The sequence below is a fragment of the Arcanobacterium ihumii genome (assembly GCF_900604515.1).
Classification (GTDB): domain Bacteria; phylum Actinomycetota; class Actinomycetes; order Actinomycetales; family Actinomycetaceae; genus Arcanobacterium_A; species Arcanobacterium_A ihumii.
The window spans coordinates 1-57,671 of sequence record NZ_UWOS01000002.1 but is presented as its reverse complement, the minus strand read 5'-3'; the positions used below and the strand labels follow the sequence as shown (position 1 = coordinate 57,671).

General features: G+C 46.5%; 54 protein-coding genes, 1 tRNA gene and 1 pseudogene (1 of these 56 running past the window's edge). 14 read left to right on the top strand and 42 right to left on the bottom strand.

What is annotated here, in order from left to right:
* The 3 genes in view from dop to EIH22_RS05340 are tightly spaced (each overlapping or abutting the next) and all read right to left on the bottom strand, a layout consistent with a single transcriptional unit that may run on beyond the window.
* Positions 1 to 577, bottom strand: the 5' portion of a protein-coding gene (gene dop, locus EIH22_RS05350) for a depupylase/deamidase Dop (protein ID WP_124054793.1). 1,013 nt of this gene lie to the left of the window's left edge; 577 of the gene's 1,590 nt are visible here — the first part of the coding sequence; the start codon lies at positions 575 to 577; the stop codon falls past the left edge of the window.
* Positions 577 to 2,295 carry a proteasome ATPase gene (arc, locus tag EIH22_RS05345; RefSeq protein ID WP_124054792.1) on the bottom strand — a complete coding sequence of 573 codons (1,719 nt, stop codon included), beginning with the start codon at positions 2,293 to 2,295 and terminating at the stop codon, positions 577 to 579. Before arc ends, dop begins: the two co-directional genes overlap by 1 nt.
* Entirely contained in the window at positions 2,282 to 3,418 is a 1,137-nt protein-coding gene (locus EIH22_RS05340; protein WP_235001789.1) for a tRNA (adenine-N1)-methyltransferase, read from the bottom strand. The genes arc and EIH22_RS05340 overlap by 14 nt, the downstream gene beginning before the upstream one ends.
* Before the next feature lie 59 nt (positions 3,419 to 3,477).
* On the opposite strand from EIH22_RS05340, the gene EIH22_RS05335 reads away from it, so the two are divergent.
* A complete protein-coding gene (locus tag EIH22_RS05335; RefSeq protein WP_124054790.1) occupies positions 3,478 to 4,308 on the top strand; it encodes a RecB family exonuclease in 831 nt (276 codons plus the stop codon).
* Positions 4,309 to 4,316: 8 nt separating this feature from the next.
* On the opposite strand, the gene EIH22_RS05330 is transcribed toward EIH22_RS05335, so the two are convergent.
* Genes EIH22_RS05330 through EIH22_RS05320 form a run of 3 tightly spaced genes read right to left on the bottom strand, consistent with a single transcriptional unit; the run spans position 4,317 to position 7,084 of the window.
* Positions 4,317 to 4,970 carry an HAD family hydrolase gene (locus tag EIH22_RS05330; RefSeq protein ID WP_124054789.1) on the bottom strand — a complete coding sequence of 218 codons (654 nt, stop codon included), beginning with the start codon at positions 4,968 to 4,970 and terminating at the stop codon, positions 4,317 to 4,319.
* Positions 4,967 to 6,241, bottom strand: coding sequence for a hypothetical protein (locus EIH22_RS05325; RefSeq protein WP_124054788.1), 1,275 nt, complete (start codon positions 6,239 to 6,241; stop codon positions 4,967 to 4,969). The genes EIH22_RS05330 and EIH22_RS05325 overlap by 4 nt, the downstream gene beginning before the upstream one ends.
* Positions 6,242 to 7,084 (bottom strand): undecaprenyl-diphosphate phosphatase, encoded by an 843-nt coding sequence (locus EIH22_RS05320; protein WP_124054787.1) that lies wholly within the window; start codon positions 7,082 to 7,084, stop codon positions 6,242 to 6,244. It lies immediately after the preceding gene.
* A 51-nt stretch (positions 7,085 to 7,135) separates the two neighbouring features.
* On the opposite strand from EIH22_RS05320, the gene EIH22_RS05315 reads away from it, so the two are divergent.
* Positions 7,136 to 8,098: an aldo/keto reductase gene (locus EIH22_RS05315; RefSeq protein ID WP_124054786.1), complete on the top strand. Its 963-nt coding sequence runs from the start codon at positions 7,136 to 7,138 to the stop codon at positions 8,096 to 8,098.
* Between the two features lie 109 nt (positions 8,099 to 8,207).
* Here the strand turns inward: EIH22_RS05315 and EIH22_RS08930 are convergent, their stop codons facing one another.
* From EIH22_RS08930 to EIH22_RS05285, 6 genes are all read right to left on the bottom strand, one after another.
* Entirely contained in the window at positions 8,208 to 8,531 is a 324-nt protein-coding gene (locus EIH22_RS08930; protein WP_160149027.1) for a DNA primase, read from the bottom strand.
* A 174-nt stretch (positions 8,532 to 8,705) separates the two neighbouring features.
* The gene (locus EIH22_RS05305) at positions 8,706 to 10,031 is read right to left on the bottom strand and encodes a M20/M25/M40 family metallo-hydrolase (RefSeq protein WP_124054785.1); all 1,326 of its coding nucleotides are present in this window, start codon (positions 10,029 to 10,031) and stop codon (positions 8,706 to 8,708) included.
* Between the two features lie 48 nt (positions 10,032 to 10,079).
* On the bottom strand, positions 10,080 to 11,273 hold the full coding sequence (locus EIH22_RS05300; RefSeq protein ID WP_124054784.1) for a glutamate--cysteine ligase: 1,194 nt from the start codon (positions 11,271 to 11,273) through the stop codon (positions 10,080 to 10,082).
* 87 nt (positions 11,274 to 11,360) lie between these two features.
* Entirely contained in the window at positions 11,361 to 12,131 is a 771-nt protein-coding gene (locus EIH22_RS05295) for a glutamine amidotransferase-related protein (RefSeq protein ID WP_124054783.1), read from the bottom strand.
* A gap of 125 nt (positions 12,132 to 12,256) precedes the next feature.
* Entirely contained in the window at positions 12,257 to 13,006 is a 750-nt protein-coding gene (locus EIH22_RS05290) for a nucleoside phosphorylase (RefSeq protein WP_124054782.1), read from the bottom strand.
* Positions 13,003 to 14,238 (bottom strand): MFS transporter, encoded by a 1,236-nt coding sequence (locus tag EIH22_RS05285; RefSeq protein ID WP_124054781.1) that lies wholly within the window; start codon positions 14,236 to 14,238, stop codon positions 13,003 to 13,005. The genes EIH22_RS05290 and EIH22_RS05285 overlap by 4 nt, the downstream gene beginning before the upstream one ends.
* Positions 14,239 to 14,450: 212 nt before the next feature.
* Between EIH22_RS05285 and EIH22_RS05280 the strand changes: the two genes are divergently transcribed.
* The 5 genes from EIH22_RS05280 (at position 14,451) to EIH22_RS05260 (ending at position 18,621) form a co-directional block, all read left to right on the top strand.
* Complete coding sequence (locus EIH22_RS05280; RefSeq protein ID WP_124054780.1) at positions 14,451 to 15,191, top strand: IclR family transcriptional regulator; 741 nt, start codon at positions 14,451 to 14,453, stop codon at positions 15,189 to 15,191.
* Positions 15,192 to 15,335: 144 nt separating this feature from the next.
* Positions 15,336 to 16,058, top strand: a complete 723-nt coding sequence (locus EIH22_RS05275) for an ABC transporter ATP-binding protein (RefSeq protein WP_124054779.1) — start codon at positions 15,336 to 15,338, stop codon at positions 16,056 to 16,058.
* 79 nt (positions 16,059 to 16,137) lie between these two features.
* Positions 16,138 to 16,836 (top strand): ABC transporter permease, encoded by a 699-nt coding sequence (locus tag EIH22_RS05270; RefSeq protein WP_160149026.1) that lies wholly within the window; start codon positions 16,138 to 16,140, stop codon positions 16,834 to 16,836.
* The gene (locus EIH22_RS05265) at positions 16,817 to 17,866 is read left to right on the top strand and encodes an ABC transporter substrate-binding protein (protein WP_124054777.1); all 1,050 of its coding nucleotides are present in this window, start codon (positions 16,817 to 16,819) and stop codon (positions 17,864 to 17,866) included. The genes EIH22_RS05270 and EIH22_RS05265 overlap by 20 nt, the downstream gene beginning before the upstream one ends.
* A gap of 5 nt (positions 17,867 to 17,871) precedes the next feature.
* Positions 17,872 to 18,621, top strand: a complete 750-nt coding sequence (locus EIH22_RS05260; protein WP_124054776.1) for an ABC transporter permease — start codon at positions 17,872 to 17,874, stop codon at positions 18,619 to 18,621.
* Positions 18,622 to 19,078: 457 nt separating this feature from the next.
* Here EIH22_RS05260 and EIH22_RS05255 read toward each other — a convergent pair.
* A tRNA-Leu gene (locus EIH22_RS05255) sits at positions 19,079 to 19,163 on the bottom strand.
* Between the two features lie 196 nt (positions 19,164 to 19,359).
* On the opposite strand from EIH22_RS05255, the pseudogene EIH22_RS05250 reads away from it, so the two are divergent.
* A pseudogene (locus tag EIH22_RS05250) lies at positions 19,360 to 19,833 on the top strand (pyrophosphohydrolase domain-containing protein); the annotation flags it as partial.
* A 177-nt stretch (positions 19,834 to 20,010) separates the two neighbouring features.
* Here EIH22_RS05250 and EIH22_RS05245 read toward each other — a convergent pair.
* The 4 genes from EIH22_RS05245 to EIH22_RS05230 all read right to left on the bottom strand — a co-directional run bounded on the left by EIH22_RS05245 (position 20,011) and on the right by EIH22_RS05230 (position 26,031).
* Positions 20,011 to 20,502: a hypothetical protein gene (locus EIH22_RS05245; RefSeq protein WP_124054774.1), complete on the bottom strand. Its 492-nt coding sequence runs from the start codon at positions 20,500 to 20,502 to the stop codon at positions 20,011 to 20,013.
* Positions 20,503 to 20,607: 105 nt separating this feature from the next.
* Positions 20,608 to 23,832, bottom strand: a complete 3,225-nt coding sequence (locus EIH22_RS05240) for an error-prone DNA polymerase (protein ID WP_124054773.1) — start codon at positions 23,830 to 23,832, stop codon at positions 20,608 to 20,610.
* A 2-nt stretch (positions 23,833 to 23,834) separates the two neighbouring features.
* Positions 23,835 to 25,421: a Y-family DNA polymerase gene (locus tag EIH22_RS05235; protein WP_124054772.1), complete on the bottom strand. Its 1,587-nt coding sequence runs from the start codon at positions 25,419 to 25,421 to the stop codon at positions 23,835 to 23,837.
* Position 25,422: 1 nt separating this feature from the next.
* On the bottom strand, positions 25,423 to 26,031 hold the full coding sequence (locus EIH22_RS05230; protein ID WP_124054771.1) for a hypothetical protein: 609 nt from the start codon (positions 26,029 to 26,031) through the stop codon (positions 25,423 to 25,425).
* Positions 26,032 to 26,279: 248 nt separating this feature from the next.
* On the opposite strand from EIH22_RS05230, the gene EIH22_RS05225 reads away from it, so the two are divergent.
* Together EIH22_RS05225 and EIH22_RS05220 are read left to right on the top strand one after the other, a co-directional pair.
* Positions 26,280 to 26,756, top strand: coding sequence for a tRNA (cytidine(34)-2'-O)-methyltransferase (locus tag EIH22_RS05225; protein WP_124054770.1), 477 nt, complete (start codon positions 26,280 to 26,282; stop codon positions 26,754 to 26,756).
* 106 nt (positions 26,757 to 26,862) lie between these two features.
* Positions 26,863 to 27,165 (top strand): helix-turn-helix domain-containing protein, encoded by a 303-nt coding sequence (locus EIH22_RS05220; RefSeq protein ID WP_124054769.1) that lies wholly within the window; start codon positions 26,863 to 26,865, stop codon positions 27,163 to 27,165.
* On the opposite strand, the gene EIH22_RS05215 is transcribed toward EIH22_RS05220, so the two are convergent.
* The 5 genes from EIH22_RS05215 to glgA form a co-directional block, all read right to left on the bottom strand.
* Positions 27,146 to 28,000: a TrmH family RNA methyltransferase gene (locus EIH22_RS05215; protein WP_124054768.1), complete on the bottom strand. Its 855-nt coding sequence runs from the start codon at positions 27,998 to 28,000 to the stop codon at positions 27,146 to 27,148. The two genes, EIH22_RS05220 and EIH22_RS05215, sit on opposite strands and share 20 nt — an antisense overlap.
* Before the next feature lie 127 nt (positions 28,001 to 28,127).
* Complete coding sequence (locus EIH22_RS05210; protein ID WP_124054767.1) at positions 28,128 to 29,210, bottom strand: SPFH domain-containing protein; 1,083 nt, start codon at positions 29,208 to 29,210, stop codon at positions 28,128 to 28,130.
* A gap of 37 nt (positions 29,211 to 29,247) precedes the next feature.
* Entirely contained in the window at positions 29,248 to 29,667 is a 420-nt protein-coding gene (locus EIH22_RS05205) for an NfeD family protein (protein WP_124054766.1), read from the bottom strand.
* Positions 29,668 to 29,778: 111 nt separating this feature from the next.
* Entirely contained in the window at positions 29,779 to 30,558 is a 780-nt protein-coding gene (locus tag EIH22_RS05200) for an ABC transporter ATP-binding protein (RefSeq protein WP_124054765.1), read from the bottom strand.
* A gap of 81 nt (positions 30,559 to 30,639) precedes the next feature.
* Entirely contained in the window at positions 30,640 to 31,866 is a 1,227-nt protein-coding gene (gene glgA, locus EIH22_RS05195; protein ID WP_124054764.1) for a glycogen synthase, read from the bottom strand.
* A 162-nt stretch (positions 31,867 to 32,028) separates the two neighbouring features.
* Between glgA and glgC the strand changes: the two genes are divergently transcribed.
* Genes glgC through EIH22_RS05180 form a run of 3 tightly spaced genes read left to right on the top strand, consistent with a single transcriptional unit; the run spans position 32,029 to position 34,468 of the window.
* Positions 32,029 to 33,273, top strand: coding sequence for a glucose-1-phosphate adenylyltransferase (glgC, locus tag EIH22_RS05190; protein ID WP_124054763.1), 1,245 nt, complete (start codon positions 32,029 to 32,031; stop codon positions 33,271 to 33,273).
* Between the two features lie 36 nt (positions 33,274 to 33,309).
* The gene (gene serB / locus EIH22_RS05185) at positions 33,310 to 34,305 is read left to right on the top strand and encodes a phosphoserine phosphatase SerB (protein WP_124054762.1); all 996 of its coding nucleotides are present in this window, start codon (positions 33,310 to 33,312) and stop codon (positions 34,303 to 34,305) included.
* Positions 34,256 to 34,468, top strand: coding sequence for a DUF6767 domain-containing protein (locus tag EIH22_RS05180; RefSeq protein WP_124054761.1), 213 nt, complete (start codon positions 34,256 to 34,258; stop codon positions 34,466 to 34,468). The genes serB and EIH22_RS05180 overlap by 50 nt, the downstream gene beginning before the upstream one ends.
* Before the next feature lie 42 nt (positions 34,469 to 34,510).
* Here the strand turns inward: EIH22_RS05180 and EIH22_RS05175 are convergent, their stop codons facing one another.
* Positions 34,511 to 36,124: an ABC-F family ATP-binding cassette domain-containing protein gene (locus EIH22_RS05175; RefSeq protein ID WP_124054760.1), complete on the bottom strand. Its 1,614-nt coding sequence runs from the start codon at positions 36,122 to 36,124 to the stop codon at positions 34,511 to 34,513.
* Between the two features lie 138 nt (positions 36,125 to 36,262).
* Between EIH22_RS05175 and ypfJ the strand changes: the two genes are divergently transcribed.
* Positions 36,263 to 37,144 carry a KPN_02809 family neutral zinc metallopeptidase gene (gene ypfJ, locus EIH22_RS05170; protein WP_124054759.1) on the top strand — a complete coding sequence of 294 codons (882 nt, stop codon included), beginning with the start codon at positions 36,263 to 36,265 and terminating at the stop codon, positions 37,142 to 37,144.
* Between the two features lie 115 nt (positions 37,145 to 37,259).
* On the opposite strand, the gene EIH22_RS05165 is transcribed toward ypfJ, so the two are convergent.
* From EIH22_RS05165 to EIH22_RS08925, 19 genes are all read right to left on the bottom strand, one after another.
* Positions 37,260 to 37,598: a metal-sulfur cluster assembly factor gene (locus tag EIH22_RS05165; RefSeq protein WP_124054758.1), complete on the bottom strand. Its 339-nt coding sequence runs from the start codon at positions 37,596 to 37,598 to the stop codon at positions 37,260 to 37,262.
* On the bottom strand, positions 37,595 to 38,065 hold the full coding sequence (gene sufU, locus EIH22_RS05160; protein ID WP_327537487.1) for a Fe-S cluster assembly sulfur transfer protein SufU: 471 nt from the start codon (positions 38,063 to 38,065) through the stop codon (positions 37,595 to 37,597). The genes EIH22_RS05165 and sufU overlap by 4 nt, the downstream gene beginning before the upstream one ends.
* A complete protein-coding gene (locus EIH22_RS05155) occupies positions 38,059 to 39,348 on the bottom strand; it encodes a SufS family cysteine desulfurase (RefSeq protein WP_124054757.1) in 1,290 nt (429 codons plus the stop codon). The genes sufU and EIH22_RS05155 overlap by 7 nt, the downstream gene beginning before the upstream one ends.
* A 16-nt stretch (positions 39,349 to 39,364) precedes the next feature.
* Positions 39,365 to 40,114 carry a Fe-S cluster assembly ATPase SufC gene (gene sufC / locus EIH22_RS05150; RefSeq protein WP_124054756.1) on the bottom strand — a complete coding sequence of 250 codons (750 nt, stop codon included), beginning with the start codon at positions 40,112 to 40,114 and terminating at the stop codon, positions 39,365 to 39,367.
* Between the two features lie 24 nt (positions 40,115 to 40,138).
* Positions 40,139 to 40,471, bottom strand: a complete 333-nt coding sequence (locus EIH22_RS05145; RefSeq protein WP_124054755.1) for a Rieske (2Fe-2S) protein — start codon at positions 40,469 to 40,471, stop codon at positions 40,139 to 40,141.
* Positions 40,464 to 41,609, bottom strand: a complete 1,146-nt coding sequence (gene sufD, locus EIH22_RS05140) for a Fe-S cluster assembly protein SufD (protein WP_124054754.1) — start codon at positions 41,607 to 41,609, stop codon at positions 40,464 to 40,466. Before sufD ends, EIH22_RS05145 begins: the two co-directional genes overlap by 8 nt.
* Before the next feature lies 1 nt (position 41,610).
* The gene (gene sufB / locus EIH22_RS05135; RefSeq protein ID WP_124054753.1) at positions 41,611 to 43,050 is read right to left on the bottom strand and encodes a Fe-S cluster assembly protein SufB; all 1,440 of its coding nucleotides are present in this window, start codon (positions 43,048 to 43,050) and stop codon (positions 41,611 to 41,613) included.
* A 36-nt stretch (positions 43,051 to 43,086) separates the two neighbouring features.
* Complete coding sequence (locus tag EIH22_RS05130; RefSeq protein ID WP_235001788.1) at positions 43,087 to 43,776, bottom strand: helix-turn-helix transcriptional regulator; 690 nt, start codon at positions 43,774 to 43,776, stop codon at positions 43,087 to 43,089.
* Positions 43,777 to 43,894: 118 nt separating this feature from the next.
* The gene (locus EIH22_RS05125) at positions 43,895 to 44,527 is read right to left on the bottom strand and encodes an NUDIX domain-containing protein (protein ID WP_124054751.1); all 633 of its coding nucleotides are present in this window, start codon (positions 44,525 to 44,527) and stop codon (positions 43,895 to 43,897) included.
* A gap of 23 nt (positions 44,528 to 44,550) precedes the next feature.
* On the bottom strand, positions 44,551 to 46,242 hold the full coding sequence (locus EIH22_RS05120; protein ID WP_124054750.1) for a CTP synthase: 1,692 nt from the start codon (positions 46,240 to 46,242) through the stop codon (positions 44,551 to 44,553).
* Positions 46,243 to 46,421: 179 nt separating this feature from the next.
* Entirely contained in the window at positions 46,422 to 48,011 is a 1,590-nt protein-coding gene (gene murJ / locus EIH22_RS05115) for a murein biosynthesis integral membrane protein MurJ (RefSeq protein ID WP_124054749.1), read from the bottom strand.
* 6 nt (positions 48,012 to 48,017) lie between these two features.
* On the bottom strand, positions 48,018 to 48,875 hold the full coding sequence (locus tag EIH22_RS05110; protein WP_124054748.1) for a hypothetical protein: 858 nt from the start codon (positions 48,873 to 48,875) through the stop codon (positions 48,018 to 48,020).
* A gap of 50 nt (positions 48,876 to 48,925) precedes the next feature.
* Positions 48,926 to 49,906: a copper transporter gene (locus EIH22_RS05105; RefSeq protein ID WP_124054747.1), complete on the bottom strand. Its 981-nt coding sequence runs from the start codon at positions 49,904 to 49,906 to the stop codon at positions 48,926 to 48,928.
* Positions 49,907 to 49,915: 9 nt separating this feature from the next.
* Entirely contained in the window at positions 49,916 to 51,097 is a 1,182-nt protein-coding gene (steA, locus tag EIH22_RS05100) for a putative cytokinetic ring protein SteA (protein WP_235001787.1), read from the bottom strand.
* Positions 51,098 to 51,101: 4 nt separating this feature from the next.
* The gene (recN, locus tag EIH22_RS05095; RefSeq protein ID WP_124054746.1) at positions 51,102 to 52,799 is read right to left on the bottom strand and encodes a DNA repair protein RecN; all 1,698 of its coding nucleotides are present in this window, start codon (positions 52,797 to 52,799) and stop codon (positions 51,102 to 51,104) included.
* 5 nt (positions 52,800 to 52,804) lie between these two features.
* Positions 52,805 to 53,647 (bottom strand): NAD kinase, encoded by an 843-nt coding sequence (locus EIH22_RS05090; protein WP_235001786.1) that lies wholly within the window; start codon positions 53,645 to 53,647, stop codon positions 52,805 to 52,807.
* A gap of 1 nt (position 53,648) precedes the next feature.
* Positions 53,649 to 54,491 carry a TlyA family RNA methyltransferase gene (locus EIH22_RS05085; RefSeq protein ID WP_124054744.1) on the bottom strand — a complete coding sequence of 281 codons (843 nt, stop codon included), beginning with the start codon at positions 54,489 to 54,491 and terminating at the stop codon, positions 53,649 to 53,651.
* Positions 54,492 to 54,783: 292 nt separating this feature from the next.
* Positions 54,784 to 55,827, bottom strand: a complete 1,044-nt coding sequence (locus tag EIH22_RS05080; RefSeq protein WP_124054743.1) for an HAD-IIA family hydrolase — start codon at positions 55,825 to 55,827, stop codon at positions 54,784 to 54,786.
* Positions 55,828 to 55,836: 9 nt separating this feature from the next.
* Complete coding sequence (locus EIH22_RS08925) at positions 55,837 to 57,264, bottom strand: hypothetical protein (protein WP_160149025.1); 1,428 nt, start codon at positions 57,262 to 57,264, stop codon at positions 55,837 to 55,839.
* Between the last annotated feature and the right edge of the window lie 407 nt (positions 57,265 to 57,671).

The window sequence follows — 57,671 nt, the reverse complement described above, 5'->3', positions numbered from 1 at the left end:
TGAAATCAACGTCTCTGCTCACTAAATAATTTTCGTGGGTGCCATAAGCTGCACCCTTACCATCAACATTGTTCTTATATAGGACGACGTCGTGTCCTTTTTCCTTTAGTAGGTCCATTGCTTCACGTGCAATGTATTCTCCAGCACGATCCCACAAAACTGCTTCGCGAGGATTCATTACTTCTGGAGCAGAGTACTCGGGGTGAGCATGGTCTACGTACAGACGCGCTCCATTAGTTAGCACAGCGTTCGAAGCGTGCGGAAGTGCTAATTCTTCTTCAGATGGACGCCGTACATCATAGAAATTGGCATCTGCAGAAGGTGCCAAATGCTCAGGATCGTCCGTGAGTTGCGAAGGATGGGCAGCAGCTCGATCTAATCGATGCCCGCGTGCATCATTAAGTGGGTCTTCTCCGTGGTAATCCCAGCGCACTGCACCCTGTGGCGTAGATGCTATTCCTCGTTTTCCGTATTCGTCAACCACGTTGGCTGAAAGCACGATTGGGTTGGCATTTGGATTGCTTCCATCCATTACTCCGAGCTCGGTTTCAAGCCCAATACTACGGCGAACAGTCATCAGATTAGTCCTTTACGAATAGCGTTATCAATACGATCGTTAAAGTTTACGGGCTGATCCCCATCCTGGCGGGTATCACCAGCAAACGGACTTAGCAGGTCCGCTTTTGGATTCTGAATCTCCGCTAGTGGCCTGTGCGTAGTGCGGTATGTATTCGTCAACGAACGAATTTCTTGAATCTTCACACCACGCGCCTGCCCATTGATTCGAATCCACTCTTCGGGGTTTGTGACCTGGGAAAGATCTTCGTTTTCACGCAGTTCTTCTTCCACAGCTGCAATAATGTGCGCGGTGGCAAGTCCTCGCTCTCCATTCGCTAAGAAATCCTTTATTGCGATTTTCTTTGCACGGTCAACGATAGAAGCCAGCATCGAACCTGATACGAGGTCTCCAATATAGATGGTTTCGGTTGTTCCATCAACGTGGATAAGTTCAAGGAAGCGATTGCGAGAATCTCGAGTAAAAAGCCTATCAACAGCAGCTTGTGACATCCGTGCAACGGCTTCTTGAGGCGTTGACTGGGCTATTTCATCTTTTCGAAGAGGTAACGCCGGTACCAAATACTTAAGAAGAATCTCCTTTGCTCCAGCTGGTGTAGGACGCTCGATCTTTATTTTTACGTCTAAGCGCCCTGGACGCAGGATCGCGGGATCGATCATATCTTCTCGGTTAGATGCGCCGATGACGATTACATTATTGAGTTTTTCTACGCCATCAATCTCAGCTAGAAGCTGTGGTACCACGGTTGTTTCGACGTCGGATGAAATACCTGATCCACGGGTACGGAAAAGTGCTTCCATTTCATCGAAAAAAATCACTACCGGAATACCGTGAGCAGCTCGATCACGGGCACGAGAGAAGATCTCACGAATTTGGCGCTCGGTTTCTCCCACGTACTTATCTAGGAGCTGAGGTCCCTTGATGTTGAGGAAGTAGGCTTGCTTGTTTCCACTATCGTTTCTATCAATCAGCTTGCGAGCGAGCGATGTAGCAACTGCCTTAGCAATAAGCGTCTTGCCGTTTCCTGGAGGACCGTAAAGCAAAACGCCTTTTGGTGGGGTTAAACCATATTCACGGTAGAGCTCGGGCTGTTCAAACGGCAACTCGACGGAATCACGAATCTGTTCGATCTGTGGTCCGAGTCCTCCAATGGCAGAGTAATCAACGTTCGGAATTTCCTCTAGGAGCAGGTGCTCAACGTCGGGGCGTTCTACCGCTTCTAAAGCAAATCCTGTACGTAAATCGGCTAATAGAAGATCTCCGACTTTGACATCTGCATTACGAAGTTTTCCAGCTAACCAGAGGATTTGTTCTTCACCTTGGCGTACGTCAACAAGTACCCGATCCGCGCCAAGCACAAGCGAAACAGTAACGATGTCTCCAGTGCGAGAGTAATCCGCAATCCCGACTACAACCATTTGTTCGTTAAGTAGCAACTCTTGACCCGCTTCGATTCGGCCAAGTTCAACATGAGATGCCGTATTCAATACCATCTTTCGGCTTCCCACCAGTGCAGTTACCGTGTGGTTGACGTGATTAGCAGATATAAATGTGGCATACGACGATGGAGGTTGAGAAAGTTTCTCAAGCTGTTCCGAAAGCTCTTGGATCCGTTTGCGAGCATCCTGAAGTCCGCGAGCTAACCGAAGATTTTTCTCCTCAAGTGATCCGACGAGTTCTTGAAGTCCGAAAATCTCTCCCGCTTCATTCTTCTCCATCTATATCACTTCCTTCGTTGGCCCTTTCCAGTTCACGTAAACGTCGTCGCTCTTCATAGCGTTTCTGGGCACGCGCTTCGGACTCGGCTGCCAACTTCTTATTAATTTCTTCGAGGTGCGCACCTTGAGCCGACTCTCCGGATTTCTCAACGTCCGCTCGATGAGCAATATCGCGGCGAACTTTTCGAAGTTTCTTTTCCGAAATTGCACGCTCTGTAAGCTCAGTTTCTTCCCAGACAAGTGGCTCAGAATGAGCAGCTGGAGCAGGTCTACGCTTAGGCACAAGTGGCGTAGATTCCCGGCCGATCCGTCGTGCAACCACCAAGAATCCGGTATGAGCAACCATCCTGTGGTCAGGCCTCACCGACAATCCATCAAGATGCCATGTACGAATCAAGGTTTCCGAAGACTCTGGCTCGGTAAATCCACCCGAGTCCCTCAGCTCTTCAACGAAACGCGACATCTGCGTCGTCGTTGCAACATAAGCCAAAATAACACCACCAGAACGAAGTGCGAAGGCAGCAGCATCGATATTTTCCCAAGGAGCGAGCATATCTAAGATGACGTGGTCGATTGAGCCTTCATCCATGGAATAGAGGACATCGTCTAAATCGCCAATTTTCACGCTCCATGGAGGCATTTCTTCGCCATACCATGACCGCACATTACCTTTGGCAATTTCCGCGAATTCTGGACGCCGTTCTACCGAAGTTAGGTGCCCGTTCATCCCAGTTGCAGCCAGCAAAGAAAGCGCTAATGCGCCTGATCCAAGACCAGCTTCAACGACGCGCGCACCGGGAAATACATCTGCCTGTTGCACGATTTGACCGGCATCTTTCGGATAGACGACGGTAGCTCCTCGTGGCATCGAAAGAACATAATCGTTAACGAGTGGGCGCATCGCTTGGAGACGATGTCCTGATTGAGTTTCAAGAACTGTTCCTTCTTCGTGACCAATGAGGTCAGTGTGCCTAAAACTGCCACGTTGGGATTGGAAAAATCCCTCGTTTGTAAGCATCACTGTGTACTTACGACCCTTGGTATCGGTCAATTGAACGCGCTCGCCTGCTCTAAAGGGACCACGGCGACGCTCTGCTCCTAGCGGATGAAGATTCTCTTTCACAGCAAATATCATACTGGTAGCAACCGAAACTAGCAGGATCCACAAGGTACGGTAGGACTATGAACACACGTCATGCAGCAATCTCGCCTTCACGCGCGAGCGATTTTAAGCAGTGCCCTTTGAAATTTAGGTATCGGGTTATCGATTCGATTCCTGAGCCTCCATCGCTAGAGGCTCTGCGAGGAACGATTGTGCATTCTGTACTTGAACATCTTTTTGATGTTCCCCCTGCCTCTCGAACTGATTCCCATGCTCAGAGCACGTTGATGGAGAGGTGGAATGAGCATATTGATAAACAACCTCAGGTGCTTGAGTTATTTTCTAGCACCGAAGAATGCGAGCAGTGGTTAGAGAGTGCGCGCCCGCTGATTTCTAACTATTTCGCCTTGGAAAACCCTAAATTTCTGGACCCGTTGGCGCGAGAAAGCTTTGTCGATGCTTACCTACCAGAAGGCTTAGCGATTCGCGGTATCATCGACCGTGTTGACGAAGCACCTAATGGCGATCTCCGGGTGGTTGACTATAAAACCGGAAAATCACCACAGCCCCGCTATCAAGATAGTGCTATCTTCCAAATGCGTTTTTATACCACCGCACTTTATTTCTCTCGGCATAAGTTACCGAAACGTACTCAGTTGATTTACCTTGGTGACGGGAGAATCCTCACCTATGATCCATCGCTGGACGACGTAACGACCATGCAAGCTTCTCTCATGCAACTTTGGTCGGCAATTTCGTCCCGGTTGGATTCCAAAGAATTTGAACCAGTTCAAGGTCCTTTGTGCGGTTGGTGCCACTTCAAAGATATCTGCCCAGCATTTGGCGGTGAATCACCAGCTATTAGTGAAAGCGGCATCGAAAAGCTACGAACTGCATTCAGAGACCAGTAGTATTCAGTTTAAGCAAATACAGTACGCAAGAATTCTTCGTCGATATCGTCAAGAGAATCGACGTAAATTGCACCGTCAAATTGTGGAAGTTGAATCTGAAAAGGTACGCCGATTGCCTTTGCGCCTGAACGATAGGCTGATGTTAAACCAGGAATTGAATCCTCAAAAGCTAGGCACTGCTTAATATCTACGCCCAGTTCCGCAGCCGCCATTAGATATGGTGCGGGGTGAGGTTTACCGTAAGGAACCACGTCTCCAGTAACCACAACCGTAAGCGTTCCAGTTGGTGCTTTGTCAAGCGCATATTGTGCAAAAGAACGGAATGACGAAGTAACCAATGCCGTAGGAATTCCAAGTTTATGAGTGAGCTGGAGAAGTTCTACAGCCCCGGGTCTCCACGGTAGCCCATCTCGAGCGGCAATTTCTTGAACTTTATCAAGGAGTCGGGTTTGAATTTCTTTAGGAGTAACTTCGTTGCCAATAAGTTCAGCTAAAAATACAGTGGAATCGGTAATTGCCATTCCGATGACTTTCTTAGCTTCCTCTGCGTCGAGCTCATGACCCAAATCATGAAAAACTTCTGTTTCCGCCGAAAACCAAATCTTTTCACTATCGGTCAAGGTTCCGTCCATATCGAAAAGAATTGCTTGAGGTAGACTCACAGTTTTACTCCTAAAAGTGCATCAATAGTATCAATAACTAATTGCCGATCCTCGACATTCTTCCATTTTTGAATTCCGCTAAACCTTCGATCAATAGCATCGATAGCATCGGGAGTCCGAAGATCTTCGGACAGCTGGAACCGAACTTCGGCAAGGAGATCAGGACCAACCGAGGTGGCGTCGTCGTCAAAACCTAAGCCGACCACTTCCTGCCAATACTTTAAGCGTTGAACTGACTTGTCTAAGACAGCTGTTTCGTATTCCCAGTCTTCGCGGTAGTGATGGGAAAGAATAGCGAGTCGAATAGCTCGCGGGTCAACACCCTGTGCAACAAGTTTTGAAACAAGTACCAAGTTCCCCAAGGATTTAGACATCTTTGTGCCTTCAAAGGCAACCATCCCTGAATGTAAATGAAATCCAACCGGGTTTGAATCGGACTCATATTTTTCGCCGTCATTAAAGTCAGTTCGAAGTTGGCGAAGGTGAAGCTCGCTCATTTCATGATGCGGAAATAAAAGGTCCGAGCCTCCCCCTTGTACATCGACCATTCCTAATTCGTCATGAGCGATTACCGCGCACTCGATGTGCCAGCCTGGACGCCATTCACCATCTTCAAGGTCGGCTGGACGGTAGTCATCCCCGCGAACGCCCTTCCAAACCTGAGGGTCTAGAGCATGGCGTTTACCAGTACGCTGTGAATCTCCCCCATGCTCATTGAATTCCAATTCAAGGTTTAGATTATCGAAGTAATCAGACTCAACGAACTTAAGATCAAGTGCGGAATCGACGTAAATATCTTCGGTGCCATTTGAATTTTGAATGCGATAGGCAATGCCATTCTTTTCCATGACTCGCACAGCAGATTCCAAATCATCAAGTTTTTCGGAAACTGATACCCAGGAATCTGGTGGAATCACTCGAAGATGAACCATATCTGATCTAAAAAGATCAGTTTGATCTTGAGCTAAAGCTCTCCAATAAACCTGGGTGGCTTGAGCACGTTCATATAACGGATCGTCCATATCAGTTAGATTTTGTGCGTATCTAGCTGGTCTGCCGCCGTCGATCCAAGTTCTAAGCAAAACATCAAAAAACACATACGTGTTTGCGTGCCCCAAATGCGTGGCATCGTAGGGAGTAATACCACAGACCCACAGATTTAATTGCTCGCGCTGATGATCCTTTATCCTGCCATCAAGAGAATCACGAAGTTTCAGCGTGGGCGGTGCCCCCGGTAGAACTGGTACCTTTGGCTTTTCCCACGTTTTCACTTAGTAGACCTCCAAAACACCTTGGGTTAAGAGCAAGACGACACCCACTGCTAAAACAAGACGGTAAATAACGAATGGCATATACGATTTTGTTTCGACAAGCTTCAAGAACCAAACAATAACCGCGTATCCCACGATGAATGCAGTAGCTGTGGCAACGAACAAAGGAAGAGCTCCGACTTGCGGACCAGTACCGTCGTCGGAAAACAAACGATAAAAACCGGAACCCATCACGGCCGGAATTGCAAGAAGGAAAGAAGCACGAGCGGCAGCTGCGCGAGTGTACCCGAGAATTAAACCAACCGTGATAGTTCCGCCAGAACGGGAAACACCTGGGATCAACGCCATTGACTGCGCGAAACCAAGAATCAAGCCGTCGCGCATCGACATTTTCTCTAATGGGATTGCTCTGCGTCCGAACTTATCGGCTAGACCAAGGAAAATAGCGAAGAGCGCAAGCATTAGCGCAGTAATGTAGAGATTTCGGAAAACCGAATCGATGGCGTTTTCGAAAAGTAGACCGAGGATGACGATCGGAAACGTGCCAATGATGACGATCCAGCCGAGCCGTACGTCCGCGTCGCTAGTTGGAACCTGTTTCTTCCACGGTCCAAAAGGTAAAGACTGGAACCACTTCTTGATAATGCGCACGATGTCTTTCCAGAAGAAAAGGACGACGGCGGTCTCAGTGCCGATTTGTGTAACAGCTGTAAAAGTTACACCCGGGTCACCTAGGTTTGGAAAAAGGTCTCCTACGATACGCAAGTGCGCAGAGGACGAAATTGGTAGGAACTCAGTTAGTCCCTGAACGATACCTAAAATTACTGCTTCGATTATTCCCACGCGCTAAGCATATTTCATAAAAGGTAGTGGTGATACGTTAGGCTCGACTATGTGAAGCAGAACAAGTTAGGTAATTCTGGATTAAGTGTTGGTGCGATCGGACTCGGTACCCTGACCTGGGGCCGCGATACCGAGATTGATGACGCACGACGTATGCTTGGCTCTCTACTTGATGCAGGCGGTAACACGATCGATGTTTCGCCAATTTATGCAGGTGGCAGTGCTGAACAAACTGTTGGGGAACTATTTGCTTCACATTTTTCGAGGGAAGACTTCGTCGTAATGGCTCACGCAGGTATCAGTTATTCGCCGAATGGCATTATTCACGCAAACGGTCGCGGTCATTTGTCGTCTTCGCTAAATAACACATTGCGAACCATGAACACAGACTACGTTGACGTATTGATGCTAGCATCCCCTGATCCAACAACTCCTTTTGAAGAAACGCTCGATACACTCGCTCAATTTGTGCGCGACGGAAAAGCACGTTATCTAGGATTTGCCCATCATCCAGCTTGGCTTGTTGCCAAATATACACAGTATTTGCGTGATTATAGGCTACCTACGCCAATCACCATAGGTCTCGAATACTCACTTCTTAACCGCAATGCTGAGTATGAACACTTCCCCATGGCTACCGACGCCGGACTTGGAGTTGTATCCTATTCTCCACTTGCTGCTGGAGTTTTGACGGGAAAGTACCGAAATACAATTCCTCCTACTTCCCGTGCAGCTACCAAGCACCTTTCCGGAATGGTTGATCCGTACCTAGAAGACGCACCAAGGCGCATCACCGAAGCGATTTCAAAAGCAGCAGACGGGCTTGGACGCACTCCTAGTGATATTGCTTTGGCTTGGGCACTCCAGCAACCTGAAGTTTCCACCGTGATGTGTGGAGCACGCACCGCCAGCCAAGCTGATCAGCTACTTTCACTTGAGATCATCGAGATTCCGCAACAGGTTGCCGATGTGATCGACGAAATCTCAATGCCACTCATTGAGTATCCGTCCTAGTAGAAAAATGTGCGAGTTTCCGCATGAGAACTCGTAAGGTAAGGACTCATACACAACGCATAATGCTTAAGCGTGCTCTATATACGTTATTTGAACCAGCTATACGTTCTTACAGAACGTCGTCATCCAGATCTAACTCAACAATTTCGTCTTCATCGAAGTCATCAAGATCATCTAACTCATCATCGTCTTCATCATCAAGATCGTCATCGAAGTCGTCGTCTAAATCATCGTCAGTATAGGTATCAAAAGGTGCCTCGATACCAAACTGTGTAAAAAGAGCGTCGTCATACACGGTGTAGGCATCGGCTAATAAATCAGCCGCACGAAGAACAACGGGCGAATCAGCATCTTGGAACTGAACGACAGCGCTGTGGAAGTCATCAAGTGCACTCGCGAGGCGAGCATATGCGGTGTTTGGATCAATAGCCATGTCTCAAGCCTAGCCTAGAAAAGCCACACTCACCAATAGCTCCATATAAACTGCAAGCATACGAGCTCTTTAATAGATCCGATTTGAGAATAAAGCAATAATCTAGTTATTAGCTCATTTTGAACAGCGCGCTAAGTACGACGGCAAACGAAAATGTAAAGGTGCAACCGTCTGCTAGGCATTTTGCAAGAAATTCCATAGCACACGTGAGCCAAAATAGAGGGAGTCCACAGGAATTCGTTCATTTGCTGCGTGGAACATAGCTGGGAAATCAAAGCCAGGAGGAAGCTGAACTGGGGCAAAGCCATATCCCTTAATTCCCAATCTTGCTAGCGCCTTATTATCGGTACCAGCGGAAAGCATGTATGGCAGAACCATTGCGTCGGGATCTTCAGCTTCAAGTGCATTTACCATTGCCTCGACAGTCGAACCTTCGAATGGGAATTCGATTCCGTCATCGTCGTGGAGCCTTTCGAGTTCAACATCTCCTACCAGTTCGATAATCCGCTTTGCAACCGCTTCTTCGGTACCGGGAATCGGGCGTACGTCCACGCCGCCTTCCGCGCACTGAGGAATCACATTAACTTTATATCCACCGTTAATCTGGGTTGGATTGGAGCCAGTACGCAAAGTAGCTCCCACAAACGTTTTCGCAGCGCCAAGGGAATCGATTAGTTTATCAATCGTCTGTGGATCTTCCGGGTCAAAAGGTAGACCCGTGAGATCTGAGACACCGATAAGAAGCTGACGAACCGTATCAGTGAGTTGAAGAGGCCACTTTTCTGCACCGATCGCAGCAAGTGCCTGTGCTAGTTTAGTAACGGCATTGTCTTCATTAACTTGGGATCCATGCCCTGCCTTGCCACGTGCCAGTAAGCGATACCAAGTGAGACCTTTTTCAGCGGTTTGTAGTAAGTAAACGCGCTTACCATTCACATATGTGTTGTATCCGCCCACCTCTGAAATAGCGTGAGTGGCACCTTCAAAAAGTTCGGGGCGATGGTCTACGAGCCAATGAGCACCTACTTTACCGCCCGCTTCTTCATCGGCAAACATTGCAACCGTGAGATCGCGTTCAGGAACGTAGTTTATCCGCGCCATATGCCTCAAAACAGCAATTATCATGGCGTCCATATTCTTCATATCCACGGCGCCTCTGCCCCATAGAACACCGTCAATAATCTCACCACCAAAAGGGTCAACCGACCAATCTTCGCGGATCGCTGGAACAACGTCGAGGTGTCCGTGAACGACTAGTCCGCCCCGTTCACGATTTCGACCTGGAATTCGGAGAACAAGTGACGGACGGCCCTTGACCGGTTCAATCCATTCGGGCTGATAACCAACTTCACGCAGAAGATCCATCACATACGAGGCCGCTTGTGCTTCGACATCTGCCTCAATAATGCCGTTATTCGTCGAATCAAATCGAATAAGTTGTTGCGCGATACCTACGACTTCCGAAAAATCAGCTATATTTTTATGCTCGTTGGATAACATTCTGACTTCTTCCTCGTTGCGACCTAGTGATATCTGTAGTTTAAGAAATTAAACCGATTTCAAATCATTAATTGGAAAGGCTTGATTATCTCGTTTCAGTTTAACCGTCTTCGGATCTAGTGCTTCCCCTGCTTCCATCTCCGCGCACATGAACTCAACAATAGCTTCACGTGAATTACTATGGAGCCTAGCAACTTCGAGCTGCCGCTGGTAAGGAGCACCGACAACCAAAATTTTCTTCATATAAGAAAGCTCATCAAGACATCCTAAGTCTTTAGCAATCGGAGCGAGTTCGTCAAACAAAGTTGCAAGAGTATCGGTAACGAGTTCTTCATTCCCTTCGTCATCCAAAATAAGAATTGCATCCATACCGTAACGGGCAGCGCGCCACTTGTTCTCATCCACAAACCAGACTGGCAACGATGGAAGCACTTCACCAGCATCGTACTTCCTCGAAAATGACTCAACTAGGCATTGACACAAAGCCGCTACCATTCCAACCTCGGAAATATTCGACGCCGAATCACACATTCGCATTTCCAATGTACCGTACTTCGGTGAAGGGCGAATATCCCAACGTACTTCATTAAAGTCTTCGATGATCCCCGTTTTCATCATGCCGTCAGTGTAGTGCTCCAAATCCTCCCAATTATCAAATTGGTGAGGGGTTCCGGCAGTAGGAAGTTGCTGAAAAACCATCGCACGATTATCTGCATATCCCGTGTTCACGCCGTTCCAAAATGGAGATGCGGCAGTGAGCGCCTGTAAATGTGCAAAGCGAGTGAGCATCGCTTTAAGAATCGGAAGTACTTTAGCACGATCTTCGATTCCCACATGCACGTGGGTACCGAACAGTAGCATCTGCCTTCCCCAGTATTGAGTACGATTAACTAGTTCAGCGTATCTATTCGAATCTGTGACGTGCTGATACACCGGGTCAGCAAAGGGATGTGTTCCCGACGAACCCAAAGTAATGCGCAAAGGTTCAACGACTGGCTCCAGTAGTGAAATTCCGTATTGTAAATCCGCAATACACTCACGCACAGTTTTATGTGCTTGTGAAACTAGTTCAACCGTATTAACTAGCATCTCTTGTTGAATGATCGAAGTATCAGCAGGCAAGGAGCGTAGCGTCTTCAAAACAGATGTTGCGCTTTGTCTTAGATCAAAAGAATCGATGTCGAGTAACTGGAGTTCCCATTCAATACCCAAGGTAGATCGAGGTGATTGTGTAAATTTCATGACCGAAAATCCTAACTATCTTGGATCTGAATCATTTGATATTCTTCCACGCTATTGGCATATTAAGGAAAATTTAAGGCACGCAATTTAGTGCTGCACGAAATATCTTTGAATAAAGTTTTTAAGAATTATTGCACCGGCACTTACGTCAAGCGGTTTGAGTACATTTAGAACACGCTCTCCTTCGCCCTCCGCAAAGTATTTTCCTGCATAAATCGAGACGCGCAATTGAATTCCCTCCCAGTCGATTTCTGGATGGAATTGCACTCCATAGATATTTTCTTTCCAACGGACAGCTTGAACCGGGCACGACTTTGACTCCGCAAGAATCTTTCCAGTTCGCTGTACGTGAGGATCAAGCGCCTCCGAATGTCCGGTATAACATCGAAATGCCGATGATTGGTCACTGTTCGAAAGTTGGTTTCCATCAGAAAGATTCCCAAAGATTGGATCTATCTGACCTTCGTCAGTAATCGCAATTTCAGGCGCGGAAATATCCTCACGGAAGCTATTAACTAAGGCTTCTCCTAGATACAGTGCCATCGATTCAAGCCCAAAACAAATACCGAGGTAGGGAAAATCGTCCGCATAAACCGCAGCATTTAGCTCTTTTAAAAAGGCTTCGACAGAATGTTGTTCCACGCTTTTAGCCTCATCTTCAATCGTTAGATCAAATGGTGAGCCACTTACGATTACACCTGAATATGCATGTAAATCGAAATCTGAAAATGAAGTCGAATCCATTCGAATCCGCACAAGCATTGATTCTGAGATCTCCGTGAGTGCTTGGAACGACCGATATTCATCCTCGCCTATTGGCGAAGACGGGCGTGAAACTAGAAATGCAAAGGGCTTCATTTTGTCAGAATATCAATGCTAAGTAGAGATCTGCCTGACCACACACAATTTGGAAATTTATCACAAATGAATTGGGGTGTTCGCGCATTTTCGCGCAAACACCCCAATTCATTTACTTTCACGTGTTAGTTTTGTACATCGTCAACAATTGCGTCCAAAACAGCTTTCGCAGAAGCAAGGTGACGACGCCGATACGCTTCGTCATCTGCCCACGAGTCATTTTTACGCGTAACATGCACAACTAAACTGTTCGCAACTGGAATTCCATACAACGATCCCAAGATATAAAGAACTGCTGTTTCCATTTCACAGTTCATAACACCACGATCTTGGAAATATTTCATTCCGTCAGCATGCGAAAAAATATTTTGTTTCACCGCCGGTTGACGGAACTGTCCAGCATAGTATCCCTCCGAAGTTAAACCGACACCAACGTGAGTTGAAATTCCTGCTTCCTCAATTTTTTTCTTGATTCCACCAAGGAGAATTGGATCGGCAACGGCTGGATAAGAATCCGGAACATAACTAGACATCATACCGATAGTACGTGCCATACCGGAGTTCAAAATAATATCTCCTACATTTATGTCGTCTTGCCACGCACCGCATCCGCCACATCGAACAATTCGCTTAGCACCGTTTTCAATGAGTTCAGTAACTGCAATTTCAGTAGAACCAGTGCCAATACCTGTAGAGCATACGGATACAGGAACATTTTGATATTTGCCTATGATCAATTGGAACTCACGTGAATCGGTCACTAACTGAACGTCGTCAAGTAATGTACCAATGAGCTCTACGCGTCCCGGATCACCAACAACAATCGTAATTTCACCCAGCTGTCCAGAAACTAAATTTTTAAGGTGAATACTCACGCTTCTTCGACACCCTCTCCTGCACCTTTTTGAACATTAAGTGACATAACTGTAAGGAAAGACAAAATATATAGTGCTGCTAAGAAGCCCATCGCAGTTAGCAATGAGTAGTTGTCAAGGAAGAATCCAATTGCAACCGAGGAAAATCCTCCCACAGCGCGACCAATATTAAAGATTATATTGTTAGCGGTTGCACGAATTCTTGTTGGGTAAAGGTTGCCAACGATAGCTCCGTATCCAGCATTCATACCGTTCGCAAAAAATCCTACAATTGCCCCACCAATGAGGATCGTGATTGACGACGATGCAAATGAGTAGAGAAATACCGCAACAGCTGATGCAAGCAAGAACGATCCATAAGCAAACTTAGGACCAATTTTGTCCATAAACTGACCAAATACCAACATGCCTAGAACCATGCCGATAATCGTAGAAATCATCCAAATCGATGATCCGGCAAACGACACCTTAGCTTGCTGTTGGATGATTGACGGCAACCAGTTCATCAAACCGAAATAACCTGCAACCTGAACAGTTGCCATAAGCATCAGGCGTAAAGTTACAGATGCTCGCCCCTCGCGGAAAAGTTCTCCAATTGAAATCTTTTCCGAAGAATTCGTATTTACCTCCGCGCGAGCAGCTTTCCATCGGTCTGATTCTGGAAGTGCAAACCAGGCCCATACGGCAAAAAGGATTGGGATACCTCCAAAGAAAAAGAGACCCCTCCAGCCAGCACTTGGCACGATTATTGCCGCAGCAATTGCAGCAATAATCGCACCTAGCTGACCAGAAATCGTAACCCAAGAAGTAATACGCCCACGACGCTTCGCTTCAAACGCATCGGCAGCAATACTCATCACAACACCGTACATGCCGCCACCGCCAACACCTACGAAGAAACGAAGAACATAAACGGCTGTAATTCCGGTTGCGAAACCAATACAAGCAGTCGCAACAGAGAAAATTGCTACGGTTACTGCCAGATTCTTTGCATGACCGAAACGATCTGCCATTGTTCCAAATAGGATGCCACCCGCGAGCATACCTAGGTTGGTGATCGTGGAAATAAATCCACCAGCTGCTTTATTAATTCCAAAATCAACAATCATTGATGCGAGAACAAAAGATAGAAGCATGGTGCTCATGCTCTGTAGCCCCAAGCCTCCAGCTGCGGCGCCTAAAGCTTTCTTTTGGTATGAGCTGAATCCGTGTTCAGCAGGCTCTAATGCCATTTCAAGTCCTTTCAAACTTTATGGAAAACGAAAGAATCAACGTCGATCCTCTATTGACTTTTATTTTCCACTACGCGAAAATGGTTTCCGTGGTACAAAGTATAGCGATGGTGCATGTACATGTCCACATTGGTTTAAAATAGAAAATAATAAGACGATTTTCTAAAGAAAATAATTGACGCCGTTGTTAAGAAGTAGCTTAAGGAACCGAAGTGGAATTAGTTAAAAGAACATTGGATATTTTAAAGACGCTTTCCGCACAAGAGTATCCACTCACATTGTCAGAAATTTCGGCATTTACAAACATTCCAGTTTCCAGCCTCCACCGAATAATTTCCGTACTTCAAGAGGAAAATTTTGTTGTACGCGCAAACGATAAACGCTATACCCTTGGCCCAGAAGCAATCGGACTGATTCGTGGGGGAAAATCACTTGATGAAGCCGCTCCCGAAATCCTATCCAATCTGTCTGAACAATCGCATGAAACGGTATTTTTAAGCAGACTCGTTGGCAAACAAGTTAGGTGTCTTTATCTACATCGCGGAACAAGACCAGTAACTCTGGCTGTCCGAACCGGGGACGAATTACCGCTTCACGCATCTGCAGGAGCGCGAGTAATTCTTTCAGATCTTCCTCAAGATCGTATTTCGGATTTTTTCGACGAAAGCAAACTAGTAAAGTTTACCGACCGAACTCTAACCGACCTTACTCGTATTCGAGCTCATTTGAAGGTAATCCATGAAAGAGGATACGACGTTTGCTATAACGAAATAAATGCCGGAGTTTTAGTTGTATCTGCGCCGATCGTTGGTCCCCACGGTGATGTTTCAGCATCAGTTTCCATGGCAGGCGCGGTAATCGATGATTGTGAAGCAGAAGCATTAGTGTCCACATGGCTACCTCAAGTTCAAGAAGCTGCTAGTGCAATATCGGGGCTTTGGTGCCATGAATAAATTTTCTCAACAGACCTGACCATATTTTTTATTTGTCTAATGTTTATGAGCCATATATCGAAGGAGCGTTGAGCAATCTTGAACTCTACCCATCCCCCACTTCTTACCCTCAAAGACGTCGGTAAAGAATATAAATCACGTGACATGACTTCTACCGAAGCCCTACGCAATATTTCCTTAAATATTGTCGCTGGAGAGATACTTGCAATAATTGGACCATCTGGATCTGGCAAATCCACATTGTTACGTATTATTGCGGGACTAGATAAGGAATTCACAGGAGAAATTAACAGGGTTACGGCAAGCGAAAAACCGTCTAAAAAATCACTTCCTTCTACAGGATTTGTTTTTCAGTCACCCACACTCCTTCCTTGGAGAACAGTAAGAAAAAATACTGAATTAGGGCTTGAAGGTAGCAATTTAACACGATCTGAAATTGATAGAAGGGTTGACGACCTGCTTGCGTTAACGGGACTAGCCGATTTTTCAACCGCATACCCACATCAATTATCAGGGGGAATGCAGCAACGTCTTTCCATCGCCCGCGCACTTGCATACGATCCACCATTACTATTGATGGATGAGCCCTTCGGAGCTCTGGATTATATAACTAGAGAGCAACTTCAAGACGACCTGCTACGTATTTGGCAAAACACAGGAAAAACGATCGTCGTTGTTACGCATGCTGTTGACGAAGCGGCATATTTAGCGGATAGAGTATGCGTGCTGACTTCCCGACCAGGTAAAATCCGTGCTATCCATGATGTTCCCCTTCCTCGTCCCCGAACTCTGGATACAAAATCAAGTATTGAATTTGCGAAGTTCCAAGGGGTGTTGCGCGAGGAGCTTAAAGATGCCGGTAACTAATAAAAAACTACTTCCAATAGTGGGAAGTGGGATTCTGTATGTTGCAGCACTAGTTGTTTTATGGCACGCATATGTTTCCTTGGCAGAAGTACCAAAGTTTATCCTCCCCGGACCACTCGATGTTGGACACGAAATCGGGAAAATTATTAGCTCCGGAGAGTTGTGGCCACACTTTTTTTATACAGCTCGTAATGTTCTTTCCGGTTTTCTACTTGGGATGATTTTTGGCGGATTTCTGGGATATTTATGCCAAAAAAATCCTATTGTGGAAGCAGCTATTTCCCCATTCCTTGTATTTTTACAAGCTACGCCCAAAATTGCGCTCGCCCCGATCTTCGTCTTATGGTTCGGCTTTGGTTTAGAAAGCCAAATCCTCCTTATTTTTTCTTTAGCGTTCTTTCCGATTATGACCGGTGTAATGGCAGGATTAGCCAGTCTTGATCCACAGTTTATTGAACTAGGCACGCTTATGAAGATGAATAGGTGGGACTTTTTCAGAAAAATCCAGGGACCTGCAGCTTTGCCAGAATTCTTCACCGGAATGAGAATTGGTTTGCTTGACGCACTGACCGGAGCAGTTCTAGCAGAATTCATCTCGTCCGACAAGGGACTGGGATATCTTTTAGTATTTGGTAATTCAACCTATAAAACTGCAATTTTAATGAGCGCAATCCTTGTTATTGTTTTGTTTGGAATTGCAATTTACCTATTTATCCAATTAGTCGAGAATCGCTTTTTGAAATGGAAGATTGATAAATATGACGCATCGCATTTCTAGATTCTATTACCTGACAATTATTACCATATTGTCCATTTTGCTTTCTTTAACTGCCTGCTCAGTCGGCACGATTTCTCCCCAAAAAGTAGATGGGCAAACAAAGGTCACGATTCAAATAGACGGAGCGGCCGTTCCATATTATGCGCCGTTATACGTAGCGAAAGAAAAAGGATACTTTAAAAATGAGGGACTCGACGTCAATTTTATTTATGCAGATGCCTCAACAGTATTAAAAAATGTGGCAGTTGGAAACGTCGAATTCGGTTTTCCTAATGGCGATTCAGTTGTGTCGGCGATTGCGAACGGTGTACCGATTTCGGTTGTCCATACGACTTACCAACAAGGAATCGGTGCGATCTTAAGCATGGACCCAAATCCGGTTTTGAATCCAGCCGATTTGCGCGGTAAAAAAGTAGCTGTGACAAGCTTGGGAAGCCCTAACTACGTACAACTTCAAGCACTTTCTCAAAGCAATCACATCGATGTCAAAACTGATGTAGACGTCAAAGTAATTGGAACGTCATCTATTACCGAAGCGCTACGTTCAAAGCAGGTTGATGCAATAATTTTCTCAAGAGTTCGATATTTTGCACTCAAAGCACAAGGAATTCCTGTTCATGAAGTACCAATGGAAGAATACCTTCCATCTTACGGAAATGTCCTTGTAGCTAATCAAAATTTGGTTGATGAATATCCACAAATTGTGAACTCATTCATTCGAGCATTGAACAGTTCACTCGAATTTCTCATCAATGGCGGATTAAACGAAGGTGTAGATATTTCTAAAAAATATGCGCCAGGTTTTGATGGCCAAGAGAAACAAATAGTTTCCATCCTAAACGAGCTATTCGTAAAACAGCTTTGGCAATCTCAACTCACAAAAAAGAATGGTCTTGGGTCGTCTGATATTCAAAAATGGCAAGATATTGCAGATCTACAATTGAAGTTTGGGCTTATCGACAAGCCGGTAAAAGTTGCTGACTATATTCGTCAACCACAAGATTTTCTACAAAGTTCAAATGAAAAGTGAAACATATGAAAACTTTTAATAAAATTTCACGCAATCTGATTGGATTTCTTTCTGTAGGAATTTTTATATGCCTCTGGCAGTTTTCTTGTTCTCACGGATTTTTCGATCCTAAAATTCTCCCTTCACCATTCGATCTGATGACTCGAACCTATGAATTGCTAGCAAATGCAAATTTTGCTTTTGATTTTCTTGTTACAGTCATTGAAATTTTACTTGGAGTTTTGATTGGCAGTGCTACAGCGCTTTTTACAGCCTTCGTATTCTTCAGATCTAAGATGATTGAACGTCTGTCAATGCCACTTATTCTTATCGCACAGATAACTCCAAAGATCGCTTTAGCCCCACTATTTGTTCTGTGGTTTGGACTGGGATTGGCATCAAAGGTATGGCTTGTAGCGCTAGTAACTTTCTTCCCTGTACTGGTGAATTGCCTAACAGGTCTGCGCAGTATTTCCCCAGCAATGTTCGAGCTCAGTAAAATTCTGGAATTTAATCGTTTCCAGCGAATAATAAAGATTGAGTTGCCATCGATACGATCGCACTTATCTACTGGAATTAGACTAGGCTCGCTGGCTGGCGTAACCGCAGCGGTTATTGGGGAAATGATTGGGGCGCGTGCAGGGCTTGGCTATGTTGTTATCCGAGGGCAAGAGACCGCCGATATTTCACAAAGTCTAGTTTCCATATTTATGCTTGGATTTTTAGGGCTTCTTTTCTGGTTAGGATTTCAAAAAGTCGCACAAAAAACTAAGTAACTTCGATAACATCTGTCCATCGGTGAGTACTCACACCCTTGCTCTTGCGAGTGGTGACTGGGTTCTTGTCCTTACGTTTGCCTGCCATGCACGCGACGGCCATGATCCACCAGGTCTGCTTGACCGATCATATGATACTTATCAATAAACAAGAGCAAATACGCGCGTTTCGGGTCGAGCTCTTTCGTAAAAAGCCAACGCGGCTTTCAATAACTCGTTCGTACCACGCAACTCCAAGATCTCTTGGCATAACAATGCGTTCTCAGTAACAAGATCAATCTCATCAACACGATAACGATTCTTTCACCGAGACTGTTACAGTCATTGCCGTTGGAAAAACCTCGACCATTTCACTAACAGACCTAAAACCAGCATCGCGTTTTGACCCATGAGCCAAAGAATTCAGAAAATAAAAGTGTGGTTCTCAAATTAAATATTTGAGAACCACACTTTTCTGTGCGCGGAGGGGGACTTGAACCCCCACCCACTATACGTGGACTAGCACCTCAAGCTAGCGCGTCTGCCTATTCCGCCACCCGCGCAGGTGTCGTTTTGCAACGAATAAAAATGTATCACTATTAGGTGTTTCATGACAATTTTCGCGGTAGTTTTTTAGTGTGATCTGGAACAACATTCTTCTTATCTGTCATCGCCGGTAGGATGTACTTGTATCTATTCGTCGAATGCGAGGTCTTGATGTCTAAGGAAATAAAGGAAACTACCGGCGCTAACACTGAACACAACGGTGGAATCCCCGATTCTAATCAGCCAGAATTGCTTGTTCGGCAGTTCCACAGCGTATATGGGCTTCCCGTGGTCTCCGACGGTGCAAACGTCGATCGTGATCGTGTTCATATGCGCATGGCACTAATTGCTGAAGAATTCGCAGAATTAGTTGGATCGATCTATGGCAAGCAAGCTCGCAAGACGATCGAATCGGCGTTCGGTGAAGCCGTCACGTACGACGACGATTCCCGCGATACTGTTGAAACCGCCGATGCTCTAGGCGATTTAGTCTACGTTATTTATGGAATGGCTTTGGAAATGGGTATTCCTATGAAAGATGTGCTCGCTGAAATTCAGGCATCGAATTTGTCTAAGCTTGGCGAAGATGGAAAACCTATCTACCGAGAAGATGGAAAAGTCCTTAAAGGCCCTAATTTCTTCCAACCAAATATCGCTCGAGTTCTTGGCTTTACAGGTGAAAATTAGAAGAAACAACGATACTCACCAAATATAGCAAGACTTGAATAAAGAAGTGCTCCCTCAGAAACTTAACCTCAATAAAATGAGTTCATTCAGTTTCTAGGGAGCACTTCTTAAATGATAACGATAAGTTACGAAGATTGATTTCTGTTCAACGTACAGGAATCTCGGTAACTGCCGAGATTAATACCCGGTCTTCCCATTCCGTGAGTTAGGGTACTGCCGTTCGTCAACAACTTCGGCGTCTTCGATGTCATCATCGATCGTGGCAGCCAAGATATCTGCGGACAACCGATCAATTCGAGCCTGAACCTTCTTCAGCTCTTCTTTCTTAGCGTTCTCCCCCATGATATCGAGTAAAGGTAAAGCCTTTTCAAGCTGCTCAATTTCCGAACGCCACTGCCTCGCTTTGTCAGCCATATTAGGGGTATTCGCAGAGGCGTAGAGGTAGGTCGTCTGCTCACGTAGAATCGTCAAACGTTCGTGGTTACCTTTAATTCCACCACTCTTAGACTTTGATCCGGCGATCTTTCCGATACGCCCTTTAATCTGGCTAAAGAGTTCAGGGTTTTCTTTCATTATCGTACGTAGTTGAGGACCGTAAAGCTTAACCACTTTTAAAATCGCTGGTCCAGCAACGGTCGCTACTTTGACCAATCCGCCAATTTTTCCCATCGGTTCCCTTTCAATCGGATCTAAAGCAATAATATCGGTTGATGCTGAAATTCGTAGATGATTCTTTAACTGAAGATGGTTTCTTCCCTCTGAGCAGAAACCACCTTAACGGAAATCCCTGGAAGCTACCGCAACTCCTAAATCAAATTCTTTAAAGCTATCCGCCACCAGATTCACAGCTCCGTCTCCCCTCTCTATTTTGCCTCTAATCATCAATCCTTGCCGATGGCGCACAATACTTCGATATTTGTTCCATAGCGGCCCTGAACAAACTACATTCATCATCCCGGTTTCGTCTTCAAGCGAGATAAAAGTAATCCCACGTGCAGTAGGAGGTCGCTGCCTGTGCGTAACAATCCCTGCAATCCATATTCTCGAGTCCGATTCCGCCACTTTAGCCTCATCGATTTTTATAACGAGGGCATTGTTTAACATCGGACGGACGACCTCCATAAGATGTTTACTCGGAGAAATCCCCATGCTACGGAAGTCAGCATAGACTTCTTCTTCCTCAGACATATCTGGAAGAATCGGGGCTCGAGAACCCACTTCAGTTCCAGGGATTGTAAGCTGGAAGAAGTCTCCCGTACGAATTTCATGATGTGAAAGTGCACCTGCCGCCCAAGCACCTTCACGGCGTTTAACCTCAAGCGATGTTAACGCCCCACTAGCCGATAACTTTTTTAGGTCCTCAGTAGATAGTTCGGCTCGTCTCGCTAAATCTGCCATAGAATCAAACTGCTGTTGATCACGAACATTAAGAATACGATCTATAGCGTTTCCTAATCCTTTGATGTTTGACAACCCTAGTCTCACTGCAAGGCAAGGATTAGCTTCCACCAAGGGATGCTTTTTCAAAGGTGTGAAAGATGTTCTTTCAACTTGGGAATGCTTCGCCGAAAAACACACATCAACAGGTAATACTTGAACCCCATGCTGGCGCGCATCGGTAATAAGCGTTTGTGGAGAGTAAAAACCCATGGGTTGAGCAGCTAAAATTCCGGCATAGAAAGACTCAGGGTGATGAACTTTTAACCATGCACTCGCATACACCAAATAAGCAAAAGAGAAGGAATGCGATTCAGGAAAACCGAAGTCAGCAAAAGCATTAAGTTTGTCGAAGATATTTTCGCAAGTAGCATCATCGATGCCATTAGCTTTCATCCCGTTGATAAGATCAGTATGCAACTCTTCCATCCGGTCGTGGCTTCGTTTGCTACTCATTGCCTTGCGTAATCGGTCAGCTTGTACTGGACTAAATCCCGCAGCATCAATCGCCATTTGCATCAATTGTTCTTGAAAAAGAGGAACTCCAAGTGTCTTTTCCAAAGCATTCTTTAAAAGCGGATGCGGATAAGTAATGGGTTCACGTCCACGACGCCGATTTAGATATGGGTTTACCGAGTCGCCTTGAATAGGTCCAGGTCTAATAAGCGCAACTTCGATGACGATATCATAAAAAGTTCGGGGCTTTAACCTCGGCAATGTAGACATCTGTGCTCTGGATTCCACTTGGAATACCCCCACAGTATCGGCTGCACAAAGAAGATCAAATACCTTTTCGTCTTCCTGGTCTAGATTATAGAGATTCAGTGGTGAGCCGTCCTTTGCCCGAATTCCATGTTCGTCTAATTCGGTAAAAGAGAGTCTCAAAGCAGTTAGCATTCCCAAGCCAAGCAAATCGAATTTAACTAAACCAGCTTCTGCACAATCATCTTTATCCCACTGTAAAACTGTACGTCCTGCTTTCGTAGCCCATCCAACTGGGCACACTTCTACCACTGGGCGGTCACATAGAACCATTCCTCCAGAATGAATACCTAAATGACGTGGTAGGTGTTGAATCTTTTCAACAAAATCTAAAACTCTAGGAGGCGGCAACGATTCTTTTTTGCTGCCCCCAGGCGAGTTCTGAGCGTGACACCCCTCAATATCTTTGGTCCAATGTTCTGCTACGCCTTCTTTATAACCCAATGCCCGTGCTACATCTCTTAGCGCAGAACGACGCCGATAAGTGATTACGTTAGTTACCTGAGCAGCGTGTTTCCTACCATATCTTTCATAAACATGCTGAATTACTTGTTCACGTAATTTTGATTCAATATCTAGATCAATGTCCGGTGGACCTGAACGCCCCGGCGAAATAAAACGTTCAAAAAGCATCTTGTGTTGAACAGCGTCCACAGCTGTAATACCTAAAGCAAAGCAAACAGCAGAGTTCGCAGCAGATCCACGCCCTTGGCACCAAATCCCTCTTTGCCTGCAATATTCCACTATTTCGTGGATTATCAAAAAATATCCCGCAAAACCAAGGTTCACAATGGTTTCTAACTCGCGATCAATCTGCTCCCAAGCTCGCGGATTACTATCTCGTAAACCATACTTAGCTTCGCCTTGTTGCCTAACAAGTGTGACTAGCCAAGTATCCTCTGTATAGCCTGAGGGAACAGGAAAAGGAGGAAGATTTGGAGCAACCAAAGCCAAATCAAATGCACATTCTCTACCAATTGCTGTTGCCGCGTCCACAGCTTCTTTATGATCGTAGTGAACGGTGATCATTTCATTTCCCGAACGCAGATACCTTCCCCAACGAGGCAAATTAGCAACTAGTTCTTCAACGGTTTTCCTTTCCCTCACCGCTGCTAAAACATCACTGGTTGGAACTTCGTTATATCTTGCAGCGTGCACATTGCTTGTAGCTACTGCGCGAACTCCGGATTTTTGCGCCAATTCGACTAATGCATCATTCTGCTCTCTATCTAGTGGTTGGCCCCAATCTGTGATTTCCACTGCCACCGAGTCTTTTCCAAATATCTGCACAAGGCGATCAAGTTCTGAATGAGCTTTATCGAAAGCCCATATCCCAGTTTCTTTTTCTAACGCGGAACGTACGAAACCATTTCTACATCCCACAATTATTTGCCAATGATCTTTTCCAAATCCCGCTGCTTCCTCAATTGAGAGGTCTATTTTCCCTTTTTCTCCCGAACGAAGCATCCCTTCACTAATTGCGCTTGAGAGACGGCGATATCCATCAACATTGCGGCTAAGAACAATGAGGCTCTTGCGTTCGTTATCGCCAAGAGAAGTTCTATCTCGAGGAATTTCAAGATCATCAAAGAGGTTAAGCTCAGAACCAATAATTGTTGGAAGGCCTACAGCACGTGACGCAGTCGAAAGCTGTACCACACCGGGTAGTCCATCACGATCGGTTAATGCTAGGCTTTCTAGCTCTAACTCTATTGCACGGCGGACTAGCTCACCCGGAGATGAAACACCATGTAGGAAGCTATAAGCAGAGTGAACATGTAGCTCAGCGTAGGGATACATAATTAGTATTCTCCAACCAAGGCCCAGCCTTGCGAATCCCAGACGCACAGAAACGCTTGCCCCTGTTCAACTCCTATTTCACACCACACCTGATCCAGTCCAACTTTTTCTTCCCACCATTGACGGCGGTATAGCCATGGAGCGGAAAACTGAGTAATTTTCCCATTCTGCCTTTTTCCTGCGATTTTATTTGGCTCTACAAAACCGCATCCCTCCGTGCAATAAAACCTGCCTAGTGATGAAACTTTGCATGGATGCCCCCGTGCATCCATGATGCAAATTGGTTCCACATGATCGAGTATTTTCCCAGGCCATGGTTCAGGAATTGCACCCAGCCAACTAGCATCACCACAGCGTTCATGTGAATCTGCGGTGAAACTCCACGGCTCTAAAACATAGGCGGACTTCGGATTGAGTTTTGAAACTAACCGAGGCACAACCGTATTTTCTTGCCCTACCAGAGTCTGGATGCGATGAATTGCTCGGTGAGTAGATTGAGAAATACTTTCTTCTCTCCCCCACAGAACAGTTTGCTGATGCCCCAACAACCATAGGTTTTGGGCCTGCAATAAAATAGAAGCAATCCCTATCGGTTCTCGTTGAGTAGAAGCACTATCAAAGTCAAATTCCGAGAGCCACATTTTGATTTGCCAACGAACTCTATCGACTATCACAGGAACATCGACGGCATCGAGGTGCCAGGTTCGTAGAAATTTTTGAGAGTTAGTCATTTGTATCTGAATAACTAATTCCTTAGCATAATAGCCTTCGTATTCAAGAATCCGAACGAGTTCAGTTCCTAGTTCCCTAGCTAAAAAGGTAGCACTTTCACTATTCATTACGGGAGTGTCCAGTTTTCGTTCTACCGTTACCTGCTTTTGTTGACCTTGCTCCTTCTCAGGCAAATATAGATCCAGATCAAGTAGAGAAATAGCGAATTTTGCAATTTCTCCAAATCTCGAAAAAAGAAGCGCTCGATCAAGATTTTTCAGATCCCTAAGAGTACGAAGACCAAGCAGATGGAGATCGTTAAGAAATTCCGTCATTTGGGCAGTGCGCTCTACCGAAAAGCAAACTTCTTTCAATACACCTAACGGCATTGGATCAAGGAACAGCGCTGTATTTTTTACAGAGGAATCTTCGTATGCTGCAAGAACCGCGCAGAGTGTTCCTTCACCAAAACCGATATGAGCCTCACAGCCTATTTCTTCAACTAAGCGTCCAAGCACCAGATCTGCAAGTTTTTCTTGTGATCCTACCATCCGCACAGGACCGCGTGAGTTAAAGAGCAACATCCCTGGCTGCAAAACGACAACATGAGAAATAAATTCTTCACAAACCCGAATAACTCTGTCAAAGTTCTGTATTTCAAGGTCGTAGCATCGAGGTAAAAGCTCAACCATAGGAGAAATGCTTTTGGCATGCCGCTTCTTCATACCTTTAAAAACACCCAATTGAGCAGCTACGTCATCAACAACCGTTACTTTATTATGCTCATAAACAGCATTTCCGCCATTGTTTTGTGTTCGACCGTAAGCTCGTAGCGTTTCGAGAGGCCAATCAGGGATCCACACTACTGCGTGCATCATTTCACCTCACCACCATGAGCTTTTTAGATGACGATGCCTTCAAAGTTTTTCTAGGCTCTTGTTTTTTACAATCGAAGTCCCAACCAGATTCATTAAAAGCTACAAAAGAATCTCCGTATCTAGAACTAACACGGTAGGTAATTTCTTGAATATGGCCGCGTCCTTGACATAGTCCATGAACCCTACAAGGGTTGCAATCAACTAAAAACGAATTCGTTTTCCATTCCGTTGTAATGACTAAGGTGTTCTTCAAACGAGCGCGTTTTGCAACTTTTCGTTCTTCACGCTGGCTAAGTACAATACCTTCTATTAAAAGGATGTCACATCCGTCTATCGCTGCGAACAGTATCTGTGGAGCGAAATGATCAAGATCAGGAACGTAGATGAGACGATTCCGATCTAATCCACTTTTAAAGAAAACATCCCATCCAAGGTTCTTAGCGCCGAGAATAGCTACCCATGCCCCTTGTTTTGACGCTATTCCCAACAGAAGAGCTTTTAGTATGTGCGAATCTGATATACGAAGAACACCTGATTTACTCAAGCCGTAGGGGAAAACTGCTTTCAACGACGAAGGAACTAGAAAAACCAACTCTCCTAGCTCCCCCAATGTTTTTCTTCTGAGGAGTTAGAAAAACTCTCTACAACACGTAGCCCCGTGCGCATTTGTGCTTGCGCAAGAGCATCTCGAGCTCGATTTAATCGATCGTTCACAACCCCACCTTTCGAACGTTTGTTCGATAAAATATTAAACCACTTCTCCCGCTAAAAACAATGCCCAGCCTCCTAAAATGAGGCATTGCCAGCAAAACTGTTGAAATTGGACGTAAAGAAAGAAAAGTGAGTTACCCTTAACTCGTGCTTCATATTGTTTTCCATGAACCTAAGATCCCCGGCAATACCGGAAACGCAATCAGACTCTCTGCATGTACAGGAGCTAGACTCCATCTCATAGAGCCTCTTGCGTTTAATTTTTCTGATACCCACCTCAAGCGCGCCGGCCTGGATTATCACGACCTAGCCGACGTCGTCATCCATAAAAACTGGAACGAAGCAAAGGAACACTTTGGTGAGGAGTGCCGAATTTTCGCATTCACCTCCCACACCGAAAACAACTACGCACACGAACAGTATCACGACGGAGATGTGCTCCTTTTCGGCACTGAACCTACAGGCCTTCCAGACGAAGTCCTCAACGATCCACGCCTAACTAAGTGGCTACGCATCCCAATGCTCCCCGCTCGTCGCTCGCTTAACTTAGCCAATTCGGCATCAATCGCCATCTATGAGGCCTGGCGTCAGCTAGACTTTCCCGGCTCGGCAGGAATTTCTTAAGCCTGCCACCCCTTCAGAATCCACCCATAACGTCATTATCAATCATTATCACTTATGCCGTGTATAACAGGTTGATAGTTTCGGACTCAAACAAGATACTTGGAAAGTGCAAAATTCATCTGCGGCAGAACGTGTTTTAGCAACGGCTCTTGCAAAGAAGATTCGGAGTCGTCGCACAGAGCTTGGCAAAACCCAGGAGCAAGTTGCTTCTGAGGCTGATATCGATAGAAATCACTATCAACTTATGGAGTCTGCTCGCTCTAACCGGAAGAGCAATTCCGCGTTAAATCCACGTCTACAAACTCTCATTCGTCTCTCTCGTGTACTCGAGTGCTCTGTTTCTGATCTTATCGACGAAGCAATCGATCAATACAACGAAGTTGAAGGTTTCAACGACCGTATCTTTTAGTTCTTAGTTCCCAAGCAGTAACGGCACCCGCTGAAGCCACATTGAGCGAGTCAACATGACCCGCCATAGGGATGACGACGCTATGTTTCGTAGTCGCGATGGTACGAGAACTCAACCCATCACCTTCGGTCCCAAGCACAATGGCAATTTTTGACTGTGGGGCTCGAACTTCTGGTAGGTGTGCGAAATCGGAAAGTGTTTTCGCGTCTTTCCTAAGTGCTAAGGATGCAGTAATCCAACCTTCGTTGTGTAGTTTTTCAATTGATTGTGGCCATCGATCAATCCTAGTCCACGGGATTTGAAAAACATTTCCCATCGAAACTTTAACTGAACGGCGATATAGTGGATCAGCACAAGATTGCGTGACTAGAATTCCGTCTATTCCAAGTGCCGCAGCAGAGCGGAAAATTGCTCCTACGTTCGTATGATCCACAAGATTTTCCAATACGAAAATTCGGGCTGGGCCCGCAGAAATTGGCGCTAAGAACTCTTCAACATTTGGAAGCACCGGACGATTTATCGATGCCATTGCGCCGCGGTGAATACGAAATCCAGTAATTTCTTGAAGTTGTTCGAGAGATGTAACGAAGATCGGAACTGAGCCATCCTCAATCCCAACTTCTTTTAGCATTGTTTCGATGCTCTCAACCCATCGAGGTGCTGAAAGGATGGCCCTCGGCAAATGTCCCGCTTCTAGACTTCGTTGGATGACCTTCAAACCTTCCGCAAGATAGAGACCGTTCTCTGCTTCGAGTTTCTTGCGAAGAGCCACATCTGTGAGTCGAATAAAGTCATCAAGACGCGGATCGCTAAGGTTATTCAATTCAATAATCACCTATCTAGAATGCCACGTTTCCAGTCTATTGTGAAAGCACACGCATTATTTCTTGGCACTAAGGCAAGAGTTGGGGTTTGTTCATTTAGATAAATGAACAAACCCCAACAAAGAGCACATATTCAGATTAGTTCTTCAGCTCGTTTCCACCATCTGTGCGTTCAGAAGGTAGTACCACATCTTCAACTTCACTGCTTGCCTTGGAAGCTTCTCCACGTGCAGAAGCCAAGGCGTCACCTACATCCTCAAGCTTCGTGTCGGCAAGAGCATCAGTGATCTGTACATCGTCATCGAGATCTGCAGAAACTGGTACTTCTGAGCCATCACCGGCAAAACCCTTAGTAACTGCATCTAGCGCAGCCGTTAGCTCAGTTGGAACAATCCAAAGTTTGGAAGACGCAGAATTTGCAATCTGTGGAAGCGTCTTGATGTATTCATAGGAAAGAAGCTTCGGATCAGCATTTCCACGATGAACGGCATCGAAGACCTGCAAAATAGCTCGCGATTCGCCCTGAGCCTTAAGCACGGTTGACTGCGCTTGACCTTCCGCGCGTAAAATTGCGGATTGCTTTTCACCTTCCGCGGTAAGAATTGCGGACTGTTTGATACCTTCTGCAGTCAAAATTGCGGCACGACGATCACGCTCTGCCTTCATCTGCTGTTCCATTGCAGACTGGACGGTTGCAGGTGGATCAATGGCCTTGAGCTCTACTCGCGACACACGAATTCCCCAACGACCAGTAGCTTCGTCCAGAACGCCACGAAGTTGGCCGTTGATCTGATCGCGACCAGTGAGTGCCTGCTCCATATCCATCGCACCGATGATGTTACGTAGTGTGGTTACCGCTAACTGTTCGATTGCAGACATCGGATCAGCGATTTCATAGGTTGCAGCTTCAGGCTGAGTCACCTGGTAATAAATAACAGTGTCGATATTAACGACGATATTATCCGAGGTAATTACTGGCTGAGGCGGAAATGGCACAACTTGCTCACGCATATCAATTCGTTGACGGACGGAATCAATAAATGGAACCAAGAAGTGAAGTCCCGGAGTGAGAGTCTTGTGGTACTTTCCAAGGCGTTCAACGATAACCGTAAACCCTTGATGTACCTGCAAGACTGATCGGATAAGTGCGACGACAATTAATAATATGAAAACAACTAAGACGACCGTGATGATCGTTCCCCCAATAGCTGCAGTTTCCATATCTTCCTCTTTTCTTTTTAGAAGGTATTTTGAGGTTCTATTTAGGTGCGACGACTAAGGTGACACCTTGAATTGTTTGCACGACGACGTCGGTGTCCTGTGCAATTTCATCTCCTGAGGTCTTTGCACTCCAGACTTCTCCCCCGATTTTCACTCGCCCTGACGTGCGGTTAACCGGAGTTAGCGTGGTGGCATCTTTCCCGGCCAATGCGTAAACGTTGGACGTTCCCGTGGAGGAATCATTAACGTGTTTCCGTGCCCAAGGTCGAATGAAAGCAAGGAGCAATACAGATACGACTGCAAATACAATAACCTGCACAGTCAACGAATCTGTTGCCAAGGAAGTGAAAACCGAAGCTAGCGCTCCACCAGCCAGCATCATAAAGAGAAAATCTACAGTGAGAGTTTCGAGAATCAGCAAAACGATTGCAATAATCGCCCAAATCCCCCAAGACATTCGAACACCTATCTTCATTGAGAAGCTATTTTGCTTCTACCTTTAAGCTAATAATATCGAAACGTCTATGGAGATCCGTCATACTGGAGGCTGAACTTTTCGTGATGTGAATTAGGAACGAAGCGAAAAACGACCTGCATTTTCTTCAATGCTTACCTCCACATTGAAAATATCAGAGATATTTTTCGAAGTAATAACTTCATTGATCTCGCCACTCGCGAACACGGCACCATCTTTAAGAAGTAGAGCATGTGTGAAACCACGTGGAATTTCTTCCACGTGGTGGGTAACCATAATCATGACTGGAGCGGCGACTTCTCCGGAAAGATCAGAAAGTGAGCGCAAAAGGTTTTCCCGCCCTCCAAGATCCAATCCAGATGCTGGCTCATCAAGCACCAAAACCTCTGGATTAGGCATGAGAGCACGCGCAATTCCAACTCTCTTCTTTTCCCCGGAAGAAAGAGTGCCGTACTTGCGCTCGCTGAGGTGGTCGACTCCCAAGGATGCAAGAACACTTCGAGCTCTACCGTCATCTTCTTGGTCGTAAGACTCGTTCCAGCTTGCAGTCATTCCGTATGCAGCGGTGCGTACGACGTCGAGAACACGTTCAGTATCAGGGATCTTAGCATCTAATGCCGACGAAGAAAGACCAACTAGTGGTCGCAGTTCAGAAAGATTGACCTTGCCGAGTTCCTCACCAATGATCGAAACTCGCCCTTCGGTTGGGTGCATTCGACCCGAAACAAGTTGAATTAAGGTCGTTTTTCCTGCTCCGTTTGCACCGAGCACAATCCAACGTTCGCCTTCGTTAACCGACCAGTTAACATGACTCAAAATAATATTTCCGCCACGACGTACACTAACGTCTGCTACTTCCAGTACATCACCCATGGTTTAAGCCTAATCCAAAAACGAACAGGAACTAAGTCCTACACACTAAAAACGTCATTTTCAACATAAGGCAAACCAGCTTTAAGCCTCTTTCAAAAGATTTTTGTAGAACTCCATAGTCTTTTCCGCGATAGAGGTCCAAGAGAAATGGTCTTCCACTCGCTTGCGACCAGATTTGCCCATTGCCTCAGCTTTTTCGACATCTTCACACATATCAGTCAAAGCGCGCGCCAAATCAGCTTCAAATTTATCTGGCTTGATTGGAGTGCCAGTTCCATCATCAAGCTGTTCGATCGGAACCAAGGTTCCTGTAACGCCGTCATCAATACAGTCTGGGATACCTCCGGTATTCGTTCCGACGACGGGTAAACCCACAGCCATTGCCTCAAGGTTCACGATTCCAAGCGGCTCATAAATAGACGGAGTCACAAACACAGTAGAACAGGCCTCAAGCTGAACAATCTTGCTATGTGGCAAGTGATCTTCTACCCATACAACACCGTCACGTTCAGCTTGAAGTTGATGAACCAACTCCTTGGTTTCCTTTGCAATTTCAGGCGTATCAGGCGCGCCTGCACAAAGAACTACTTGAATATGGGTAGGCACTTGACGTAGCGCACGCAAAAGCCCCGGAACACCCTTTTGCCTAGTAATTCGGCCAACAAAAATAATGGTCGGAACATCTGGATCTAAACCGTAGGAAGCAAAGAACGAACGGGCTTCTTCACGCTCTTTATCGGTTTGAGGAGCACGCCAGGCATCGAGATCAATTCCATTATGAATCACGTGGACCTTATTTGGATCGATGCTCGGGTAACAACGCAGGATATCCTCACGCATCGCTTGAGAAACCGCGATAACTCCAGCAGCACCTTCGTAAGCGGTCTTTTCTGCCCACAAGGAAAGCTCGTATCCCCCGCCGAGCTGTTCACGCTTCCAAGGGCGAAGCGGCTCGAGCGAATGTGCAGAAATAACGTGGGGCTTGCCGTAAAGCTTTGACGCAAGGTGACCAGCCATATTCGCGTACCAGGTATGCGAATGAATGATATCGGCGTCGGCAACTGCATTCGCCATTTCAAGATCAACACCAAACGTCCGAAGTGCCGCATTGGCATTATCCAATTCCTTTGGATAGTCATATCCATGCACGGTTACGCCAGGGACCTCTTCATTTGCACGTTCGCCGTCAAAGGCATGTACGTGAACATCTGCATGCTCCTTAAGTACCTTTGCAAGCTCGGTAACATGAACACCCGCTCCTCCATAAACAAATGGCGGAAATTCTCGAGTGAGTAGGTGAACTTGCATTACTGGTCCTTTCGGCAATATTCCTATTTGTTTCCTCATACATTCGCAAAGAAACATTACTAGTTACATTGTAGGTGCTTCTTGGTAACTTTTTCGGAAAGATTAGGAAAAATTTTTCGTTAAAACCCTCCATATCAAGGTAATTCACGATAAAGTTAATACATGAGATCGAAACCACGTGTACTTGCTATTGTTCTTGCCGGTGGCGAAGGCAAGCGCCTGATGCCACTCACCCAAGATCGTGCTAAACCAGCTGTCCCTTTCGGTGGAATTTACCGATTAATTGATTTTGCTCTGTCGAATATCGTTAATTCCGGTTACCTTAAAGTTGTGGTTCTGACCCAGTACAAGTCTCACTCTCTTGACCGTCACATCTCACAGACGTGGCGTATGTCCACTCTCCTTGATAACTACATTGCACCTGTCCCAGCGCAGCAACGCGTAGGTAAAAACTGGTACTTGGGTTCAGCTGACGCCGTATACCAGTCACTTAATATTCTCGACGACGAACGTCCAGACATCGTTTTGATCACCGGAGCGGACAACATCTACCGTATGGACTTCTCCCAGATGGTTGAGCAACACATTGACTCAGGTGTAGGACTCACAATCGCGGGAATCCGCCAGCCTAAAGAGCTAGCTTCCTCATTCGGTGTTATCGACACTGATCCTTCTAACACTCAAAAGGTTCGCGAGTTTTTGGAGAAGCCGGAAACCTGTGACGGTCTCCCCGATTCTCCAGACGAAATTCTAGCTTCGATGGGTAACTATGTTTTCTCAACCGAAGCTTTGGTTGAAGCTCTTTACGAAGATGCCGACGACGAAAACTCCTCGCACGATATGGGCGGTAACATCGTTCCAAAGTTCGTTGCCCGCCAAGACTGCGATGTTTATGATTTCACTTTCAACGAGATCCCAGGATCTACTGAACGTGACCGCAACTACTGGCGCGACGTTGGCACGATTGACGCCTTCTATGATGCAAATATGGATTTGATTTCGGTTTATCCGATCTTTAATCTCTACAACGATAAATGGCCACTGCTCACGGGCTACACTGGACTACCACCGGCCAAGTTTGTTTACGGCCATCATGAACGCCTCGGTCATGCTTTGGATTCAGTTATCTCACCTGGAGTAATTGTCTCAGGTGGCGAGGTAATTGGTTCGGTACTCTCACCCCATGTTCGTGTGAACTCGTGGTCATCAGTAAGAGACTCCGTTATTTTCGACGGCGTTAACGTCGGACGCAATGCAACAGTAGTTCGTGCGATTATCGATAAATACGCCAAGATTGAAGAAGGCGCACAAGTTGGAATTGATCATGAGCATGATCTGGCACGTGGTTTGCATGTATCTGAGAGTGGCATCGTAGTTGTGCCTAAAGGCAAGATCGTAACCAGATGATGAATACCCAATCTTCTATCGGTTAAGGTTAGCCCTATGGAAGACTTGACGGCTCGTGAGGGAGAAACAGCATTCCGTTTCTCCCTCACGTCATATACCCCTGAACAACCTAAGGTACTCAGTGACCTCCTTGAATCTGTTAGGATTCTAATTAAACGCCTCGATACCAGATTTTTCGAGCGGAAGGTAAAGACACCGCCTTTCTACCTTTCCTATACCTTTACCGGTTCGTGTGCCACGGATGCCGTCGAGGTTCTCAATAATGTGAAAACGGAACTGAAGTTCCTCTGTGATAAGACTGTATTCATCGACCACGCGTTCATTACAGGTGCACTTGCTGAACTGGGACCGCGCCTAATCATTAGCGACGTTGATTCGACTTTCATTAGCCAAGAAGTAATTGAGTTGATCGCACGTCATGCTGGAACAGAAAGCGAAGTCCAAGCTATTACAGAGGCTGCTATGCGCGGTGAATTGGACTTCACCGATTCTTTGAAAGAACGCGTGGCAACACTTTCAGGATTAGATTCCTCAGCATTAGAAAATATTATCGATGACGTAACATTCACTCCAGGAGCTACCGAACTTGTGAATCTAGCTCACAAGCACGGCGCAAAGTTCGGTCTTGTTTCTGGTGGATTCATGGAGGTCCTGACTCCGCTGGTAAAAAACCTATCCATCGATAGATATACCGCCAATCGCCTTGAGATAGCAGATGATTATTTAACCGGACGCACGCTCGGCAAGATTATTGACTCTGAGGCGAAGCTAACAGCAGTAAAAGAGTGGTCGAAAGAGTTTAATATTCCGCGTGAGCTGGTCGTTTGCATTGGTGACGGAGCCAACGATCTTAAAATGCTGGCCTATGCTGGGCATAGTTTCGCTTTTTGTGCTAAACCGGTAGTAGTTGAAAATGCAGATAGCTCAATTACATTTCCGCGTTTAGATATTTTGGCTACTATGTTTGGATGGGAAGATGACGATGGCGAAGAAACACGTCAACCAACCCGAATGCCCGATTCGATTCGGTGAGCCGTGTACTCTTTGCCAAGCATTCGTCACTGGTCCCGAAGACTGCCAAACAGTTGCCTTGGTAATGACTGACCCTGAGCTACGTGAAGAGTGGGCGCGGCGTCGTCGAGAATATATTAAAGAAAAGAAAGCTAAGCGAGTATCCGAATCTCAAACGAAATAAAATGATAGCCACGAGTCATCAATTCCGCGGCTTCCACTTTGTCTAAGCAATCGAAATCAATTCTAAATAATCGTCAGACCACAGGTCTTCGTCTCCATCTGGAAGCAAAAGTACTCGATCCGGATTAAGAGCTTGGACAGCACCTTCATCGTGAGTTACCAAAATAACCGCACCCTCATACTTCTGAAGAGCTTTAAGAATCTCAAGGCGGGAAGCTGGATCAAGATTATTTGTGGGTTCATCTAGTAGCAACACATTTGCAGCAGAGACTACGAGCATAGCTAACGCAAGCCTCGTCTTCTCACCACCAGAAAGTACCCGCGCTGGTTTTTCGGCATCCGAACCCGAGAATAAGAAGCTACCTAAAATGGAACGTAAGCCTGTGTTATCCAATTCCGGTGCAACATCCATAAGGTTTTCAACAACCGTACGATCGTCACGAATAGTTTCGTGTTGCTGCGCATAGTAGCCAAGTTTTAACCCATGACCAGCAATAACTTCACCAGTATCAGGTTCCTCTATTCCCGCCAGCATTCTTAAGAGTGTAGTCTTACCTGAGCCGTTATATCCAAGAACCACGACGCGCGACCCGCGGTCGATCGCTAGGTCTAAACCAGTAAAGATTTCCAAAGATCCATAGGACTTTGAAAGATCGCGAGCCTCAAGTGGTGTTTTCCCACTTGGTGCAGGTTTCGGGAAGCGCAGATGAGCAACCTTTTCTTGCTGGCGTTCTTCCTCTAGATTCGCCAATAGTTCTTTAGCGCGCTTTTCCATGTTCTGAGCCGCAATTGCTTTGGTAGCCTTATAGCGCATCTTATCTGCTTGCGCTAGTAAAATTGCAGCCTTTTTCTCAGCATTTTGCCTTTCACGTCGACGACGCTTCTCATCATTTTCACGCTGCTTAAGGTATTCATCCCAACCCATAGCATAAACGTCTATCGTGGCGCGGTTAGCATCAAGATACCAAACTCGATCAACAGTCTCTCTCAGTAGCTCTACCGAATGAGAAATAATAATACATGTCCCCGAGTAGGTTCGAATCCAGTCCCTGAGCCAAATGATTGAATCATGGTCCAAGTGGTTCGTTGGCTCATCTAGGAGAAGGGTTTGAGCATCGGAAAACAATACGCGAGCTAATTCGACACGCCTGCGCTGACCACCCGAAAGTGTTTCTAGTGGCTGCTCCAAAACACGTTCAGGCAATCCCAATGCGGCGGTAATACATGCAGCTTCGGAATGGGCAGCCCATCCACCAGCATTTGTAAACTCGGCATCTAGGCGCACATAACGTTCCATCGCTTTTTGCTGCTTGGTGCCGCTGAGCGTAGACATCTCATGTTCAGCCTTCTTAATTCTTCGAAGTGTATCTTCAATCCCTCGCACCGAAAGAACTCGGTCTCTTGCAATTTGCTTCGGATCACCAGTTCGCGGATCTTGTGGAAGGTAGCCAATTGTATCTCTGCGTGAAATCATTCCAGTATATTCAATAACCTCAGAAGTAGTTCCTTCACCTGCGAGAAGGCGTAAAAGAGTGGTCTTACCGGCACCGTTTCTACCGACTAATCCTACGCATTGCCCCTTATCAGCGTGGAGGCTCGTGTTTTTCAATAGTTCGCGGCTACCAATACGCATATTGAGGTCTTGAAATGTAATCACCTTTCTATCGTAATAGCTAATTGAAAAATCCAAATATTCCTTCGGCGAAAAGAAAGCGAAATCGCAAATCTATTGGGGTTTTCCTTTGTATGATCAAAGAAAATAAGTAAAGGAAGTTAAGTAAAGAAAGTAGCGAATATGAGCTTCAACGACGATATTACAATTGATACCTCCGGGGTCAATCACGGCCGCCGCGGAGCTGCAATTGGTGGCGGAGTAGGTGGACTCGGTTTAATCGGAGTACTTCTTGTATATCTTTTCACGGGGCAGGTTCCGGACCTCGGTTCAATGACAGCCCCCGCCCAGAATACGGGTTCACAGAAATCTATCTCCACTGAATGCAAAACTGGAGCTGATGCTAACACTAAGGATGAATGTCGCATGGCTGCGGGTAGAAATTCTTTGGAAGTATTTTGGCAAGAGCAGCTACCTAAAGAAACAGGAGTCCGGTATCAAACAGGTGGATTAACTCTATACCAAGGATCGGTCGGAACCGCGTGCGGTACGGGCAGTTCGCAAACTGGACCATTCTACTGTCCAAGTAACGCTACCACCTATATTGATGTTTCTTTCTTTAACCAACTTAAACAGTTCGGTGCTAATAACACTTCCCTAGCTCAGCTCTATATTCTGTCCCATGAATGGGGTCATCATATCCAGAATCAGCTCGGAATTCTAAACAAGATCGATCACCGTTCGAGTGGCGAATCTTCATCGATGGTACGTTCAGAGCTTCAGGCTGATTGCTTAGCCGGTGCCTGGATTCACCATGCATCGTCAACTATTGATCCGGATACCGGCATTCCCTTTCTCAAACAGCCTTCCCAGCAAGAACTTCGTTCGGCTCTAGATGCTGCGGCAAGCGTTGGTGACGACAGCATCATGGAAAACGCCGGCGTTCGTGCTAATCCAGATAGCTTCTCTCACGGATCATCTGAAAAACGTATGCAATGGCTGAATAAAGGAATTCAAAACGGAACAATTCAGTCCTGCGACACTTGGTCAGTTCGCCAACCATAATTATCTGAACGCAACGGGTTACCTATACATTCCTTCTAATATGGGTTGTGGGTGGTTCACCGTTTATGAACCACCCACAACCCATATTAACTTGGTTTAAACTGACGCAATCCGTTTAGACGTTGAAGCCAAGTGCGCGAAGTTGATCACGGCCATCGTCAGTAATACGATCCGGCCCCCATGGTGGAAGCCAAACCCAGTTGATTCGGAAATCATCAACGAGGCCTGAAACTGCCATATTAGCCTGCTCCTCAATCATGTCAGTCAAAGGGCAGGCGGCTGACGTAAGCGTCATATCAGCGATCGCTGAATTACCGTCGAGAGTGATGCCATAAAGCAAACCCAAATCAACAATATTAATACCCAACTCAGGGTCAATTACATCACGCAAAGCTTCTTCAATATCTGCGATAGTAATCGGATTTGGCGCTCCTGCGGCGGTGCTATCCGTCATCCTTTATTCTCCTTATTTTCTAAAGCATTATCAGTTGCTTCCCTCAACGCCATCCAACCAAGTAAGGCGCACTTGATACGAGCAGGAAACTTTGAAACTCCTTGGAAAGCCGATGCGTCCTCAAGTAAATCCGCAGTCTCGTCTGAAATCTCAGATCCTCTTGCATCCATCATCTGACGGAATTCGTGGAAAATTTTATCTGCTTCCTCTAGACTCTTTCCCTCGAGCATCTGCGTCATGATCGAAATAGACGCCTGCGAGATCGAACATCCGTGACCATCCCATGCAATTTCAGAAATATGTTCGCCATCTTCTGAGAGTTCTACCTGCATCGTGACTTGGTCACCACATGTCGGATTTACTTGAAAAGATTCACCATCAGGCGTTTCAAGAAGCCCTTCTCCGTAGCGTTCTTTGGACGCATCTAGGATGATCTCCTGATAAAGTTGCTCTAAATTACTCAACATTCGTCTCCCAAGCCAAAGAATCCTCTTACTGTTTTTAGTGTATCGACAAAGAGATCGATCTCTGAACAAGTGTTGTACGGCGCCAACGAAACTCTATTAGACGACCATACCCCGAAATGTTGGTGAATCGGCTGTGCACAGTGGTGTCCAACTCGAATCGCAATCCCTTTTTCATTGAGAATTTGACCAACATCGTGAGGATGAACACCCTCAACTTCGAAGGCGACGACGCCGAGGCGGTTCTTAACGTCCTTTGGACCCAAAATACGCACATGCGGAATCTTGAGCATCTCTTGGATAAGATATTCGCAGAGCTCATTTTCGTAGGTTTCGATTTTATCCATTCCAACAGCGTTGAGATACCGAACGGCTTCTCCTAGCCCACCGATTTGCGAAACTGGTTGAGTGCCAGCTTCAAAACGAGCCGGCGGCTTTGCATAGGTGGTTTTTTCCATCGTGACGATTTCTACCATTGATCCACCGAATAAGAACGGTTGCATCATTTTCAGCAGAGCAGATTTGCCATAAAGCACACCAATCCCCGTTGGGGCCATCATCTTGTGACCCGAAAATACTGCAAAATCAATATCTAGAGAGGTGAAATCCACCGGCATATGAGGTACTGATTGGCAGGCATCGAGCACAACAAGTGCATCAACTTTATGCGCCAGTTCAACAATTTCGGTAACTGGTGCAACTGCCCCCGTCACGTTCGAAACATGCCCGAAAGCAACAACGCGAGTGTTTACGTCGATAACGTTAGCGGTTGAAAGATCTAGGCGACCGTCGTCGTCCAAATCAATCCAGCGAAGCTCAGCACCGGTGCGCAAGCACAGCTCTTGCCATGGAATCAAGTTGGCATGATGCTCAGCCCGAGTCACCACTATGTTGTGATGCGGCAGAATCGCGAATCTGTCTTGCACTTCTTGATCATTTGCACGCCGAGTAACGTTATCAAATACGTAGGCGAGAAGGTTCAATGATTCGGTCGAATTTTTTGTCCAAATAATCTCGTCTGCAGACGCTCCAACAAAATTTGCTACCAGCTCACGAGTATCTTCAACGATCATCGTTGCTTCAGCGGCTAGTTCGTGAGAGCCACGATTAACCGCACCATTCGAATGAAGCTCGACTCGTGATTGTGCATCAATCACACACTGAGGTTTTTGCGAAGTTGCCCCAGAATCCAAATACACCAAACGCTCACCGTTACTCATTACACGACTAAGAATCGGGAAATCCTCGCGTGAAACCGGTGTATTTGGAAATTCTGGGGCACTCATGAAAAACTCTCCGCAATCAGTTTTCGTAGCTAGTATAACCCTCGGCCTCGAGCTTATCTGCCAGCTCAGGACCACCGGATTCAGCAATACGGCCATCAACAAACACGTGAACGAATTCTGGTTTGATGTAGCGTAAAATACGCGTGTAGTGGGTAATAAGCAAAACGCCATTGCCGTTTGCCGCATGGGCGCGGTTTACGCCTTCTGAAACCAAGCGAAGTGCATCAACGTCAAGGCCGGAATCAGTTTCGTCCAAAACGGCAACCTTTGGTTTAAGAACCTCAAGCTGCATGATCTCTAAGCGCTTCTTCTCACCACCTGAGAAACCCAAGTTAACATCGCGCTGAGCAAATTCAGGATCAATCTTAAGATCCGACATCACGTTCTTAAGCGTCTTCACCCATTCACGTAGCTTTGGAGCTTCTCCGTCAATCGCAGTCTTAGCCGAACGAAGAAAGTTCGTTACCGAAACACCAGCAACCTCCACTGGATACTGCATCGCTAGGAACAATCCCTTACGTGCGCGTTCATCAGCAGATAGTGGCACCATATCTTCACCGTCAAGCAGAATCTGACCTTCGGTGATGGTGTACTTCGGATGACCTGCAATTGCATAAGCCAAAGTAGACTTACCGGAACCGTTTGGTCCCATAATCGCATGGATCTCACCGTCGTTGATTTTGAGGTCAACACCGCGCAAGATTTGTTTGTCGCCTTCGGGCGTTTCAACGGAAACGTGGAGATTCTTGATTTCTAGATTGGACACGTTATTTCTTTTCTCTTCGAGTGGTCAGTTTGATGCCAAAGTCACGTAGACGGAATCACCGTCAACACGTACCGGGAAAGTTTGAATGGGGCTGGATGCTGGTGGGTTAAGTGGCTCACCGGTGTGGAGATCGAAAGCCGAGCCATGGCGTGTGCATTCAATGCAGTCACCGTCCACTTCACCTTCCGAGAGCTTAAATCGCCCATGGGAACAACGATCGATGACGGCAAACCATTGGTCGGCATCGGTATGAATAACCGCAATGTTTACAGGTAATTCGTTTGCATCTTCCAAAGCAAAGGGAGCAACGCTTCCACACTCAATCGCATTAGTTTTACAGACGAAGTGCTCACTCATGGACCTGTCCCATCGTTAGCGAAAGCTCTTCTTCAATGGCTTCCATCAACTTAAGCTGTACGGACTCAACGCCAATCTTATTAATTAGCTCTGCAAAGAAGCCACGTACAACGAGGCGTCGTGCTTCATCTTCGGGAATTCCGCGAGACTTTAGGTAAAACAGTTGTTCATCGTCAAAACGACCAGTGGCAGATGCATGACCCGCACCTTCGATTTCACCGGTTTCGATTTCGAGATTTGGAACCGAATCTGCGCGGGCGCCTTCGGTAAGAACCAAGTTACGGTTCAACTCATAGGTATCTGTGCCTTCAGCTTCCGGACGGATCAACACATCACCGATCCATACCGAATGAGCGCCATCACCTTGTAGCGCGCCCTTATAAGTAGCGTTTGACCGGCAGTTTGGCTCATTGTGGTCAACAAACAAACGATGTTCAAGATGTTGATCAGCGTCTACGAAGTAAGCGCCTAACAAATCAGCGTCACCACCAGGAGCTGCGTACTCAATCGACGTCGTAACACGAACGACGTCACCTCCAAGAGTAACAACAATATGACGCAACGAAGCGTCACGACCCAGGCGGATTCGATTAGACAGTGCGTGGGCAGCGTCATCCTTCCAGTCTTGGATAGATACCAAGGTGAGGTGTGCACCGTCTTGAACGTTTACTTCCATGCCTTCGGACACGCGAGCCGATCCAGTGTGGTTGACGACGACGGTTCCTTCAGCAAATTTCTTCGCTTCAATAAGGAAATGCATACCTGCAACTGCTGAGTTGTCAAGGCCATTGACGGATACTACGGTTTCGGATTCGTATTTACGATCCTCCTCAAGGGTGATGACGTGTGCTTTCTCGAAGGAATTCCAAGCAACAGCACCGATACGATCCTCAGGCGCTTGGAGTTTTCCGAGCCGAACGTCCCCACGAGCTACTTTTTCGTACGAAGCTTCGCCACGAACGATAACTTCTGGTTCAATGCCTGAAACGGATTCTACGAAGAAATCTTCGATTCGCTCAAGTGGAGTAAAACGCCATTCTTCTTCCGTGCCCTGTGGAACTGAAAAATCAGTCACATTGAAGGAAAGTGGTCGATCCGCACGCGACGAAGTTGAGGTTAGAGTAGATTGCTGTGCCATGTCAGCCAACGGATCCTTCCATTTGAAGTTCAATGAGACGGTTAAGTTCGAGTGCATATTCCATTGGCAACTCACGCGCAATTGGTTCTACGAAACCACGGACGATCATCGCCATAGCTTCGGTTTCTTCGAGGCCACGGCTCATAAGGTAGAACAGCTGATCTTCCGAAACCTTCGAAACCGTAGCTTCGTGACCCATTTCAACGTCGTCCACACGAACATCGACGTAAGGGTAGGTATCCGACCGTGAAATTTGGTCAACCAGCAGAGCGTCGCAAAGTACATTCGACTTCGAATGCGTTGCGTTCTCATTGACTTGGACCAGACCACGGTAAGAAGAACGTCCACCGCCACGCGCAACAGACTTCGAAACAATCGACGATGACGTGTTAGGTGCCATGTGGACCATCTTTGAGCCCGTATCTTGGTGCTGTCCTGCACCAGCGAAAGCGATCGAGAGAGTTTCACCCTTGGCATGCTCGCCCATGAGGTAAACGGCCGGGTATTTCATGGTCACCTTTGAACCGATATTTCCATCGACCCATTCCATGGTCGCGCCTTCTTCAACAATTGCACGTTTCGTAACGAGGTTGTATACGTTATTCGACCAGTTTTGAATAGTTGTATAACGAACGCGAGCACCTTTTTTAACAAAGATTTCAACAACGGCCGAATGCAATGAATCCGACTTATAAATCGGCGCAGTGCAACCTTCAACGTAGTGAACATAAGAATCTTCGTCCGCAATGATGAGGGTTCGTTCAAACTGCCCCATATTTTCGGTGTTGATGCGGAAGTAGGCCTGAAGAGGGATCTCAACATGTACGCCCTTCGGAACGTAAACGAATGAACCACCAGACCACACGGCAGAGTTCAAAGAGGCAAACTTGTTATCTCCCAATGGAATTGCCTTGCCAAAGAACTCTTCGAAAATTTCAGGATGTTCGCGCAGACCCGAATCGGTGTCAAGGAAGATTACACCTTGGGACTCAAGATCTTCACGAATCTGATGGTAAACAACTTCAGACTCATATTGTGCTGCAACACCTGCAACGAGACGCGCCTTTTCAGCTTCAGGAATTCCAAGACGATCATACGTGAGTTTAATGTCCTCCGGAAGGTCTTCCCAAGAAGTCGCAACATTCTCCGTTGACTTTACGTAGTACTTAATCGAATCAAAATCGATCTCAGAGAGATCTCCGCCCCACGTAGGCATCGGACGACGTTCGAACAGTTTCAAAGCCTTGAGACGCTTATTCAACATCCATTCAGGCTCGTTCTTCCTTAACGAAATATCTCGAACGACGTCTTCGTTAAGACCACGACGTGCCTTTTCACCTGCGTCGTCGGAATCATGCCATCCGTATGCATAATTTCCAATCGAAGCAATTGTCTCTTCTTGGGTCAAAGTTTCCTTTGCACCCAATTCGGATTGAGTCATCGATTTCCTTCCAACCCTCATCTACAAAATGAGGCTTTATCTTTGCGAACTCGACTGAGTCCGACGCATTTGAGAAATCCCAATCGGGATATTCGTCGTACAAACATGCTCGCCACCAGCTAAGGTCGCCAGCCGTTGAATAGGAACACCAAGCAACCTTGCAAATGCTTTGGTTTCCGCTTCACAAAGCTCTGGGAACGCCTCGGCAACATCTTGAACCGGGCAATGTCCTTGGCAAAGCTGCAACGCAATTCCATTGGGTCCACCCCGACGCAAGGTGGTCATATACCCGTCTTTATCAAGCACTGTTGCTAGAGCAACAATCTTATCCATTGGCGATTCGCCCGCAGATTCGATCACTCCCCCATAACGCTGTTCAAGCGATTTAATTCGACGATTAACGAAATCGGAAACTCCGTCTTCGCCGAGGTTCTCACGCAGGAATTCAAGTGCTTGAGTTGCAAGATCTGAATACGCTTCACTCAACTGAGATTGTCCTGCAGCAGTCGCAACATATCGCCGTGATGGACGTCCACGCCGTGACGGTGCTGTATGGGGAGCTGTGTACTCTTGGATGAACTCATCATCAATCAACGTTGAAATGTGTCTACGTACCGCGGCAGGTGTGAGTACTAGTAATTTCGCTAGCTCACCCGATGTAATAGGACCACGTTCGATCACTAAACGAAGAATCTGCTCGCATGTACCTAAATCGTTACGATCCACTACTTTCACCTCCCTAGCACAAAGTACTCTTTAAGAAACATTGTCATTGCAAAAATACATTTTCGCAACTCCAACGTGCCGAAATAAAAGTCATAAAATCGCGCCAGGGAAGCAGAACCTACTGCGTAACTTTCTCCAAAGTATCAATTCCACGGGAAAGCAAGGAATCAACAGCTAAAACTCCCAATACTAAGGTTGGGCTCTGCAAGCGACTAGTAAGAATAGCGTCACGAATATCACCTATTTCAAACCACTGAGAAACGATTTCGCGCTCCTCTGCTTCAGCAGTAAATCCGCTCTTATTTTCACTGGGTACCGGATCGATTGCCACGTAAATTTCGAGGTTTTCGTCCGAGCATCCAGGAGATGTATAAAACGAAACCAATTTGCGCCAATCTTGCGCAGCCAGTCCTGTTTCTTCTTCGAGTTCACGCTTGGCGCAGAGAAGAGATTCCTCCCCGGCTATATCTCTTAAACCTGCTGGAATCTCCCAAAAAATTCTGCGTGGTGCATGGCGATACTGGCGAATTAAAAGAATCTCCCAGTTGGTGCCGTTGTGGCGGAGCGGAACAATAGCGACGGCATCGTCATGCTTCATATATTGGCGCTGAACAACGTCCCCCGACTTGAACTCAATTCGATCGTCCCTAATATCGAAGATCCCACCTCGATACTTGATCTCTTGATTAAGTATCTGAACGTGCTGGGGAGCCGCACAATCAGCTAACTCGAAAGACTTGTTCCGCTCCATACCTACAACCTACTTCGTTTGGTTCACTTTGCTTTCTGAGCATGACGACGATTCAACGCCGCCCTAACCAATCCTACGAACAAAGGATGAGCATTTGTTGGACGCGACTTAAACTCTGGGTGAGCTTGAGTCGAAATGTAATAAGGGTGGATTTCTTCGTCCAACTCAACAAACTCAACAAGTTCACCATCTGGCGAGGTTCCACTGATATGGAGGCCAACACTTTCGAGTCGCTCCCGGTAGGCAGAATTGACCTCGTAGCGGTGACGATGACGTTCAGAAACTTCCATACGTCCATAGACCTTAGCAACTAGCGAATCTGGAGCGAGTACAGCTGGATAAGCACCCAGACGCATAGTACCTCCCATATCCCCCTCTCCGGAAACAAAATGCTGTTGTTCAGCCATTGTGGCGATTACTGGCTCAGTTGTATCCGGATCAAACTCAGTGGATGATGCCTCACTAATTCCCAACATATTGCGTGCAGCTTCAATAACCATCGATTGTAGTCCGAGGCAGATTCCAAGAGTTGGGATACCGTTTTCACGTGCATATTTAAGTGCGCCAATCTTTCCGTCAAGCCCACGCACGCCAAATCCACCTGGAACCAATATTGCATCAACTTTCGTAAGATGAGCTGCTGCTCCCTCAGTGGTGGCACATTCATCGGCCGGAATCCAAGAAATATTAACTTTGACCTGGTGGTGAATTCCTCCGGCATGGAGAGCTTCGGCAACGGAAAGGTAAGCATCATGAAGATCAATGTACTTACCAACCAGTCCAACTGTTACTTCATCATGAGGGTATGTAACGCGTTCGATCACTCGATCCCAATCTGACCATTCAACGTCGCGGAATGTAAGCCCGAGACGTTGAACTACCTGTGCATCAAGCCCCTGACCGTGAAGAACTTTTGGAATTTCATAAATCGACGAGCGATCTTCGCACTGGATAACGCAGTCATCTGGAACATCACACATAAGGGCGATCTTCGCTTTCACGGAAACTGGGAGATCACGGTCGCATCGGAGCACGATTGCATCCGGCTGAATACCGATAGAGCGCAAGGCAGCCACTGAGTGCTGGGCAGGCTTCGTTTTGAGTTCGCCACCGGCCGCAAGGTATGGAACGAGTGCTACGTGTAGGAAAAAACAGTTATCGCGACCAATGAGTTGACGTACTTGGCGTGCTGCTTCCAGAAAAGGCTGCGATTCGATATCGCCAACTGTTCCACCAATTTCAGTGATGATGACGTCAGATACTTCCTCGCCGTCATCGGCGAAAGCCTGCGCGCGCATACGTTCGATAATCTCATTGGTAATGTGTGGAATGACTTGAACACATTCACCGAGGTATTCACCTGCGCGTTCTTTCGACAACACATTCAGGTAGACCTGCCCAGTGGTCGAATTGGCTTTTCCTGACAGGTTAACATCTAAAAAGCGCTCATAATGACCAATATCAAGATCAGTTTCAGCACCATCTTCAGTCACAAAAACTTCACCGTGCTGGAAAGGATTCATCGTGCCTGGATCCACATTGATGTATGGATCGAGCTTTTGCATAACTACTTTTAAACCACGGGATCTAAGCAAACGGCCAAGGGAAGAAGCGGTAAGCCCCTTACCTAGTGAGCTAGCAACACCGCCGGTAACAAAGACTTGTCTTGTAATTTTTTGCTGTTTTCCAGGTAATCCTGAATTTGTATCTACCATGGAATTTCATTCTACAGCGTAATGTTCTACCTCCACCACATTTCTTGCGGTATGGAGAATCACAGTGCTGATGAATGTGATTTTCGAAGCTATGTTCTCTATCCATATCAAACAAAACCTGTATCAATGCCACAAGGTGCTGCGCAGAAATGAATTAGGAATCTAATTTTCTCTAAAGATCACTTACGAAGTGATACCAAGGCTCCGCGATCGGCTAAATAAAGAGCCAACAGACCACAGCCAAGCACAACTATCCCGATAACGGCGGCAGTACCAAATGCCACTGCAATAGAGAAGTTACCAAGGGTCAACATCCAGGAAGCCACATATTTTGTTGCGACCGCCACTGGAGCAAGAATTAGGAACAGAAGCGCGGTAGTGCGTCCAACTCGGTAAGTAGCAGCTGATCCCAATTCGCGACGAATAGCAACGACGACGCACACCGCTCCGATCGTCATACCGATCGTTAATGCAGTTCCGATGAGGTTGAGGGTGTTTATTCTACCCTCAACCCCGAGCATGATACCTGCAATCAGAACAATACATACTGCTCCCCAAGCAAGTGAGTTAACTCGAATAACACGTTTTCCGGCGTCTAGGGCATAGAGAACACGAGCCCCATGATAGAGCAAAGAATATCCGATCAACGCACCGGACATCGCACGCATAGCGAGCTCAAGGCCAGTAATATCGCGACCTAAATCGATCACGATTTTCGCCGGCTCAGCTAAAACTGCCAATAAGACTGCGGCAACCATTCCTAGACCGATGACGAGTCGTGTACTCGATGAAACGATCGATAGGAGCGCAGAGTTATCCTTGAGTTCAGATTTAACGAGTTCAACTTCTGAAGATATTCGCGGGAAAACCGCTGTTGCAACTGGAACTGCAAGTACAGCATAAGGAACCATGAAAATGGAAAATGCATAGTTGAAGGCGTTGTAAGTACCTATATCTCCCTGAGAATTTGAGGTATACAAGATCACCACTATAGCAATTTGTTGAGCAACCAAAGCTCCGAATCCAGCACCGGCGAGTCGAAGCGTATGTTTAGCTACACCCGGCGGAAAAGAGAAATTTAACCGGAGTCGCACAACTTTTAACACCGGAATTAGCTGTGGAAGAGAAAATACTAACACTCCCGCCGTCGTCCCCCATCCAAGCAACATGACTGCAGACCAAGGTACATCTTGAGGTTGTGTACCAAATCCAACCGTCTTCGCGTAAATGAGGAAAACAAAGATAACGACGATTGAGGATAGTAGCGGCGAGAGAGCTGGCAACATGAACCGTTTATGCGCTTGCAAGATTCCAGTAAAGACCACTGACAGTCCGTAGAAAGGTACCTGGAGAGAGAACATGGCAAGTAAGGATGCTGCCAACGAAGTTATTTCTGGCGAGGAACCCGATCCAAAGAGAGTTAGAGTTATCGGTCCCGACGCAAGGGCAACGATGATGGACACCGGCAGGCCAATTGCTAGTAGCCACGTAACAAGAGCAGAAGCGGTATCTTCGAGCTCTTTTTTAGCATTTCTCGCCAAGAATCCCGAGATTAGCGGAATAACAGCACCGGCAAGCGCACCGCCAGCGGCGATCTCAAACAAAACATTAGGAACCGTATTAGCTGTGTCGTACGCGGTTGCAACCGCACCGTCTGACATCGCCCATGACTGGGCAAGCTTACGGAGCAAACCTGCAATTCTGGAGAGCAAGGTTAAGACGGCGATCAGTCCCGCCGCGCCAACAACTCCGCCGAAGGCACGCTTCATTGCCGCTTACTTTCTACCGAGATTATCAATAAAGGAAAGAACTTTGTTACTTTCGATGACCTTCGAAAAAGACACTTTCTCCGAAGCGGCAGTAAGCGCAATAATTGATGCCAGAATTAGGCTTTTTGCTGGAAGTGACTTTGTTGTAGAAAATACAGTACCTACGACACCACCTAGCGCATTCGCGCCTAAATCTCCGAGCATCGTTTCACCTTCTAGATCGGTTGAGAGATTTAAGGCCGAAGTGCTAATAACGACGTAACCCAAATTTTGTGCGTCGTTAACGCGCAAAGCCCAAGGAAGAACGCAGAAGCTCGCGACCTTGAATGCACGACCGGGTCGAAGATCAAGCAGATTAATCAGATTTGCCGACCCTGCGACGATCAAAGAATCGACTCCAGTATGGGCAAGTCGGGTCAAGGTAGAAGATGACTGTGGCTTTCCGTTGTGAGTTTCTCCAACCTGGGAAAAATTCTTGAAAGCCGTCGCTACTAGAGCGCCTGAACCAATCGTGACGATTTTGAGAAGTCCAGAAGTTATCTTCCCTTCTTTCAACGCACCTAAATGCCCTCGAAATCCCTTACCTTTTGCAGGGAATTTATCTTCCAAGTGGTCATCAATCCAGCCAGCAACAGCGCCCGCTGTTCCGGCAATTAGTGCCGGATAACTCGATCCCTGGGGAACAGTGGCGAGGGTTCCTACACCCAATGAGGCTGCAGTCGTGAGCCCTCCGGTTAGAGAGACTGAGCTATCTCTATATGAAGGTCGATCCCATGAACTCATATCGGACCGATCGCACCAGTTTTTCATAGCCAAATAGCCTAAACTTGCACCCGCGATTCCCGCGACGATTCGTGATTTCATGAGACTTTCCTCTTCTTGTTTAGAACAAGCGCGTAGCTTATCTTTTCCAATCAGGCCGGCGGTGTAGCCATTGGCTGAGGAGCTGGAACAACGATCCGGTCGCCCAATACCTTAGAAGCGGTTTCGCCAAAACCATAGTGAACCGTCTTATTGGAAAGTTCCGCGGCTACCGCAAGTGGCACATTGATTCGACCGGTCGCCGTATCGATCGAATCTACCGTTGACACATCTGTACCTGCAGTACGAACCCCAACAACGACGTCGTTTTGAGAATTAGCAACCCCAGCAACAACCGTCGGACTCTTCGAGCTCAAGGTTCCAGTAAAGGAAACGAAAGTCTTGAGATTGTAGTCAGCTTGTGCTTCTGCTTCGGCGTTCGTCTTCTTTTCATTTGATGCTGGATCAGGGTTATCCGGCGAAACAACTACAATTGCCTGTGCCGGGATATCTGCACCCGACGCAACCGTAATCATTGGCTGCTCGCTGGCACTCATAAGATCGAAAAGCGTCTTATTTGATTCGTGAGTGGAGCCATTACGAAGGATCTGATTTAGTGCAAGTGCCAAGATGGTGTTGGTATCGTTCGTACCTTCAGCATCTTTTACGTAGCCTTTGATTTGTTCCGCAAATGCAGAGCGGAAAGAGGTCTGCTTCGCATCAGTCCAAACACTGTTAAGGGTTACAAGACCGCCAACTTTTGCCCCTGATTCGCCGATCATTTCAACTACCCCATCAATGGTCTCCTGAGGAGTGTCTGGCAAAACAACAACGGCAACGTTGGAACCGGAAAGAGTTCCGCCGATGATGAGTGGCGCAGCATCGCGAAGCGCAAGATCCTGATGCTCTTTATCCTTTTTAAGAGTGTCGTTCTCACTCTTAAGTTTCATATTTGTATCTCTAAGGCTACTTACTTCACCGGAAAGGGCCTCACCAATTGAGTTTTGCAATGGACCAGCACCGAGAATGATACCAACTGACAAAGCCAAAAATACTGCAACGAGTGAGACTAAGTGATACCGAAAATCAACCATATTTCCTACCTAAAAGAGTGCCTTAAACCAATGAACTAGATCCGACCACCACACCGAAGCGAGGTTAATTGTTATTTGCCCAGCCGACGTCGCAAACATTGCCGCTGTAATCGCTGCCATTCCAGCTAGTAGAAGAAAAACGATTTGCCAGTTTGAAATTCGGGTGCGGTATAACTGCGACACTCCTTTTGCATCGATTAGTTTCGAACCGATCTGCAATCTAGTGAGGAAGGTAGACGCCATGCCACGGCGTCCCTTGTCTAAAAATTCGATGAGAGTGGAATGTGTACCGAGCGCAACGATAAGTTTAGCCCCCTTTGCATCAGCTAATAGCATCGCGATGTCTTCTGATGTGCCAGTGGCTGGGAAAACAACGTGTTCGACACCGAGGTCCTCCACTCGTTTTTGACCTGGAGCGCGTCCATCGCGATAAGCATGAACAATGATCTCAGCACCGGATTTCAAAGCACGATCGGAGACGGAATCCATGTCGCCGACGATCATGTCGAGTTTATAGCCCGCATCTAAAACTGCATCAGCGCCACCGTCGACACCAATAATAACCGGTTTATATTCGCGAATGTAATGCCCCAGTGCATCAAGATCTTCTTTATAACGGTACCCGCGAACGACGATTAACGCATGTTTGCCTTGGAAATTGGTAGCGATCTCCGGCACTCCAACACCATCAAGAATGAGGTCTTGCTCTTTCTCAACATATTCCATGGTGTTCGTAGCAAAGGCTTTGAGCTGGACCGTCATACCTTGTCGTGCTTGTGCTAAGTTCTCCGCATTAGTCTCAAAAGTCTGAACAATACCTTCACTAATTAGCTTACCACCGGCATAGATAGCACCAGTGTCATCTATGCGGACGAGTTCACCTTCTCGAATGTCCATGACGGCCGAGCCTAGGTCATCGATCAAGGGGATTCCCGCATCAAGTAAAATTCCTGGACCCAAATTTGGGTAACGTCCTGATGTGGATTTAGCAGCATTTAGCACTGCCATCGGTTTACATTCAACGAGAGCTTCAGCCGACACTCGGTCCAAATCCTCGTGATCAATAATTGCGATTTCACCTGACTGTAATCGCTTAGTTAAGTTTTTAGTGCGCGAATCAACTCGGGCAACTGATTGCTCAATCCCCGAAGAACCCTCGGTTGATAACTTCCGCCGTTTATGAAATACCACAGTTTTATGTTGCCACAGTTACACCGCGAAGTAGCTCAGCGGCGTGTGTGCGTGCCGCCTCAGAATTTTCGTGCCCTGAAAGCATTCGAGCTAATTCACGTTCTCTTTCATCAGAGTTCATAACTCTGACTTGTGTGACCGCCACTCCTTTCACACTCTCTTTATCTACTACAACATGTTGCGCCGCATAGGCTGCGACCTGCGCGAGATGGGTAACAACGAGAACCTGTGACTGAGCACTGAGTTGGGACAATCGTTCACCAATCAGTAAAGCAGTCTTTCCACCGATACCTGCATCAACCTCATCAAAAATAAAAGTATGATCACTATCACTAACTGTTTTCGACAAAATTACTTCAAGTGCCAGCATCACACGCGAGAGTTCTCCGCCCGAAGCGGTGGTACTCAGTTTTCCTGGTGGCATTCCTTGGTGCGGAGCTAACAAGAATTCGATGGAGTCCATTCCATCTTTAGATAACTCCTCAGTTTTCTCAACTTTGACTATGAACCTTGCATCCTTCATAAAGAGGTTCTGAAGCTCTCCAGTAACCTCTTTTTCAAGCCTTGTTGCTGATTGTTTACGCAATTCAGAGATTTTTGATGCACAGTTCTCAAGCTTGTTCCTGATATTGCGCAAATCAGTTTCCAACTGCTCAATTTGTGCCTGAGGATCTTGAAGTTGCGCCAACTGGACATCGGCTTCTTCTCTCCTACGCAACATCGTCGTAATATCCATCGAAAGTTCACGTTGAATCGCGCGTAGCTCCGCGCGTCGCTCGTGGATCTGATTTAAACGATCTGGATCCGCGTCAACTGACTCACCCAATAATCCCAACTGATTAACAACTTCTGAAGTAATACTTGATGCAGTGGCCAACGACTGTGCTAGTTTAATTAGCTCTTCGTCGTCAGTTTTTTCAAGGCAATGAATAGAGCTGTCAATATGTTCAAGGGCACCTTTTTGTGTTTCGTCTCCAGCTAAGGAAAAAAGCGTCTGAGAGATTGCAAGTCGTAAATCCTCTATATTCTCCAGCCGTATGGATTCACTCCTGAGTGCCTCATCTTCACCGATTTCTGGTTTGGTTGCATCAATCCTGTGAATTAGGGCTTCTAGCGCAAGTCTCTCCGTGCCAGCTTCTTGTGCTCGCTCCCTAAACTCATCTAGTTCCTGATTGATCTTGATGTACTCAGTCCAAAGCTCGTTATAATCATTTTCAAGCGCTGAACCGGTGATTCCTGAAAATTCATCTAATGCGATTCTATGCTGAACAGGTAAAGCCAGCCTGAGTTGATCTGACTGACCATGTACAGTAACTAGGTACTCTGCGAGCTCTTGTAAAATCGTCACAGGTACGGAGGCACCACCAGCAAAAGCGCGTGAGCGTCCTTTACTGTGCACGTGCCGAGAAACGATGATCGAAACTGTATCACCATCTGTTTCGACTTCACCTCCAGCTTCCTCGATTATCGAAACTGCTGGCGATTGTCTATTTACCCGAAAAACCCCTTCGACAATCGCTTTTTCTGAGCCAGCTCTCACTTTGGTTGCGTCGGCTTTACCGCCCATAAGCAGATGAAGAGACGTTAAAGCCATAGTTTTTCCTGCGCCTGTTTCACCAGTTATCGCAGTCATTCCGGAGTCCAGAAGAAGATGTGCCTCTTCAATAACACCCAAATCGCGAATGTTTAGTTCTTCAATCATGGCTTTTAATCTTCTCGTCGGTTTCTCCAGCCGTGGACTGGTAAATCAAACTTCGCAACTAGTCGTCCTGAAAATGGGGTGTTGTGGATTCGTGCAAGCCGGACAGCTTTTTCACCTCGATACGCCGTCACAATGGTACCAGCTGGAGCCTCAAGGCATCTGCGTCCATCACACCAAACTAGAGCATCATCGGCTCTGATTTGTACATCCAATTTAGATTCGGGCCCAACGACCATAGGCCGAGTAAACAGGGCATGGGCAGCAATTGGCAAAAATAGGATTGCTTCAACATTGGGCCATACGATCGGTCCTCCAGCTGAAAAATTATATGCGGTAGATCCGGTTGGTGTAGAAACAAGTACAGCATCTGCTTTAAACGATGACACTTCTCGATCATCTACTGCAAGATCCGTTTCGATCATCCTTGATCGGGCATCTTTTTCTATAGACACTTCATTGAGCGCCCAACTATGTTCCACTGACCCATCTGGACGGTGCACGACGATGTCGATTGTCATACGTTGGTCAACAGTCCAAAGCCTATTTTTAATTGAGTGAACTACATCAGTTAAAGTGTTCGGTTCTGCTTCAGCTAAGAATCCAACGTGACCGTAATTGATTCCGATGATAGGAATATCAAATTTCCTGGTTACTTCGACAGCTCGAAGAATTGTTCCGTCACCGCCGAAGACGACGGTTAGTTCTGCTGCACGGAAATCTTCGCCCGAATCAACGTCAATTACGTCAAAACCGGCCTTGTTCATCTGTGTTTCAAAATCTGCTACAGATTTAAGGATTTCGGGGCGAAACTCGTGTTTGACGAGTGCAACTTGCCGTTTGTTGCTCACCTTATCCTCTTTTCTTTTGCTGCGAATCCCCTGCGGGACCATTTTGAACCGCCAATTTGATCATATCGTTAATCAGTGTAGAACTTTTCGTTCCTTTGGTCTTACTTAAATACAAGAAGTACTCCACGTTCCCAGCTGGGCCAGGTAATGGAGACGGTGCAACTTCTACGATATGAAGACCATTAGAAATAGCTGATTGAGCCACAGCTAAAACCGATGAGACGTGTAAGGCAGAATCACGAACAACTCCACCAGCTCCTAGAGAATCTTTGCCAACTTCAAATTGTGGTTTTACCATCAGCAAAAATTCTGCATCCTCGCTACTTGCCGCCACCAATGCTGGAATAACCAGAGTTAACGATATAAATGATAGATCGCTAACCACGAGACTCGGTGCTGGTGCTACTAGCGCCGGATCTAAAGTTCTCACATTCGTTCTTTCGAGTACTTCCACCCTAGGGTCTTCACGAAGTCGCCATAAAATCTGTCCATATCCAACATCAACTGCGACAACGCTACTTGCTCCGCGTCGAAGCAATACGTCCGTGAAGCCGCCTGTAGATGCACCAGCATCTAGCGTACGGCGACCCAGAATTTCTGGAGCTTTATCTCCTAGGTATTCTAGAGCTCCAAGTAATTTATAGGCGCCACGGGAAGCATAATTATCTGTATCTATGGGTTTTACTACGACTGCTTGCGCCGGATTAATCTGACGTGCAGGCTTAGTAACTTCTGCTCCATCAACCCACACGTTTCCTGCTTGAATCAGTTGAGTCGCCTCTGCACGTGACTTTGCGAGACCTCGACGAACAAGTTCTGCATCTATTCGAATTAGTTTTGCCATCACACCTGAGCTCGACTTAACTGCTGTACTAATTCTCTATGGATACCCTCAAGAGTTTCTATTTGCTCATCCGTGTTCAGATCCGAGACCTGGTCAAGCAATAACCTTGGATCAATTTTGGGCGTAGGAGCACTAGATTGCGCTGATTGACTCACAAGTGTCCTTTCTATCGGCATTAAGTTCTATATCCAACTTTATTGTCTATACCAACCAATGCAAGCTTGACCTACGACTTCGCGGAAAAAGTAAGCACGTAATTTCCTTGTGGACGAGAGTCAAAATAGAGTGCAGATTAGTGGATAACTTCAATTCTTGGAAGGACGAGGTTAATACCCTCGGTACTGCTATCACTAATCATCCAAACTAGATGTGCGAGAGCTCGATAACTGTTTAAGGAAACCTCTACGCAATCTTTGTCGCGCGAAGTGTCCAGTGTTTCACCATTGAGAAAGATGATGCCATCAGCAACCGAGGCGACATCGTCCCCACACTTAACCACGCCATCGTCGCAAACAATATTCGGATACGGTGTATCAAGGTCGCGGAGGTCGGCGGCTAGAAAACGTGGGCGATCCGTTTCCTTCGCAAAAAGCACGTCATTTACTCGGCCAACTCCCGTTAATACATGCATTGAAGGTATTCCTGCCGCATTTGCCCCGCGAATATCAGTATCTAATCGATCACCGATTGCTAGTGGACAAACAGATCGAGTCAGCTTCTGAGCCGCTTCATAAATGAAATCTTCCGGCTTTCCTGAGCTTAGAACCGGTTGCCCAGTCGCATTGGAAACAGCTGCCACAAAAGAACCATTACCGATAGTTTCACCGCGTTCAGTAGGCAAAGTTGCATCTAGATTAGTTGCGAAATGACGCGCACCGTTCTTAATTGCGAGCACAGCTTCGGAAAGTTGAGCCCAACCGATCTCACGTGACCATCCTTGAACCACAGCGATCGGATCACCGTCTGCTGTAGTTACAACTTTCATCCCAACGGATTGAAGTGCTTCAAAAACTCCTTCGCCACCCAAGGCTAAAACGACTGAGCCACGAGGATAAATTTCTGCGATACGCTGTGCAGTGGCTTGAGCAGAGGTCAGAATCTGATCGGGACGGGTGTCGAGTCCAAGACCAGTTAGCTGCTCAGAGACAGAACTCGGAACACGAGATGAATTATTCGTAATGTAGAAAAGTCCAAGACCATTTGAGTTCAACCTGTTCAGCGTTTTAATTGCATAAGGTACGGGCTGCGCACCTAAATAGCAAACGCCATCCAGATCCAGCATCAGATAATCAAATTGATCTACAAGCGTTTGAGACGTTTCAAGAAAATTATTCATAGCTCAAATTTAGTTGTTGGACTCGACCTCGACTTCAGCAATATCGTCTGTATCATCATCTATGTCAAAGTCTTCGATGATATCATCTTCATCTAGTTCTTCGTCTTCGTCGGACTCTTCGAAAAGTTCGTCGAAGCAATCGTCAAATTCTGGATCGTCGTCAGTCTCTGTAGTCACCTTTTCGAAAGCATCATCATCTAGTTGATCGTCAAAATCATCGAAGTCGTCGGCCACTTCAGGTTCCACAATTTCATCATCCAGAACATCATTCAAATCAAAAACCATCGAGAGATCCTCTGAAGCTCCTTCAAAAATAGGTGCCCACTTCTCGCGAAGTTCGGTTGCTTCAGTATCGCGTCCAAGTTCTTCGAGCCTATCAGCCTTAACCAGTTCGACGCGTGCACCTAATTCTTGGCTGAGATTCTCCACCAAAATCTTGTTCAGTACAGCTAAGCCACCTTCGCTATCGCCCATATCTGCTTTAGCTCCGGAAGCAACAATTGCAAGCTCAATCTTTGCTTCAGCGTCAAGTCGTGCTAGAGGAATTCCATCGATGAATCGAAGAGCCTTTTCCGACCGTCCTAGACCACGTTCCGAATCTGCCTCAATAGCAACATGCGAAAAGTCATCGCTCATACGGCGATACGTGCGCAATTCCGACAGTGCCTCTGAGTAGCGACCCGTTACATAGGACGTCAATCCAAGTGCTTCGCGAACAACATCAATTCGAGCTGCTCTAGAAAAGGCCGCCTTTGCATGGTTGTACGCGACCTCAGGATCGATATCCATCATTTCACCAGCATATGCAAGGTGACGCGCAACCACTTCACTATTTTCTTTGTTTAAATTGCGTAGGTGCTGACGAGTTGCGGCATCGAGGGATTCGGAAGTAATCGATTCAGGAATCTCGTACTGCAATCTATGTAGCTGGGAACGCTCTGAGCTCTCGTACGACTCATCAGGGTTAGATTGCCCATGGTCAAAATCGCGAGACAGGGAACGCTCATTGCGCTCAAAACGATCGTTACGATCAAAACGGCGTCCGCCACGGTCCTCACGGAAACCACCACGACGATCATCATCACGACGACGATCAGAACGGAAACCACGATCATCACGACGCTCAAAGCGATCATTTCGATCATTAAAACGATCGTTACGACGTGAGCGTGAATCGCTATCTTCCCAACGACGACCACCACGGTCATCCCTGCGATCCCCACGATCATTGAAACGATCGTTACGATCAAAACGGCGTCCGCCACGGTCCTCACGGAAACCACCACGACGATCATCATCACGACGACGATCAGAACGGAAACCACGATCATCACGCTTAAAATTACCCTGACCGCGACGTTCGGAAGCAGATTGCCAACCTGAAGATGGTCGTTCACGACCAGAAGATTTATCAGAATATGTATTGTTGTCAGTCATAACTTCCTCGCGGTTCAATTATCAAAATGCGTGCCGGACGGCGATTTCACCAGTTTATCGTGCTTATTAGATGGTATGCCAGTGTTTGTATTGTGACGTTGGAGGTGTTTTCGGATCCGTTTTAAGTCACCCTCCAACGAGAAAGCGAAAACCGGAAAACCTCATAAACACCTCATAAACGTAGCCAACGAGGATCTATCAAGAATTTAAAATGATTGGACATTCCAAATCTTTTGTTGTCTGTAGAACTGTGCTTAGTGGCTTCTACTAACATCAGTAAGTGTTGTGTATGTGTGTGGAGGGCTTAACCTTTAACGGGTTAAGCCCTCCACACATTCATGTTTAGATGACGGCGGTGTCCTACTCTCCCACACCCTCCCGAGTGCAGTACCATCGGCGCTGGTAGG

Excerpts from the sequence above, each read along its gene's own strand:
- EIH22_RS05335 (WP_124054790.1), top strand. The coding sequence starts at position 3,478 with ATGAACACACGTCATGCAGCAATCTCGCCTTCACGCGCGAGCGATTTT.
- glgC (WP_124054763.1), top strand. The coding sequence starts at position 32,029 with ATGAGATCGAAACCACGTGTACTTGCTATTGTTCTTGCCGGTGGCGAA.
- EIH22_RS05285 (WP_124054781.1), bottom strand. The coding sequence starts at position 14,238 with ATGGCATTAGAGCCTGCTGAACACGGATTCAGCTCATACCAAAAGAAA.
- EIH22_RS05125 (WP_124054751.1), bottom strand. The coding sequence starts at position 44,527 with ATGGAGCGGAACAAGTCTTTCGAGTTAGCTGATTGTGCGGCTCCCCAG.
- EIH22_RS05200 (WP_124054765.1), bottom strand. The coding sequence starts at position 30,558 with ATGGGTGATGTACTGGAAGTAGCAGACGTTAGTGTACGTCGTGGCGGA.
- EIH22_RS08925 (WP_160149025.1), bottom strand. The coding sequence starts at position 57,264 with ATGACTGACAACAATACATATTCTGATAAATCTTCTGGTCGTGAACGA.
- glgA (WP_124054764.1), bottom strand. The coding sequence starts at position 31,866 with ATGCAAGTTCACCTACTCACTCGAGAATTTCCGCCATTTGTTTATGGA.
- EIH22_RS08930 (WP_160149027.1), bottom strand. The coding sequence starts at position 8,531 with ATGGCTATTGATCCAAACACCGCATATGCTCGCCTCGCGAGTGCACTT.
- EIH22_RS05300 (WP_124054784.1), bottom strand. The coding sequence starts at position 11,273 with ATGAAATTTACACAATCACCTCGATCTACCTTGGGTATTGAATGGGAA.
- arc (WP_124054792.1), bottom strand. The coding sequence starts at position 2,295 with ATGGAGAAGAATGAAGCGGGAGAGATTTTCGGACTTCAAGAACTCGTC.
- EIH22_RS05085 (WP_124054744.1), bottom strand. The coding sequence starts at position 54,491 with ATGGCAAAACTAATTCGAATAGATGCAGAACTTGTTCGTCGAGGTCTC.
- EIH22_RS05260 (WP_124054776.1), top strand. The coding sequence starts at position 17,872 with ATGAAAACTTTTAATAAAATTTCACGCAATCTGATTGGATTTCTTTCT.
- EIH22_RS05265 (WP_124054777.1), top strand. The coding sequence starts at position 16,817 with ATGACGCATCGCATTTCTAGATTCTATTACCTGACAATTATTACCATA.
- EIH22_RS05240 (WP_124054773.1), bottom strand. The coding sequence starts at position 23,832 with ATGTATCCCTACGCTGAGCTACATGTTCACTCTGCTTATAGCTTCCTA.
- EIH22_RS05110 (WP_124054748.1), bottom strand. The coding sequence starts at position 48,875 with ATGAAATCACGAATCGTCGCGGGAATCGCGGGTGCAAGTTTAGGCTAT.
- EIH22_RS05295 (WP_124054783.1), bottom strand. The coding sequence starts at position 12,131 with ATGAAGCCCTTTGCATTTCTAGTTTCACGCCCGTCTTCGCCAATAGGC.
- serB (WP_124054762.1), top strand. The coding sequence starts at position 33,310 with ATGGAAGACTTGACGGCTCGTGAGGGAGAAACAGCATTCCGTTTCTCC.
- recN (WP_124054746.1), bottom strand. The coding sequence starts at position 52,799 with ATGATTGAAGAACTAAACATTCGCGATTTGGGTGTTATTGAAGAGGCA.
- sufU (WP_327537487.1), bottom strand. The coding sequence starts at position 38,065 with ATGTTGAGTAATTTAGAGCAACTTTATCAGGAGATCATCCTAGATGCG.
- EIH22_RS05180 (WP_124054761.1), top strand. The coding sequence starts at position 34,256 with ATGGCGAAGAAACACGTCAACCAACCCGAATGCCCGATTCGATTCGGT.
- EIH22_RS05205 (WP_124054766.1), bottom strand. The coding sequence starts at position 29,667 with ATGTCTTGGGGGATTTGGGCGATTATTGCAATCGTTTTGCTGATTCTC.
- EIH22_RS05235 (WP_124054772.1), bottom strand. The coding sequence starts at position 25,421 with ATGATGCACGCAGTAGTGTGGATCCCTGATTGGCCTCTCGAAACGCTA.
- EIH22_RS05145 (WP_124054755.1), bottom strand. The coding sequence starts at position 40,471 with ATGAGTGAGCACTTCGTCTGTAAAACTAATGCGATTGAGTGTGGAAGC.
- EIH22_RS05165 (WP_124054758.1), bottom strand. The coding sequence starts at position 37,598 with ATGACGGATAGCACCGCCGCAGGAGCGCCAAATCCGATTACTATCGCA.
- sufB (WP_124054753.1), bottom strand. The coding sequence starts at position 43,050 with ATGACTCAATCCGAATTGGGTGCAAAGGAAACTTTGACCCAAGAAGAG.
- EIH22_RS05120 (WP_124054750.1), bottom strand. The coding sequence starts at position 46,242 with ATGGTAGATACAAATTCAGGATTACCTGGAAAACAGCAAAAAATTACA.
- EIH22_RS05105 (WP_124054747.1), bottom strand. The coding sequence starts at position 49,906 with ATGGTTGATTTTCGGTATCACTTAGTCTCACTCGTTGCAGTATTTTTG.
- EIH22_RS05080 (WP_124054743.1), bottom strand. The coding sequence starts at position 55,827 with ATGAATAATTTTCTTGAAACGTCTCAAACGCTTGTAGATCAATTTGAT.
- EIH22_RS05245 (WP_124054774.1), bottom strand. The coding sequence starts at position 20,502 with ATGGGAAAAATTGGCGGATTGGTCAAAGTAGCGACCGTTGCTGGACCA.
- ypfJ (WP_124054759.1), top strand. The coding sequence starts at position 36,263 with ATGAGCTTCAACGACGATATTACAATTGATACCTCCGGGGTCAATCAC.
- EIH22_RS05210 (WP_124054767.1), bottom strand. The coding sequence starts at position 29,210 with ATGGAAACTGCAGCTATTGGGGGAACGATCATCACGGTCGTCTTAGTT.
- EIH22_RS05275 (WP_124054779.1), top strand. The coding sequence starts at position 15,336 with ATGACTTCTACCGAAGCCCTACGCAATATTTCCTTAAATATTGTCGCT.
- sufD (WP_124054754.1), bottom strand. The coding sequence starts at position 41,609 with ATGGCACAGCAATCTACTCTAACCTCAACTTCGTCGCGTGCGGATCGA.
- EIH22_RS05305 (WP_124054785.1), bottom strand. The coding sequence starts at position 10,031 with ATGTTATCCAACGAGCATAAAAATATAGCTGATTTTTCGGAAGTCGTA.
- murJ (WP_124054749.1), bottom strand. The coding sequence starts at position 48,011 with ATGAAGCGTGCCTTCGGCGGAGTTGTTGGCGCGGCGGGACTGATCGCC.
- EIH22_RS05155 (WP_124054757.1), bottom strand. The coding sequence starts at position 39,348 with ATGAGTGCCCCAGAATTTCCAAATACACCGGTTTCACGCGAGGATTTC.